Here is a 57,671-nt window from a genome sequence, read left to right as displayed (position 1 = left end):
TGAATAAAAAGTGGCAAATTCTATTATATGGATTACATACTCTCTTTTTCATCTGTACCTTAATTCTTTTTCAGTACAGCGTATCCCGCTTAAAAGGTCCCGACAGTTATTTTTGGATAGAAAAACTGATCGGTCTGTTATTTTTATTCTATACACCGAAACTCATTTATACCGTTTTCAACGGAATCGGTCTGTTATTACGGAGATGTTGTCAGAGGATATCCAAACTGATCCGTTTATTTTCGGGTATCCTGGCAGGAGCACTTTTCCTGATTCTACTATATAGTCTTACTCTAGGGCGTTATAATTATAAAATTGAAACCGTAAATCTGACTTTGGAAAATTTGCCGGCCGAATTCGATCATTTCAAGATTGTACAACTTTCGGATATCCACTTGGGAAGTTTCGGAGAAAGTTACCCCGGTATGCGGAAATTAGTCGGGGAAGTCAATCGTTTACAACCGGACATCATTGTATTTACAGGAGATATGGTCAATAATTTCGCAGCAGAAATGTCCCCCTGGATCACTCTATTTCAAGAAATGAAAGCTTCTTACGGTAAATATGCCATTACCGGGAATCATGATTACGGCGATTATACCCGTTGGCCTACTGAAACGGACAAACGGAACAACCTGAACCAATTTTTTGAAAATATGAAGTCGATGGGATTTCATATGTTGAACAATGACCGTATTCCCATCGTCGAAGGCAGGGACACGCTTTGGCTTGTGGGGGTCGAGAATTGGGGCAATCCCCCTTTTCCCCGTTACGGGAAATTGGATGTCGCTATAGATTCTCTCCCCGGGCAAGCTTGCATCATCCTTTTATCCCATGACCCGTCACACTGGAGAGGTGAAGTATTACAAGTACCCCGGATAGCCCTGACCCTTTCCGGTCATACCCATGCTATGCAATTCGGAATCAAGATCGGAAAAAACGAATGGAGTCCGGCACAATATATTTATCCGGAATACGACGGATTATACCGGCATCAAAATCAATATTTATATGTCAGTCGCGGACAAGGTTATCTTGGGTTTCCCGGTAGAATCGGTTTGAGACCTGTGATCACCGAATTCATCCTGCACCCAAACCGCTAGCTAACTTCTCCCTAAGTGCCTCTTTATCATCTATGAAAATAAGTCAGAACATCAGTTTTTCAAAACAATTGATTATTTACTTAATCCTTGTTTTATTCGTCGTATTTTTCTTAATCTCTCTGGCTCTGGTCAATTCACTGGAACAATTTATCAACAACAATGCTTACAGCCAGGCAAAAGCAATCGCCAATAATGCCTTGATCATCTTCGAACGTGAAATTGCAAGAATCGAAAGTATTCCGCAAAATGTAACCGATATGCAGGGAGAACTGAATTATAAAAATATCCCTGATTTACCCATCCGAATTCTGAGAAGTTATAAGACACTCATCGGAAGTTCGGTCCATTACGATCTGAAAAATCCGGAAGTAGCCGATTTCATTCATATCAATGCTTACCGTACAGCAGATGAGAAAATCCATTTCACTCAACCCGATCCTTGTTGCAACTATTGTCATCCGGACTCAGCTAAAATCATCAAGTCGGCACCCAATAACGGATATTGGATTTATTCCGAAGTAAACCACTGCAAGACCATCGCTTTATGCCATCTGATCCACAACAGCCAGCATCAGCCCTGTGGTATTTTGAAAGTAGACTTTCCCTTGAAGAATCTGAATGCTCTGATCGGCAGCTATAAGTTGTTCAGATCCGGAAATTTATTTGTCGTCGATCGGGAAGGAAATTACATTGCTCATCCGGCTCCATCGCCGAGTGGGAAACAAAATCTGATCAGCCACCTCACAGGTCCCAAAGCCAGCTTTATCCACCGGAGTATATCGAGAGGGGAAACCTGTGCGACCACCGTGGAATTGGACAAACAAAAACACTACCTCTATTACACCCCTTTTTCTCCTATGGATTGGCAAATAGGTATCATCTGTCCCTATAACGAGATCTTATATTCATCCGGTAAACTTTATTTCATGTTATTCCTTTCTATGGGGTTGGGATTACTCTGCCTGTTTATCGGTATCGTTAACATTGTCAAGCGTTTATCCTCTCCTTTACTCGAGTTGGCTTATTCCACCCGTCGTGTTGCGGAAGGACAGTTCGATATCGTACTTCCTACCCCGAAATCTTGTAAAGAAATTTATGACTTATACGATTCTTTTCATTATCTGCAACAAAACCTGGTGAACTATATAGAACGGCTGAAAATCACTACGGCCGAGAAAGAACAGTACAATTCTGAGATGCGTCTGGCCCGCCGTATTCAACAACGTTTTCTTCCCCGCCCTATCCTTCTTCCTCCTAATATCGAATTGGCAGCAGACTTACGGCAATGCCGTGAAGTAGGCGGAGACTTTTACGAATATTTTCAGCTGGGCAACCAACTTTACTTTGCCATCGGAGATGTAGCGGGCAAAGGCACTCCGGCCGCCTTATACATGGCCTCCATCAGTAAACTATTCCGCTATATCGCCAGCAATAACACTTCTACAGCACAAATCTGCAATCTGATCAACAAACATATGTGTGACGATGCCGACGACGATATATACACCACGATCTTTATCGGGATTATAGATATCAATACCGGAATCATGACATTTACCAATGCCGGTCATCCTTATCCATTGATCATACATCACAATGGACAGACCAGTTTTCTGAATAAATACCCCGATGTTCCGATCGGTGTACTCGAGGAACATGAATTTTCAGAACATATCTATACTTTCAATAAAAATACAACCTTGTTATTTTATACCGATGGCATCACCGATACGGAAAATCAGTCGGGACAGTTCTACGGTCAGGATAAAATGATCAGATGTGTGGAAGCACAAACAGTGAAAACACCTGCTTTTATCATTCAGGCACTTCTCGAAGATATCCATAGCCACATCGGTCAGGGCAATCAATCGGACGACCTCACCTTACTGGCGATCAAATACAAAGGGATTCCGGGAAGCAAATGATCTACTGGCGGTTAAAATCCTCATTGATCGCTTGCAGATAGGCTTTCAGCAAGCGGCCATCTTCTTTTACACTGTCTTTCTCGACAAAAGTCTGGCTCTGTAAACTGAAATAAGTAGACCCTTTTTCGGTCACTACACCGGCTCCATTGGGATAAGAAAAGAAAGCAAAAGGAATCACCTGATCGGCCAATAAATTACGGCTGAACTTGTATCCGGAATGATCCATACCCAATTGGGCCAAAACCGTAGCCACCATATCCGTTTGTGACCCGATGGTCGTCACCACGGTATCCTGCACATTCAATGCCCCTCCTGACAATATCAGGGGGATGTGATAAGCTGCCGGAGTAGAAGGATCCACATGCCGGATATGACGTGTCCCATGGTCTGCCATCAGGATGAAAAGCGTATTGTCCCATAACCCCGAAGCTTTACATTTCCGGATAAATTCTCCGATGCAAGCATCGCTATAATGAATGGCATTGAGGAATTTATGCTCTGTGTCGTCGCCGGGTATCGCAACTTCGCCGGGGACATTGAAAGGTTCGTGGCTGCTCATATTAAAAGCCATGTACATGAAAGGTTGCCGGGCCTTGGCAATATCCTCATAAAGTCGTTCGAACATATATTGATCGTGTACCCCCCATTTGAAACGATTGGCCATAGCTTCACCGGAAAAGTCATCTTCGGTCACCATCCCCTGAAAGCTCATGGTGACTAAAGAACGGAAACTACCGAAATCGATATCCCCGGCATAATAATAACGGGTCGAATACCCGGCTTCTTCGAGATCTTTCGGAAACCTCGGACGTTCCATGATTTTATTGGGATACTTGATCATAGCAACGGCAGGATGTGAAGGAACGGCACTGATTGCAGCGACCATTCCGCGGTCGGAACGCGACCCCGTAGCATAAATATTCGTAAACAGTACTCCCTCTTTGGCCAGCTGATTCAAATTCGGCGTCACTCCGGGAATCCCCCCTAAAACTTCGACTGCATTCGCCGTAAAACTCTCCAAAAGTAAAAATACGATATTCGGACGTTCTGTTTTCAGCAAACGAGGATAATCGGTTCCTGTATGCATCAGGCTATCTACCACTTGTGCCACCTCCTGTTCCGGCAAATAATTATATTTTTTATCCAGATTTTTCATGTGCATCAGCTCGTAAATAAAATTCCAAACCGCATTTACAGCAGCCTGATTGGCATACATATTCTCAGCATGATAAAACACAGCACTACTATTCAACGGAGCCAGGTTCACTCCCCCTCTTACCGGTAAAATCATAGCACCACCGATCAGCAGAAATACGGGAATCCCCCAATAATTTCCCCTTTTATATCGCAACCCTTTCAAAACATAACGACGGAATACCCAAAAGGATAAAACGACACATCCCAGCATAAGCAAGGTAAGATATAAGTTCAGCCACAAAGGCGTAGAAGCCATCGCTTCTTTCGGGGTTTTCAGATACATCAGCGGAGTCGTATCGATGTGGAATCCCCAGTTCTTAAATAATTCCAGATCGACCACAACAACTCCCCAAAAAAAGAGAAGTAACGACAGCGTCAAACCGGCAAATACGGCCCGGATAATCTTTTCCCCGACGAAGACCGAACAAATCAGGATTACTGAAGAAAGCATCAGGATATAACCGCTCAAAGATAAATCCAAACGGATTCCTCCGGCTAAAATATGCCAAAAGTCAGCAGCGGACAAATGAGTCGTATCGGACCATTGATAGAATAAAAACATGATTTTTGCCACAATGGATATAACGACCCAAAACAAGTAATACTTCAGTAAAAAAATCAATTTTGCTTTCATCATCTCGTTATTTCTTAAACGGTTACCCGCTCTTACGTCTTATGTTGTTTTTTACGGGCAGCGGGAAACAATATATTATTCAAAATCAACCGATATCCGGCAGACTGTCGATGTAAATCCAATTCGGTTACAGGATCACCTACAAAGTGTTGATAATCTTCGGGATCATGTCCGCCCAAAAATGACCAGGTACCTTTCCCGTATTCCCCATGGATATACCTGACTTCTCCGGCAGCCTTATTTTCTCCCATAATCAGGACATTCGATTTGATCAGTTTCCGGTTATATGCGGTAGTCTGTCCCATAAACCCTTTAATCATGTTCATATGATTTTGGCACAACATCGTCGGCACAGGATCCCACTTGGCAGAAAATTCAAACAACAGGAAATAATCATCCCGTTCGGTTACTTTTCGGGTGTCTGTGACATCGATATCCGAGTATTCATAAATATTCGGATTCAACTGCAATTTAAAATCTTTGAAGGCAAATGTCTTCGAATAATCGAGCTTTTCCTGTGCGCCGGGCTCTACCGGATCACCGTCGAACATGACATCACAAATATCTACCTCCATCGCAGCCAAAGCAATATCGAAAGTATCGGTAGCCGAACACATCGCAAACATAAACCCTCCGGCAGACACATAATCGCGGATCGTCCGGACAACCGCTTTCTTCAATTCGGAAATTTTTGAAAAACCATATTTACGGGCCGTTTGTTTATTAGTTGTTTCTTCGGCTTTATACCAATCCATATGCCGATAATTCCGGTAGAATTTTCCCATCTGCCCTGTAAAATCTTCATGATGCAGGTGCAACCAATCGTACTCTTTCAGACATCCGTCCAGTATTTCCGAATCATAAACGACATCATAAGGAATTTCTGCATAGGTTAAAGCCAAAGTCACCGCATCATCCCAGGGTTTCTTTTCCTTAGGGGAGTAAACGGCAATCTTCGGCGCTTTCTCCAGTTTAACCGCATCTGCATTTACCTCCGGTGAAGCTATCTCAGCCAGGATCGCATTCAGCCTTGCCGGAGGAATCACTTCGAAGCCCACTCCTTTCAACAGACATTCCGTTCGTCCGTCCGCATCAAAAGGCAGTATAAAACTTCCTCCCCGGTAATTGAGCAACCACTGCACTTCCAATCCTTTTTTCAGCGTATGATAAACAACTCCATAAGCTTTCAAATGATTGCTCTGTGTATTATCCATCGGAATCAGAATATGATTCGCCAGACTGATCCATCCCATCAGGCAAAAACAACCGATAAGCAGCAGCCTCTTCATGATCCGATTTAAAAAGGAGCATTATTATCGAAACTATCCCTCATACCTTCGAAGCCCTGATCCAATGCAGGCACAGGTTCATCGTTCATCTTCGAACTGAACGTTTGGGTAACGATCTCTCCGGTCGAAGTACTTGAAGCAAAAGGCGAAGTCGTATCGAGGTCACAGAATTGTGTCAATTCGGCCCGGAAACGCAAATTCACCTCGCCGACAGCACCACTACGGTGCTTGGCAATAATAATCGTCGCAATCCCCAACAGAGAGTTTCCTTCATTATCGACGGTTATCCCATATTTTTCAGGACGATGGATAAACATAACCATATCCGCATCCTGCTCGATAGATCCGGATTCACGCAGATCGGACAACATCGGTTTTTTATCCGGCCGGGATTCTACCCCACGGTTCAACTGGGACAAAGCCATAACAGGAATACTCAATTCCTTGGCAATAATTTTCAGCTGCCTTGAAATCAAACTCACTTCCTGTTCCCGGTTTCCCCGCATATCGGCACCGGCGGTCATCAACTGCAGATAGTCGATAATCAATACTTTTATTCCATATTTCTGTTTCAATCGCCGGCACTTGGCCCGCAATTCGAAGATAGACAAAGCCGGGGTATCGTCCACCAGGATGGGAGCCTCCACCAAAGCCTTGATCCGGCTGTGCAATTGCTGCCATTCTTCGTCGGTGAGACGCCCTGTTTTCAATTTCTCGGCACTCAATTCGGTCTCACTGGCGATCAAACGATTCACCAACTGCACGGCCGACATTTCCAAAGAGAAAATAGCGACAGCCTGGTGGTGTTTCACGGCCATATTCCGGGCCATAGAAAGCACAAAAGCCGTCTTACCCATAGCAGGACGGGCGGCAATGATCACTAAATCCGAAGGCTGCCAACCGGAAGTCACCGCATCCAAAGCATTAAAGCCCGAAGGAAGTCCACTGATCCCGTCCGGCTTTTCGGCAGCAGCCTGAATACCTTTTATCGCTTCGTCGATGATCGGAGCTATCTCGGCCGTATCTTTTTTAATATTACCGTCGGCAATATCGAATACAGCTTTCTGAGCCTTATCCATCAAATCAGAAACATCGGTCGCTTCATCATAGGCCATCTCCTGCAATTCTGTACAGACCCCGATCAGTTTACGCTGCAAATATTTCTGAACAATGATCTTTGCATGGAATTCGATGTGAGCGGCCGAAGCTACCCGGGTCGTCAGCTGGGACAAATAATAATACCCCCCGACCTGTTCCAGTTCCCCACTTTGCTTCAATGCCTCGCTCACCGTGAGCAAATCCACCGGGTCATCGTTCAGGAACAACTTATGAATGGCCCGGAATATCTTTTGATGCGCATCCTTATAAAAAGCATCCGGTTCCAATAAATCCCCGACGATAGAAAAAGCATCCCGTTCCAACATCAGGGCTCCCAATACTGCTTCTTCCAAATCGACGGCCTGTGGGGGCATTTTCCCATATTCCGCCTGCAAATCTTTTACGCTTCTACTCGTATTAAAATCCGATTTTTTTGCCATAATCAATAATTCAACCTCTATCTCCCTTTTACTGACCGCTTCATTTTTCCGGTTCTGTCTACTTGATGACTTTTCTATTTTTCAGTTCCCAAAAGCAACGGGCTGTAGCCTCCACATCTGCCAATGCATTATGCGCATTGTCAAAACCACTGCCGAACAATACTTGGTGTAATTCCGCCAACCGGGGAGATTTGAATCCTTTTTTCCCGGGAAGCTTACAATAATCTGTAGAAAGTTTCATCGTACAATATTTCGGCTTCAGGAACAGGGTCGTCATCATTCGCAAACGCTCGAATTCAGCCCCGACAATACATTCGTCGAAGCTGATATTATGCCCAACCAAAGCTGTCGCTTCATCGATCTTTCGGGCAAATTGCTCCATCACTTCTTGTAAAGGTTCCCCCTTTTCACGTGCCACCAAAGTCGTGATCCCATGCACCCGCGAAGCTTCCGGAGGAATAGTAAATCCTTCGGGCTTTACTATGACATCCCGGCTCTCGAGTATGTTTCCCCGGTCATCGTACATGATCCAGGCCAATTGTACTAATCTGGGCCAATTTTCCAAGTCTGTTACAGGTGCATTCCACCGTTTAGGTAATCCTGTCGTCTCTGTGTCAAAGAATAAATACATATTCCGGATTTTTAAATTGAAGACGGAAAATTACCCTTTTTTAAGACAAACTGCAAAAAGTTCCCCTATTTTTTATCTTCGTTATCAAAACTCTTATTATACTGGTGCATAGCCCTATAACTCATACCCATACTCGAAAATCCTCCATCGTGGTAAAGATTCTGCATCGTAATCTTCCGGGTAAGGTCGGAAAACAGGCAAACGCAATAATTGGCACATTCTTCTGCAGTAGCATTTCCAAGGGGCGACATCCGGTCGGCAAAGTCTACCAGCGAATCGAAACCTTTGATTCCGCTCCCCGCTGTAGTCATTGTCGGTGACTGGGAAATCGTATTCACCCGGATGCGTTTTTCCCGTCCATAAATATATCCGAAGCTACGGGCTATCGATTCCAGCATAGCTTTTGCATCGGCCATGTCGTTGTATTCGAACATCGTACGCTGAGCTGCCACATAAGACAAAGCGACCACCGATCCCCACTCATTGATGGCGTCCAGTTTTTTGGCCGTTTGCAGCACTTTATGGAAAGAAATTGCGGATATATCCAACGTCTTTTGCAAAAAATCGTAATCCAGATCGTCATAAGGACGTTTTTTTCTGACATTCAAAGACATACCGATCGAATGTAAGATAAAATCCACCTTCCCACCGAAATGTGTCATCGATTCCTGAAAAAGATGGGTCAAATCCTCCACGCTCGTAGCATCCGCCGGAATGAGCGGGATCTGATGTTTCGCCGCAAAATCCTGTATATCTCCCATCCGAATCGATAGCGGAGTATTCGTCAATACGATTTCAGCCCCTTCTTCTATACATTTCTCCGCCACTTGCCAGGCAATAGACATCTCATTCAGGGCACCGAAAATAATTCCCTTCTTTCCTTTTAATAAATTGTAAGCCATTCTTTTTATTTTAATGAATAATCTTACTATTTACGATATTCTTCATAAATAGTAAACTCCGGACATATAAAATACGTTCAGAACCGGCCTGCAAAAATACAAAAAATTTCCGAAGCTCAATTGCCTGCTTTTGCCGAGAGCAGAATTTTAGCTGTTTCTATGGCTGCCGGTGTAATTTCCTGCCCGCTGATCATACCGGCAATCTCCTGTACCCGTTCCTCTGGTGTCAATTTCCTGATTCCAGAGATCGTCGTTTCACCGCGATCTTCTTTATATACTTTAAAATGACAATTGCCGGCAGCCGCGATCTGAGGCAGATGGGAAATACTGATCACCTGCATCCGCCCGGCCATCTCGCGCATAATCAACGACATCCGGTGGGCTACTTCCCCGGACAATCCGGTATCTATTTCATCCAGAATAATCACCGGTAATTGTTTTGCTCCGGAAAGCACATATTTCAATGCCAGCATTACCCTGGAAATTTCTCCTCCGGAAGCGACCCGGGCAATTTCTCCCGGCTGTTGGTTTTTATTGGCCGAGAACAAAAACTTTACTTCATCCCGGCCTGTCCGGGTAAACTCATCTACCGCCGTGATCCCGACCTGAAACTCGGCATGTTTGATTCCCAGTCCGACCAGTAGTTTTTTCATAGTCGCACACAACTTCCCCTCCATACTCACCCGCATTTCGTGGATTTTACCGGCCAGCTGCAACATTCGTTTTTCAGTCTCCTGTAGTTTCTTTTCCTGTCGCTCTATTTCTTCCGACCCTCCTTCTACCTTTTTCAATTTTTCCCGGATTTGTTCCCTCAATGTTACGAGCTCTTCTACCGACTCGGCTTTATATTTGAACAACAAATCGTAAATGGTATTCAAACGCTGGTTGATTTTCTCGATACGCCCGGCATTATATTCCACACTTTCTGCTCTGCGTTCGGCCTCGTCGGCCAGATCGTTCAACTCGATAATCACAGAATCCAGCCGCTCCCGGTATTCGCCGGCTTCCTTAAAAGCATTCTCTAGTGCGGAGATGGCATTGCGGCTTCCTTTCAATACTTGAATGACAGACTGCTCGGTATCCCGCAGATTCCAGGATAACCCACTTAAGGCCGATTTGATATTTTCTGCATGAGTCAGTAATTCCAACTCTTCTTCAAGTGCTTCCTTCTCCCCTAGCTGTAAGCGTGCACTCTCCAACTGATTAAACTGAAATTGCAGATAATCACTTTCTTTTTCGGCATCGGCAGCCCTGTCTTTCAACTGCTTCAAAGCAGATTTCAATTGTTGACGCTCCCTGAAGTCTGCCTGGTAAAGTTCCGACAGTTCACGATTACCACAAAATGCATCCAATATATCGGTCTGATATTCAGGATGTCCCAACAACAAAGACTGATGTTGGGAATGGATATCTACCATATAAGTACCGAAATCTTTCAACAACTTATTATTTACCGGGGTATCGTTGATAAAACAACGTGATTTTCCTTCTGCAGTCAACTCCCTCCTGACCATAACCTGTTCTGAATAGTCGAGGTCGTTCTCGTCGAACCATTCTTTTAAAGCATATCCGGCGATATTGTATTCTATCTCTACAATACACTTTTTGGTTTTATCCATGATAGCCGACGAATCGGCCCTCTGCCCCAAGGTCAGACCGATTGCTCCCAATAGAATAGACTTTCCGGCACCAGTCTCACCGGTGATCACCGAAAATCCTTTTTCCAATTCGATATGCGTGTGATCGATCAGGGCATAATTATTTATACTGATATTTTCAATCATCGTTTTTTTGTTTACTATCAATTCGTTTTTTCCTGAATCAAAGCATTATACTTCGAACTATTTGCAGGATTTACTTCTGAGACAATATTAAAAATTCTTTTCCTCTCATCGGTAAAAGCAGGCTTGAAAATATGCACGATTTCATCGGCTTTGGCATCGAAAAACACCTGCATCAAGTAGGAATTGGGTTTTATCCGATGGGCCTTCTGTAACAAACCCAGAGCTTCCAGAATAGCCAAACGTCCGTCGGTCAGGTTATCCGACATCACATCCAGCCCCAACCGATGATACTTATAAATACATTCCCGGACAGAAGCATAACTGCGGTCCTGCAAATTATTGATCAACCAATAGCGATTGCGACGGTTTTCAAAAGACTTCCAGCCGGATTCCTTGGCATTCTGACAGCGGGCGACAATGGTCTCTGCCCGGTTAAAAAAGTCGTTTCCTCCCATCAGCGAAAAACTGTCATAGTCAATCCCCAAAATGATATTGGCATAAAAAGCCAGCAGGTTCACCAGATTGGAATTTTGTCCGGTCTCACTATACTCCAGTGGCTCGAATTCCCGGTATATGTAATCGATGTCGTTATCCCTGAAATTCAATAACACCGTACTATAGGAAGAGTTGTACACCGGCCGGCTCACCCGTACTTGCATCGATCCCCGGAACTGGTCGCTCCCTATCTGTTCATCCAGGGTGATCTGTATACTGCATTCGATTCGCTCATCGTATTGAAAAATATTTTCCGACCAACGTTTATTATTCAGGAATTCGTACATATCCCGCTGCATATTGGTAAAAAGCTCCCGGTTCGTCCCTTGTATTTTTTGCGAAGAAACGGAAATATTACATCTTAACTCTTGAGCCGTAACAAAATAGCTCATAAGAATAAATAAACATAAATAGAAGAGACGTTGTTTTAACATAAATAGAATGATATCATAGTACAAATATAAAGTTTTCTCCCGATACTAATAATTTTTCATTCCCGATTTTTCATTCTTCATTTTATTTCATACTTTTGCGCCGTCAAAATCGACATAATATTTATAGTTCTTCATAAAAATGACAAGCAGAAGATTGATCCGAATAAAAGTATTGCAACTGCTCTACGCTTACAGCAAAAAAGAAAGTGCTACTCTCGCCGAGATTGAACGCGATCTACTGAAAAGTATGTCTAAAAGTACAGATTTGTACTACGAAACTTTGTTACTAATCACTGAAGTCCGCCGAAAAGCTTTTCAAAAAATAGATACAGCACGTAACCGCCGGTTCGCTTCTAATGTCGATCTGAATCCGAATACCCGCTTCATCGATAATCCGGTTTTCAATATCTTGGAAAATAACAAAAAATTCCAGTACTATATTACAAACAACCTGATTAGTTGGAACGATAATCAGGAAACGGTATTGTATTTCTACAATAAACTGATCGAGTGGTCCAAATATCAGAAATACATGCACCAGAAATCGCCCTCTTTCGAGCAGCACAAACAGATCGTACTCGATTTATTTTCAGAACTGATCATACAGGACGAGATGTTTTATCAAACGATGGAAGAAAAGAGTATCTTCTGGAACGATGATTTTGAACTGGTACTCAGCATTGTATATAAAACACTCTGGCATCTTCAGGAAAAAATGAGAGAAGAAGACGATATTTTATACCCGATTTATAAAAAAGACGAAGATTTCGAATATGCAAGGACATTGATGCGTAAAGCATTTTATGAATATAACGCCAATATGGAGATCATCGATAAGTTTACCTATAATTGGGAGTTGGACCGTATCTCGGAAATGGACAAACTGATCATGTCATGTGCGATTTCTGAATTAAAACATTTTCCTTCCATTCCGGTGAAAGTGACTTTGGATGAATATATCGAAATCTCTAAAACCTATAGCTCGCCGAAGAGCGGAGCATTTATCAACGGAGTATTGGACAAAGCAGTGGCTTTACTCAAAGACACGAATGAAATTGTAAAAGCCGGACGGGGATTACTGGACGAAACAGAAGCCCGATAAAAAAGGGGGTATATCCCCCTTTTAGCTAAACTAAACTAAACTAAACTAAACGAATTAAAATACCGTTGTAATCCCTACAATGGTTTATTTTGAAAACTTTTTATTCCCACGCAACTATAATGCACTAAAATTATATAAAATATCAGTTCTTTCCAAATTATTAAACATCTAATATTTTTTTACCTGTGGAATAGGCTGGTATTTTTGAATATAATCTAAGGCCGGCTCTACAGCATCGGCTATATAATAAAGGTGATCGTAAGCAGAGGAAATAAATTTTGCTTTACGGCTGTGCTCGATAAATTCGAAAAACAGCTTATAATATCCGGCGGTATTTAAAAAAACGATCGGTTTATTGTGCTGACCCAATTGTTTCAGGGTAATGACTTCGGTTATTTCTTCTAAAGTCCCCCAACCACCGGGCAGAGCGATAAAAGCATCCGCATGTTCCCGCAGCAGGTGTTTACGTTCCTTCATATCGGGAGCGACGATCAATTGTTTCAATCCGCCGGCAGCGACACCACGGTCACGGATACACTCCGGTATAATCCCGGTTACTTCGCCTCCTTGCCGAATCGTAGCATCGGCAACTTCCCGCATCAACCCGATGTTCGTGCCTCCATAAATCAATTGCCACCCTAATTCTCCGATCCTTTTTCCTAATCGGCCGGCTTCTCTAAAATAACATGGCTCCACCTCATTGGCAGAAGCACAAAATACAGCTACTCTCATTTTAATTTATTGGGAACTATTTTATCTTACACTAAACTTAGCGGACCTTCGGTGCTGACTGCATTTTCCATCAGTACCGAAGGTCCGCTCATCTCTATCGAAGTAATAACAATTCGTTCTGACTTCTTTCTGCTTTAAGCATCGATAGTTGCATAGGTTGCATTTTGTTCGATAAATTGCCGTCTGGGCGGCACATCGTCTCCCATCAACATCGAGAAGATCCGGTCGGCATCGGCAGCATTTTCGATAGATACCTGACGCAATATCCGGTTCTCCGGTGACATGGTCGTTTCCCACAACTGCTCTTTACTCATCTCACCCAAACCTTTGTAACGCTGGATATGCAACCCGGCATCCCCTTTACCGTTGCTCATTTCATTTACCAACTGTTCCAGTTCTTTATCTGTCCAGCAATACCGTTGTTCTTTATTTCCTTTCTTCACAGAATATAAAGGAGGCGTTGCGATATACAGATATCCGTTCTCAATCACCGGACGCATAAAACGGAAGAACAAAGTCATAATCAAAGTAGCGATATGTGCACCATCGACATCGGCATCGGCCATGATCACAATCTTATGGTAACGCAATTTTTCCAGGTTAACAGCTTTGGAGTCTTCCTGAGTACCGATCGTAATCCCCAGAGCCTGGAAAATTATTTTTATTTCATCGCTTTCATATACCCGGTGCATCATAGCCTTCTCTACATTCAGGATTTTTCCCCGCAAGGGTAAAATAGCCTGGTAACGACGGTCACGTCCCTGTTTTGCCGTACCCCCTGCTGAATCTCCCTCGACCAGGAAGATTTCACATTTTGCCGGATCATTATCCGAACAGTCGGCCAGTTTACCGGGCAAACCGGAGCCACTCAATACAGTTTTACGCTGCACAAGATCACGGGCTTTACGGGCTGCATGACGCGCAGTGGCTGCCAGAATGACCTTATCCACAATTGCCTTAGCTTCTCTCGGGTTTTCTTCGAGATAGTTTTCCAGAACAGTAGATACAGCTTGTGAAACAGCCGTACCGACTTCTGTATTCCCCAATTTCGTTTTAGTCTGACCTTCAAACTGCGGTTCTGCCACTTTCACCGAAATCACAGCCGTCAATCCTTCGCGGAAATCATCGCTATTGATATCGAATTTCAGTTTTGAAAGCATTCCGTGACTCTCGGCATAAGCTTTCAGGGTCGTCGTCAAGCCCCGTTTGAAACCGGTCAGGTGAGTACCTCCTTCTATCGTATTGATATTATTGACATAAGAAAATACATTCTCTGAAAAACCCGTATTATAATGCAAAGCGACCTCCACAGGGATTCCATTCTTTTCTGTCGCTATATCGATCGTATCTTCGATCAGTTTTTCCCGGGTATTATCGAGGTATTCGACAAATTCACTCAAACCGTGTTGAGAAAAGAACACTTCATGCCGGGGAGCATTGGTCTCCGGATCGATCTCCCGTTTATCGGTCAACGACAAACGAATCCCTTTGTTCAAATAAGCCAACTCCCGCAACCGGGCCGATAAGATATCGTATTTATACTCGGTAACATAAAAAATCGTATCATCCGGCAAGAAAGTAATCGTAGTCCCGGTGCGATCGGTATCTCCTACCACCTGTACATCTCCGGCAGGAATCCCTTTGTGATATTCCTGTCTCCAGATTTTTCCTTCCCGGTGAATCTCTGCAATTAAAGTAGTAGAAAGCGCATTGACGCAGGAAACACCTACCCCGTGCAAACCACCGGACACTTTATAAGAATCTTTATCGAATTTACCTCCGGCATGCAATACGGTCATAACCACTTCCAGAGCCGATTTATTCTCTTTGGAATGGCGTGCTGTCGGAATACCCCGACCGTTATCTCTCACAGAGATCGAGTTATCTTCGTTTATAGTTACCTGAATATGATCACAAAATCCAGCCAAAGCCTCGTCTATAGAGTTGTCTACGACCTCGTAAACCAAATGGTGCAACCCTTTGACATTAACGTCTCCGATATACATGGAGGGACGCATCCTCACTGCCTCCAAACCTTCCAGTACCTGAATACTATCGGCGGAATACTCTCTTTCGTTTTTCTCAATCTCTTCGCTCATATTATAGTTTAATTGATTTTTTCACAAAACATGCAAATATAATCATTTTCCGGCGAATAACCTTCGTTTTTAACTATTAAAACACCTCTTTTCAAGGCAAAAAACAAGAAAAAGAAGAGTGGTACAAAAGGTTTCAAAAAGAGACCTGCAGCTTTTCAAACCTGCCGGATGAGTACGTCCCAAACTTCGATCGGCAAACCTTCGGTCCTGATAAATAAATAGAAATCAGGAATTTCAGGTTCGCCGATCCATCCTTCAGCAGAATGCCGGATCACATCGGGCCGCATGTCCGGCTTACTCCGTATTCAACCTTTACAGCAAGCTGAACATACAAGTCACACCAGCCATCACGATAGCTACCATGCTCATAAGTTTTATCAATATATTCAGGCTCGGCCCGGAAGTATCTTTGAACGGATCTCCGACCGTATCCCCGATTACCGTTGCCTTATGACATTCGGAACCTTTACCTCCCAGATGACCTTCTTCGACATATTTCTTGGCATTGTCCCAAGCTCCCCCGGAATTAGCCATGAAAACCGCCAAAACGAATCCGGAACCCAATCCTCCGGCTAAAAGTCCCATTACACCGGCTACACCAAAAATCAATCCGACAATAATCGGAATAATAATAGCCAGCAAAGACGGAAAGATCATTTCACGCTGTGCTCCACGGGTAGAGATCTCTACACAACGGGCATAATCGGGCTCGGCTTTTCCTTCCATAATCCCTTTAATTTCGCGGAATTGCCGTCTTACTTCGTTGACCATTTTCTGTGCCGCACGCCCTACCGCATTCATCGTCAGCCCACAAAATAAAAAGGCCATCATCGAACCGATAAATACGCCGGCCAACACTTTCGGGTTCATCAGATTCACATCGTAATAAGTCATCATATCTTTCAAACCTGCCGAAGCTGTATCAACCACTTTCCCTCCGACCTCGAGTGTCGTATGCCCTAAACGGATCAAACCGATTTTGATTTCTTCAATATACGAAGCCAGTAAAGCCAAACCCGTCAATGCAGCCGAACCGATAGCAAACCCTTTTCCGGTCGCTGCGGTCGTATTTCCCAAGGCATCCAATGCATCTGTCCGCTGCCGGACTTCGGCTCCCAGTTCGCTCATTTCAGCATTTCCACCGGCATTATCGGCTATAGGACCGTAAGCATCCGTCGCTAAAGTGATGCCCAAAGTCGAAAGCATCCCCACAGCAGCAATTCCTACCCCATACAATCCCATCGACATATCGGTCATATCGAATTGTGCAGCAAATAAATAAGCCAATATGATACCGACCACAATCGTAATTACGGGTATTGCCGTCGAAATCATTCCGGTTCCGATCCCTTTGATAATCACGGTAGCAGGACCCGTCTCCGAACTTTTAGCTATATCCTGAGTCGGTTTGTAAGCATGTGAAGTGTAATATTCCGTCGCCTTTCCGATTACGATACCGGTCAGCAAGCCTGTAATCACCGAGCCGCAAATCCAATAACTCAGGCCCAGCAGATGAATCACCAGAAAACTGGCAGCCACAATCAGAACGGAGCTGGTATTGATTCCCCGGTCCAATGCCCTCAGCAATTGCAACTGAGATGCCCCTTCCTTGGTTTTTACCATAAATATACCCAACAACGAAAGGATCACGCCGAAAGCGGCAATCAACATCGGAGCCAGGATTGCATTGAATTGTAATTCCGGCACAGTGATAAAAGCAGCAGCCCCCAGCGCAGCAGTAGCCAACACCGAACCACAATAGGACTCATACAAATCGGCTCCCATACCGGCGACATCTCCCACATTATCTCCGACGTTGTCTGCAATAGTTGCAGGATTACGGGGATCGTCTTCGGGAATTCCGGCTTCTACTTTCCCGACCAGATCGGCTCCGACATCAGCCGCTTTAGTAAAAATACCGCCCCCGACACGGGCAAATAAGGCTTGGGTAGAAGCCCCCATACCGAAAGTCAGCATGGTAGTCGTAATCATCACTGCTTTGTGGGTAGCACTGGCTTCTTCGACAAAGCAATCCAGTACCAGCCACCACAAAGAAATATCCAGCAAAGCCAGTCCGACTACCACCAAACCCATTACAGCTCCCGAACGGAAAGCCACTTTCAAACCGTCGTTCATGCTCCGGCTGGCCGCATTCGCCGTTCGGGCCGAAGCATAAGTGGCTGTTTTCATTCCGATAAAACCAGCCAATCCGGAAAAAAAACCACCGGTCAAAAAGGCAAACCATACCCAACCGTTCTGCAATCCCGGACCATAAGCCATCCAGGCAAAAAACAGACACAAGACCAGGAATACGAGCCCAACAATCTTATACTGCTGTCTCAGATAAGCCATCGCCCCTTTGCGGACATGGCCGGCAATCCGTTTCATGGTCTCATTGCCTTCCGATTCCTTCATCATCCCTTTGAAGAAAAACCAGGCAAATAACAAGGCGATTACCGAACAAATCGGTACAATCCAAAATAATTGATTTAACATAAGTAAAATAGATTATAGTGAATAAAAAAACGATAAATAACAAATACTTACAATCCCGATTTGTTATTTATCGTTCGTTATCAAACGTCTGGGGACGTTATTCTGCCGGAGTACCGGTAGCTACGCTCTTACTACGTTCTATAGATTGTAAGGCCAAATAATGATCTCCGAATTTCTCCAGATTATCCAGCTCGGTTTCAAACTGATCCTGATGAACTTCTTCTTCGGCAGTCAGTGTCTCGAATAATTTTTTAGATACAGAATCTGCATTGGCGGCACATTCGTTGGCCCATTTGTTGTAATCGTCTACACTATTCATTTCCATCTTCACCGCCTGTTCCAACATATCTTTTACCTCGGTCAGCTTTCTCACTTCTCCGGCCACTTTCATTTCTACTTCTCCCTTGAGGAATAAAATACGTTCGGCCAATTGTTCAACGTGCATCATCTCCTGGATAGCGATCCGTTTGAATAAATTGGAAACCAGATCGAATCCCATATCATCACACCGGAAATGAAAATACATATATTGGTGTACAGCCAATAACTCATCGTTTACTGCTTTATTCAACAGTTCAATACTTTTCTCTTTCTTACTCATATGACTTATTTTTTATAATTGAAAATATGACTGATACAAAAATAGCATTTCCACAAAATTTAGCAAACTATTTTAAATTATCTGTTATTTATTTTTAAGCCATTTTTTCAATAAGTTTTGATTCCCTTTGTAAAAACCGATCCGAATCGCAGTAAATGAATAAGCTCCTGTCAATACCGTCGTCAGTGTAATTACTCACTACTCCAATGGTCTTCCGGCATAAAACCCTGCATCTCACGGCAGAGCTAACCGGCAAAGAAAATACAACCGGAAATTTGCAGCAGCAGGAAGACGGACCATCCGGATTATTTCCAGTGAGAATAATCTTTCTTAAATTAAGACTGGGCTGCAATTCAGTGATAACGTTAGTCGGAGGTGATCGGGATTGGAGACCATTGGAGCTCTGGCGAGTGTCGTCTTGCTTTTTCTGAACACCCGACCGGTGGTGTCTGACGGAAACGTAACGTAAAGTTTTTTGCGAAGTGAGGAGTTCCGCCGGTCAGTGATAGAAAAAGTTAGACGACCGACAGAAGCGACCGGGTCGACAATTCCGATCACCGAAGACGAATTATTAACGAAATAAACCTAGATTTAAATAACTTCATAAGTTCCCAAAAAAAGAGTCCCCGGCAATGAGGACTCTTTTAAGTTATCGATATTATTTGTCAGCTTGTTTATACAGTACCTTCCCCCGTTGTTCGATCACCCATTTCCCGTCGAGCCGGCGTACATTGTAAGTGTCGTCATCTTCCTGGTTCCAGACATATCCTCCTGCAGGAAGAGTACGGCGGTCGAGCACCGGATGATTATCATGCCCGGGAACATATACTTCTGCTTTTAACGAATCGGCAGCAAAAACGACATAAGCAGCCGAAGAACTGGATTTATCCGTTTCAGACACCAACTGCACGCCGTCTTCGAACAAACGGATACAATTCTGTTTTACTTCCGACCAGGTATAACCTGCAGCTGCATTACATCCGTGATCGTCCTCGGCCACTCCGATGCGTTGGGTGGTATCGACAGGTACATACACGATGAGCAGTTGATCTTTTCCTTTAAGCTGCAACTCCTGATCCGTTACCGTATACTGCTCTACCTTGTTCAATGCCTTTAAATAAGCATCTTCGAAAGGCATATCCGGGCAAAACATCATGGTAGCCCCTCCGGTCTTAAAGGTCATTTTCCCTTTTTCCCCAACTTCATAAGTTCCGAAGAAACGATTACATCCTGCAGAACCATATACCGCACTACTATCGCTAAATACCAGAGTCGGAATTTGCTGAGGATTCTTTACTTCCTTTCCATTTTCAGTCATCGACTTCAATTGCCATTCTTTGGCTCTTAACAAAGTCAGTGAATTGTCACTACTTTTACATCCGGCTACCGCAACCAGCAGCACCAACAACATTAATTTCATTTCTTTCATTGTTTTCCGTTTTTTATTATAATTATACAGTGCAAACTATTCTTCTTCCCTGATTTCAGCAAATAAATCGTATTCGTCTGCCCCGGTAATCACCATCCGGTAAAATTCACCGACTTGCAAAGTTCTCTCACCAGGAATCAAAACCTCGGGGTCTACTTCAGGAGAATCGTGTTCGGTACGCCCGACATAATACTCCTCTTCCTGCCGGTCGATAAGTACCTTCACAACCTGTCCGATTTGTGAACGCCCGATCTCTTCGGCTATACCGGCTTGTATCTGCATGATTCGCCCGGCCCGTTCCCTCTTGATTTCTTCGGGAACATCATCCTGATAATGCCGGTCACACCAGGTGTCGTCTTCATGTGAATAAGGGAATACTCCCAAGCGTTCGAACCTCATTTCCCGGACAAATTCACAAAGTTCCTCAAAGTCTTCGGCAGTCTCCCCGGGATGTCCGGTCATTAGAGTCGTACGGATAAATATCCCAGGTACTTCCTGCCGGATTTTACGTATCAGTTCAATGGTTTGTTTCTTAGATATGCCTCTTCGCATCTGTTGCAGCATATGATCACTACAATGTTGCAGGGCGATATCCAGGTATTTGCATACATTAGGACGTTCACGCATCACCGTTAACAATTCTAACGGAAATCCGGCCGGGTAAGCATAATGCAGCTTAATCCATTCCAGGCCCTCTATATCTGCAATCCGCCCGATCAGTTCTGCCAACCGATTTTTTCCATACAAATCTATACCGTAATAAGTCAAGTCCTGAGCGACCACCAAAATTTCCTTGACTCCCCCCTTTACCAATGCCCGGCATTCTTCCAGCAATTCTTCAAAATCCCTGGACTTGTGTTTTCCGGTCATGATCGGTATAGCACAATAAGAGCAAGTGCGGTTACATCCTTCCGAAATTTTCAGATAAGCATAATGGTCCGGTGTAGTTAAAACCCGTTGATTACGGATCCGCTCGTCGAAATGTTCACCCATCCGCTCCAATACCCCTTTCCAATCGAACTTACCGAAAAAAGCATCAACCTCTGGAATTTCTTCTTGAAGTTCTGCTCCATAACGTTGTGATAAACAACCGATCACATATACTTGTTCTACAATCCCTTCTTTCTTCCGTTCCACTTGTTCCAAAATGGTATTTACCGATTCTTCTTTCGCATCCCCGATAAATCCACAGGTATTCACAATAACCACCTCTGCATCCGAATTTTCTACATCGGTTTCAGTATCATAGCCTGCTTGATCCAGTTGTTTCAACAGCATTTCGGTATCGACCAGATTCTTCGAACACCCCAGACTGATAATATTTACTTTTTTCATATCGTCAAAAACATCTAAAAATACCCAAAGACGCTCTTCGGTCACCGAGGTTTTCAACTTTGGGGAGGGCAAAGGTACAAAAATTAGTTATCTTTGCGCAATATCTCAAATGAATGAATACGACGCAAACATTACAATGGCTTCCAACTTCTGTCAGAGAAGTAAAGGAACGAGGCTGGGATGTTCCGGATGTCATCCTGTTCTCAGGAGATGCCTATGTCGACCATCCTTCTTTCGGAGGAGCTGTCGTAGGAAGATTACTGGAATCTCTGGGACTGAAAGTCGCTTTGGTGCCTCAACCCAACTGGCAGGATGATTTAAGGGATTTCCGAAAACTAGGTACTCCCCGTCTGTTCTTCGGTGTCAGTGCCGGAAGTATGGATTCGATGGTCAACCATTATACTGCTGCCAGACGCCGGAGGTCGGACGATGCCTATACCCCGGATGGACGGGCAGGTGCACGTCCCGATATGCCTTCGATCGTTTATACCCGTATCCTGAAAAAACTATATCCCGATACCCCGGTGATTATCGGAGGAATCGAAGCTTCTTTACGCCGTCTCAGCCATTACGATTACTGGAAGGATACCTTACAACCCTCTATCCTGATCGATAGTGGAGCCGATATGCTGATCTACGGTATGGGAGAAAAACCGTTGACCGATATTTGCCGGTTGATGCAAAAAGGAATTCCCTTCCGCAATCTGACCAACATACCACAGACCGCCGTCCTGAGAGCCGGTGATGAAACTGTCGCGACCAATAAAAAGTGGCGAACGATCATTCTACACTCCCACGAATCTTGTCTGAGTAATAAAAAACACCATGCCGAAAATTTCCGGTATATCGAAGAAGAATCGAACAGTATCGAAGCGGCCCGTCTGATTCAGCCCGTAGGTAACCGGCAAGTGATTGTCAATCCTCCTTATCCTCCGCCGACTACCCGGGAACTCGATGCCGTCTATGCTTTACCGTTCACCCGTCTGCCTCACCCCCGTTACAAAGGGAAAGAAATTCCGGCCTATAATATGATCCGGCATTCCGTGACTTTGCACCGGGGATGCTTCGGGGGATGTGCTTTTTGCACCATCTCTGCCCATCAAGGAAAATTCATTGTTTCGCGCTCTCCTGAATCGATACGGCAAGAGTTGGAACAAATCACCGCCATGCCCGACTTTAAAGGTACCGTTACCGACCTGGGAGGCCCCTCGGCCAATATGTATCACATGAAAGGTAAAAATGAGGAAATTTGCCGGTTGTGTAAACGGGCTTCCTGCGCCTATCCGACCGTATGTAAAAACCTGAATACAGACCACGGACCCTTATTACGAATTTACGAAGAGGCCCGTCAGGTTCCCGGCATCAAACATTGCTTTATCGGTTCCGGGATCCGGTATGATTTGTGTTTAAGTGATACAGGAAATAAAGAAGTTGATAAAACGAATAGACGATATCTTGAGACTGTCATTCGTCACCACGTATCCGGACGTTTCAAAGTTGCTCCCGAACATTGTTCTCCTACAGTGTTAGGTTTGATGCGCAAACCTGCTTTCGGTTTGTTCCAGCAACTGAAATCGATTTTCGATGAGATTAACCGAAAACACCGTTTGAACGAACAAATCATTCCTTATTTTATCTCCTCTCATCCGGGTTGCCGCCCCGAAGATATGGCGGAATTAGCTGTAGCCACAAAAGCTCTGGATTTTAAACTCGAACAGGTGCAAGACTTTACCCCCACGCCGATGACTGTGGCGACCACCATTTACTATTCCGGTTATCACCCCTATTCGCTACAAAAAATCGACACAGCAAAATCAGAAAAAGAAAAAAAACAACAAAACATGTTTTTCTTTTGGTATAAAAGAGAATTCCGGGAACAGATCATGACCCTGCTCCGTAGAATCCATCGGGCGGATCTAATCCCGAAATTATATGGAAAAGAGAGAGAAAAATAGAACCAATGTTTTAATTATTCAGGACGATTCGTTAACTTTGTCAAATCGTTGGGCATCTGCCCGAATAGTGTATAGAAAATCATATTCCAATGAGATATCAATTATTGCTTATAGTAGTAATTTTCCTGACAGCCTGTAACAGTAAAGTGAAACAGGCTAATAAGCGTGGACTGGAATATATGAAACAAAACCTGTATGAGCAAGCGATTACCGAGTTCGACAACGCTCTGAGTATAAACAATACCTGGTTTCCGGTTTATTACAACCGGGCTATTTCGTATGCCAATACCCGCCGTTACAAAGAAGCTTTAGCAGATTTCAACTATGTCATAGCCAATTATCCGGATCATGCAGATGCTTATTTTAACCGGGGTATTCTTTATGAAAATCTGGGTATTTATGCCAATGCCATTCAGGACTATTCCCAGACGATCAGCCTGCGTCCCGATTTTATCCAGGCTTACCATTACCGGGGAATAGCCCGGTTCAGGATGAACGATCTCGAAGGGGCTTTAAAAGATTATAACGAAGCCCTGCGCCTCGGAAAAAATGTCGATTTAGAAGTTGCGAAAGCAAAAGAATTCGGTTTGAATTCCAGTGCTCTGTATTTCAATCGGGGAGTAGTATTGCAGAAACAAGGCCAACTAGAAGCAGCGGTCAGGGATTACACCGAAGCGATCGATATCGATCCTTCGAGTGCCCGTTCCTATTATAACCGGGCCATTGCTAAAATGGCACTCTACCAATCCGAGGAAGCTTTAAAAGACCTGGAGATCGCTTCCCGGTTGGGCTTTGAAGCAGCCGACAAGGTGATCGCCGATTATTTCAAGAACTAAGTATAGCCCGAAAGGGTATTTAGGTGTGTGTATAATTCGATGAATATGAAAAATTTATTCTTACTTTTGGTATGCGGACTGTGCTTTCAGTCCGTCGGTTCGTTTGCACAGGGATATAAAATCCAGGTGAATATTCCACAAATGTCTAATAAACAAGTTATCCTCGCCAATTATTTCGAGGGAAAAGTTTACGCTGTAGATACGGCCCAAATCAATAGCAACGGTACGGGATATTTCCAGAAAAACAATAAAAAACTGGCACGGGGAATGTATATTCTCCTTTTCTCCCCCAGTAATTATTTCGATATTATGATCGGGGATAACCAAAATTTTTCCATCACAACCGATACCCTCCAGGTCATAGATAAAATCCGTTTTGAAGGTTCGCCTGAAAATACAGCTTTTCTGGGTTTTCAAAAAGTAATGACTTCGGCAACCCAAAAAAGCCGGCAGATCAAAGAAGCCATGGAAAAAGATCCGGCAAAAACAAGCCCCGAAGCAAAAAAGAAATATTCCGCCCGATTCGATCAGATCGATAAGGAAGTCCGTGATCATATCGCCGGACTTTGCAAACAATTTCCGAACTCGGCTTTAGCTACCTTCGCCAATTTTACACTCTCCGTTCCTACTCCTGATTTTTCAAAAGAAATACCTGAAAATACCCCCAACCGGGATTTTGAAATACAAAAAAAAGAATACCTCTTTTCAAAGGCACATTATTGGGACAATACTAATTTTCAGGACAGTACTTTAATCCGCACTCCTATTTTCAAAAGTAAGCTCGACGAATTCTTCAATACCAGAGTATTGATGATTCCGGATAGTGTCTATAAAGAATCGGTGAATATCATTGAAAAATCGAGAGGTTGTAAAGCCATGTTCCGCTATCTGGTAAGCTATTGTTTCAATTATGCCCTATCGAACAAGTATATGGGAATGGACGCCGCCTTTGTATATCTGGCAAAAAAATATTACCTGACAGGCGAGGCCGACTGGGTAGACAAAAAGACCCTCGAAAATATCGAACGGGAAGTGATCCTTACGCAATATAATCTGATCGGCCTGAAAGCGCAGGAATTGAAGCTGCCGACTATGGACGGCGATTGGGTCAGTCTATATGAAACCGAAGCCCCCTTTACGTTATTGCTTTTCTGGGAAGCCGATTGCGGACATTGTAAAAAACAGGTACCTCAGGTCAAAACAGGATTACTGGATAAATTCAAACCTTATGGTTTCAAAGTATTTGCCGTACACACTCAGAACGATAAAGAAAAATGGGAAAATTTTGTTACCGAACATGAACTATTCGATTTTATCAACTGTTGGGATCCTCAGAATCAAACTAATTTCAGGGTATACTATCACATCGATTCTACTCCGGTCATGTATCTCCTGGATAAAGATAAAAAAATCATCGCCAAGAAACTGGATATTGAACAATTTGCAGATATCCTAACCAAAGAATATAAAAGAATCGGTATCGAAGTGAAAAACTAAACGTTTTTCACTTTTTTTATCCCGAAGCCGATTTTCTGAATCAATTTTAAAGTCCCCATAGCTGTCCGGCGGTCATAATCTTTTTCCGTTTCGGATAATTCCTCATAAGGCACCAAACCGGGATGGGTACGAAGTGCATCATTTCTTTCGGGACCATATTTCCATCCTTCGGCCAAACGGCCTGCAGCCCATACTTCATGTACATTTTTTGCAATGATCTCGGCCAATTCGCATAATTCCGAAGGTAGTTGTATATCGCTGACATCTATCGGGGCCGGAATATAATCTGATTTCATCGTTCGATCGTTTTATTTGTACAAAGATACAGATTTATTTCCGACACGAGGTGTCTTAACACCGGGTCTTTGAAACGGATTTTTAGAATAACCCGCTTCTCTCCTTTGTCTATGATCTCCTATTCGGCAGTTCGATAAAACAAAATTCGGGGAAATAAAGTATAAGCGGTTATAAAGATAAGCATCTGAAAAATAAGTCCTGAAAAATACTTATATTTACAGCAGTCTATTCAGCTATTTTGTCATGAGCAAGTATACGACAAATGAAGAAGAAAGCCAATGTCTGCCTAACCGGCTCGGTTTAACCCGTCCCGGGGAGATTGCAGAAGCAGAATTCGAAGGATTCCTGTTAGCTGAAATCATGCTGACCGAAACACTGACTACCGCCACTCGTTTCGACTGTCAATATATCCGCAATATACATAAACTGGCTCTGAAAGAACTCTACACCTTTGCAGGAAGATACCGGACGGTCAATATGTCGAAAGGAGGATTCCTCTTCCCTTCTGCTCTGTTTATACCACAGAGCATGCAATTTTTTGAAGATGAAATTCTGAAAAAATTACCCGATACTTATCCCGATAAGGCTTCTTTAGCCAAAGATGTAGCCATCGTCCACGGAGAATTGCTTTTCATCCATCCTTTTCGGGAAGGAAATGGCCGGACGGCCCGTATCCTGGCGAATCTAATGGTACGCAAACAAGGCTATGAAGGATTAAGGTTCGATAAAATACATTTCAGGGACTACGTCGTTGCCGTACAGCGGGTCAGCGAAAAAAATTATCTCCCGATGCAAAGAATTATAGAAACTATTTTTTGAGTTTTTCATTTACCCGGGCATAAATAGCCTGAACTTTTGCTTCCGGAATAAAAATCCCTTCTATACGGAAAGAAGCTATCATAGAATCAAGGATAAATTTTCGTTCGGTAGGACGTACCGGAGTGATAAAAACTGTGTTTTTCGATATCTTTTTCATGTTACAAATATACAAAAAATCCCCCTAAAAACCTCAAACAAACAGCATTTTTTATCGATTTTTCAGCTATCCGAAATCTTAAATTTCGACAATAATTCTTTTACAATTTGCGCATGAAGCTCTACTGAGAAAGGAACTGTCCACACCAGATCATTCTTTTCACACACCACTGTCAATAATCCCTCTGCAAGTAGATTAGACAGATTAATACTTTTTTCATGTTTCACCTTTTTCATTGTATGCCCACACTCCAAGATATAGAAGTGACCGATAGTCTACCTCTCAATAGTGGAGTCGGCAGTCCCAGAAATAAGAGGATAAACGTATCGGTCACATATCTCTACGCGACATACAGTTCATCTTTCTTATTTCGTAAAAGTTTTGCCGACTTCCTATTGAAAAAGATTAAACTTTACATCATGTTATTACAAACTTGGGTACAACTCTTTGTACCGAAACAAAGGTAATAACTATTTTTAGATAAAAAAGCAAATGAATTATACAATTTATTCATTTTGGCTAAAATTTTATTCTATCTACTTTGGACTATATTATTCCTATATAAAAAAAAACCACGCTTTCACGTGGCTCCTTTAAACAGGAAAGGATTTATTTTTTCCGGGAATACTTATATTCCAATATAAATGCAATCAATAATCCGAGCCCTCCGAAGAACAGTACACAACCGCAATAGCCCGATTACCGGTTACGAAAGACTTTTTTGAAATAGTTCAATGACTGAATTCGAATTCTTTAATCAGATACCCGATCCCTTTTTGTTTTAAAGCTGCAGCAGCTTGTTGTGCTTCTTCACGGGTATCGTATACACCGGTACAATAACGCACAACCCCATGGCTTAATTTCTCTGTAAACACTACCCGAAACTGATTGAGGACAGCAGGCACATTTTTAAATACGCCCAACTGCAAAGTAAAAAAACGGCCTTTTACCGCCCTTAATTCCCTCAACTGAGTCTCTCCGATTTTTTTAGTTCCTTCTTCAGCAGCAACAGCCATCTGGTTCGGATTGAATAAAGAGTTCGGTCCCGGCTTATAATTCGTACGCAATACTTTAAACTCGATTCTCCGATTCAATTGCAAGGCCGTTTCCCGTTGCTCTCCTCTCAAACGGCCGACAAACCTTTCGTTCAATACCTCCCCGACTTTAAAGAACGGATATTCACGGGCATCCTTTTCATTGATTTGGCGGGGTTGAGTTTCCCCGTATCCTTTCGCTTCAAGCCGGTCCCAATACACCCCTTTCCCGATCAAATAATCGACCACAGCCCGAGCCCGGTGTTCGGATAAAATCCGATTAGCTTCGTCGTTTCCCACCATATCCGTATGAGCGGACAACTCTATCGTTATATTCGGATTATCCTCCAGAATAGTCAATAATTCTTCCAGATTCTGTCGTGCCTCCGGACGTAACTCCCATTTAGCCACATCAAAATAGATATTAGGTATGACGATCGGTTTTTCTATCGGCTGCATCCCGATCTGTAATTCATAAAGCCGGTCGGCTTTTTCCCGATAAGTCGATACCAGTCCCTTCCCTTTCAGGAAACGGGGATGGTCGGTGACAAATACATACTCACAATCAGAAACGACTTCCATTTCTGCCCTTCCCAGTGAATCCGTCTCTAAATAAGAGACTTCTCCATTATCGGCAGTAACCGTAACATTTACTTTGGCTATCGGAAGTTCGGTCACTGTATTGACTGTCAATAAATTGATTTTCAATTGTTGCGGTATAAAACTAAAACGATAAATATGATCGTTTCGACCGCTTCGTCCCGAAGTAAGCAAACCGTCCTCCGTTCCCGGTTTAAAGGCAATACCGAAATCATCTGCAAAAGAATTTAAGGGTGCAGGCAAATGAATGATAACCTCCTTTCCAGCTACATTCCCCACTTTATACAAATCCAATCCCCCAAAACCATAATGCCCGTTAGAAGCAAAATAAAACTCTCCATTCTCTCTCACATAAGGAAACATCTCGTCCCCGGCCGTATTGATCAATTCGCCTGCATTCTGAGGTTGCCCCCATTTTTCCTCCAGCCTGTCCACATACCAGATATCTTTTCCTCCGAACCCTCCGGGCAGCTGATCGGTGACAAAATACAACCGTAATCCGTCAGGAGTCAATGCCGGATGTCCGATAGAAACAGAATCCCCGCAAATACCGGCTAAAGAAACGCTACCCCATTCTTTTTTTTCGGTTTCCTCCCCGGAATTAGCGGCTTGCCGGATTACTTTATAAATACGGGTACCTACCTGGCTCTCTTTGATCATACGTGAAGAGGTGAAATAAAGTGTACGCCCATCGGGAGCAAAGCACATGACTCCTTCACTCCGGTTGGAATAAATAGAATCTTTCTGCAATTCCGGTTGCAACCATCGTGGTTCCTTAAAACGCTTTACCTTCACTTTACCTTGTTTATCCGTAGATCTGATTTCCTGCACATACCTCGTCCCGTAGATATGGCTATACCCTTCGCCGGTAACCGGGTCTGTCTTTATTCTCTTTTTTCTCGGATCGGGTTTGCGCGTAGAAGCCAATAAAACCCGGGTCGTATCCCCCGGCACATACACCGGAGCGAAATCGCTGTACCTGGAGTTAAACTCCCGCTTCAAAGCTATCCGGTAACGCCCTTGTTCTCTCAGATCGTTATCCACTTGTTCCAGATAATAAAGGCCATCGTTTCCTTTTCCATCACCGAACAATGCTTCTTGTTTACGATAATATTCCCTCGCCGTAGCGGTATCGTCGTTCATCACCGCAAGCTGAGCCACTTTCAGATAGATTTCAGGCATTTGCGGATTGGCTCTTTCGGCTTTTCTCAACCAGTTGTAAGCTTCTTTCAGCCGATTTACATTTTGATTTACCTGCCCAGCCTTTATCGCTGCAAGTGCCTGAAAATCTTTGGATTTTGTTTTATGATAAGCCTTTTCGTATTTCGATCCGGCCTTATAAAATCGTCCGGTCTCCGCCATACGATCCCCTCTCCTCATATAATATTTTGAAGAACAGCCCATCATTCCGACGAGCACACCACAAATAATCAGAAAAAATTTCATAACCACATCCAACTAACCGGCATCTGCCCCGATTTTACAAAGCAGCGATCAATAAATTTATATCTCTGGCTATCAAGCCCAACTTATCCGCAATCACATTCTTAGTCAAAATTCCGTTATAAAGGTAAACCCCTTCCCTTAACCCTGCATCCATCCGGATGGCATTGGTAAATCCTCCTTGCCTGGCAATATGCTGAAGCATAGGTAAGAAAACATTACTATAAGCGATCGAAGCAGTCCGGGCTACCCGCGACAATACGTTCGGAACACAGTAATGGATTACTCCTTCATAAGTATACACCGGTTTTTCGTGAGTCGTCGGACCCGCTGTCTCGATACATCCGCCATGATCGATAGACATATCCACGATCACCGCTCCTCTTTTCATCAACCTCACCTGGGCTTCCGAAACAACGGTATTCTCTCCGTTATCGAAACAACGCATAGCTCCGATAAGCACATCGGCCGAAGCCAACGCTTTATCCAATACCGGTTTATGAAAAACAGAGGTAAATACCCGCTGTCCCAAAACCTCGTTCAGCTTCCGGAGACGCTCGACCGAATGATCGAAGATTTTCACGGTCGCTCCCAGGCCTAAGGCTGTACGGGCAGCGAATTCACCCAAGGTGCCTGCTCCCAGAATAACGATTTCCGCCGGCGTAATCCCACTGATACCTCCCAAAACAATCCCTTTACCTCCCCGCGAATTATTAAGATATTCACTGGCTATCATGATGGCCGAATTACCGGCAATCTCACTCATAATCCGGACCACCGGATAATACCCCTCTCCGTCTTTCAAAATATCGAAACCGACTGCCGTCACTTTTTTCTGCATCATTTCGGTAATGGCATCCTTCCGCATGTCACAGAGTTTCAGAGGGGAAAGAATCACTTGCCGGTCGTGCATATAAACCGTATCCCCGGCAGAAACAGAAGTCGCCTTAAGCACAACGTCGGCAGTATACACTTCACCTAAAGTCTCTACGATCATAGCACCGGCATCGGCATATTCCGTGTCACCGTAATAGGCATTATTACCGGCCCCACGCTGGATCAACACTTCATGTCCCATAGAAACCAGGATATGAACAGATTCGGGAGTGAGACAAATCCGGTTCTCCCCTTTCTCCAGCTCGTTCGGTATCCCCAGAATCAATTTCTTCTGCCTTTTATCCTGAAAAACTTCTTTTTCCTGATAAAGAAACCATTGCTTATTAATCGTTCCCGACATTCTGCCTGTGTTGTCCATAGTCTTAAAAGTTAAATTTCCACCTTCAATTCACGACTTCCATCCGGATTTTCAGTAAAATAACAATCGACGATACCTTCTGGAAGCAGCTCGTCTATTTTTTCAGGCCATTCGATAAAACAACGGTCTCCACTGAAAAAATACTCTTCATAACCGAAATCAAGCGCTTCAGCTATATGGTTTACGCGATAAAAATCAAAATGATATAGGGATTTCCCATTTTTTGTCTGATACTCGTTGACCAGGGCAAAAGTCGGGGAACTCACATCGTCGGTTACCCCCAGACAGGCTGCGACGGCCTTTACAAAAGTAGTCTTCCCTACTCCCATCGGTCCGTACAAAGCAAAAATAGTTTTGTCTCCGACATAATCCAAAAATTCTGCCGCCACTTTATTCAGATCTTCGAGATGATTGATTGTCCATTTCATAGGCTTCTAAATCCATTAGTTCAAATAATATTTCTTAAAAAATTCAAGATAAACCTCTATATTCTTTTTGCCGGTCAATGTCTGCAAATTCACTTCAGTAATAATGAAATTCGTATAATCGACATTTCTCAGCGATTTGAATAATTTCCGGTTACCGATGACTGTCGTGAAATAACGCATCGCTTCTTCTTTGTTATTGAAACCGGACACCACCATACAATCGTGTTCTTCATCGAACTTCAAATTGTTCAAAGTCAGTCCTGCAAAATTGAATTCTTCGAAAATTGTTTTCAGCCGGTAGGGATCGATCGTATTGGGATAGAACAAAACGAACTTGTGTGCTACGCTCTTATTGTAAATATAATCCCCATCTTCAACCCCGATAGCTCCCGCACTTTTCAGATAATGATCATCGAAAAATTTCAGGTATTCTTCCAGGTATTCATTTTCCTGCATAGCTTTGAGATTATGGGGAGTGATCAGAAATACTTCATAATCTACCCCGGCCAGCAAATCGAACAATTTCTTATTTTTCAGGACTGCCGACATATAGTCCAACGCCTGTTTCTTATTACCGATATGCTTGACCACTATCAATTCCAGATCCCGGTTATAATCCCCTTTTTCGAATGTAAATGCAGGATCCACTTCCTGTAAAGCTTCTACAATGCGTTTCGTATTGACTTCCCGGAAAGGAACAGCCAAAACAAAATGATGATTCTCTTGTTCTTCATTGTTAAAGACATGGGCAGCAGTCCCCCATTTCCCTACAATTTTCTCACCTTGGTAACGATCCTCAAAATAATTCTCGGTAAAGAAATCGACATACTGATCGATATTATTCAATCGCTTCAGGATAGAGAAGTTGTCCGGCGATATAGCGAACATCCGGTAACTTTCGTTTCCCAGAATCTTCAACAAAAACTTATCCGTAGCTATTTTATACAAATATTCGGAAGCTTCCGAATACTGTCCGAACCGACGAACAACCAGCACCTCTTTTTTGTACCCGAGCTCTTCTTTTTTCATTTCATAACTTTTCCCTTCGGCCATTTCGGCAGCATGAATAAACTTCAAACGCGCTTTAAATCTGGTTTCCTGAACGGTTGTAAATTCCTGTGGCAAAAACAATACCACCCATTGTTCTTTTTCTTTCTCGATTTTATAAGTTGTTTCTTCTTTCCGGCTACGACCAGCCAGTACTTCTTCATCGAATTGCCAATTGCGGTTCGCCTGTAAAGAACGGACCTGAGCCATTTCCGCTTCGGAATACCGAACAGGTTTTTCTCCTACCGCTAAAGAAGCCAGAATGTCGCTAGTCACCTGCAGGATCTCTTTTCCGGGACGGGCTGCGATTACCTCTTCCAAAGCGTTCTTCGCCTCCTGGGGAGAACCGGTATTTACAACACACATCGCTTTCAGAAACAGCACATTTGCTTTCAATTTATTATCCGGGTACGCTTTCAGGATTCTGTCACAAATTTGTGCTGCTTCGTGGTAATAAACTTTTTGGTAATATCGGTAAGCTTCCTGATACTTTTTCTCTACCACTTTCAGCACATCTTCGACCTGACGGAAATAGTTCGGGTCTTGTAGTCCCCGGGCGAAATCACTTTCAGGGAAAAGAGCGGTCAGCTCTGTTTTATATCTTTCAGCCTCTGCCGCCTTACCTGCCTTGAGAGCGGTCGTGGAAGCCAGATAATAGACCATCGGCAGATTAGCGGTATTTTTAAAACGCTGAATATAAGCATCGAAACACTCTAAAGCCTTTTCCGGATCATTCAAACGGTACAAATAAATTTCGCCGGCTTTATAATAAGCTTCTTCGATCTGTTTTTCAGATGCCTGCAGCATTTCCGGTGTCAGGGGGAGATCCTGCAAATAATACTCCCTGCTCTTTACATCTTTCACTTCCCTTTCCCCTCCCGTCATCTCTGCTAATTCTTCGCCGGTTTCGTCTGCCAAACCGATACTTGCTTTGTTTCGTCTGCGCCAATTGTCTTCCAGCTTACGCCGTCCCCATTTCCGCTTAAAATCATTTTTCCCCAGAGCAATCGTCACGGGATTATAAAAATACCAATCCCCTCCGCGGTTACCCTGCGAAAAAGCATCTCCCCGGCTAAGCATATCGTTACGGCGATAAAAATTGCGCTCGGCCTGCTCCCTTCGTTCCTGTTCTTTGCGAGTATTTTCCTGCTCTTTAATCGCAGTGATTTTATCGTCGATCAAGCGGTTTCTCTCTTCTTCCGGTAACACCGCTATCCGCTGCAAACTATCCTGCGTTTGTATAATTCTCAGATTCGTAACCAATTCGGTCAGATCGGTCAGTAAAGATTTTAGTTTTTCATAATCTTCATAACGCGAATCCATGACAAGCAAACAAGAATCGTAACAACTCTGTGCCTGCACATAGGCCTTGTTTTTGAAATAATAATCCCCTAATTTTACAAAAGACAAAGCCTGCTGATTATCGTTATCTACAGAGGCATGCACGGATTTCCAATACAAACCGGCCGCTCCTTCCTCATTTCCACGTTTATTTTCGATATTGGCCAAAGCATAATAAATCCGATCCTGAAATTCCTCGTTCCGGGAATCCCGCAACATTTTCTTCAATTTCTTTTCTACGGCCGCATCTCCTTCCTGATAGGCTAAAGCCATACCGATCCGGGCATTGAAGACCATTTCATAATTGAAATTGAACCGGGTAGCTTTTTTCAATGCCAGTTTAGCAGCCCCATCCTGATTTTCTTTTACATATAATTGAGACAACAAAAAATTGTAGTGCGGTTTACGTTTTATGCTTTTACAAGTCCTGACCAATCTTTCTGCCTCAGGAATCGCTTGTTCGTACATACCTTGACGCACATAGAAATCGGTTCTCGCCGCAGCAACCATCTCCCGTTGTTTCCGCTTTAATGTGCTCCCGTCGAGCCGGTCCATGATCCGGGCAGCCTCTTCGTAGCGTCCCATTTCCGTCAGGCTCCGGAATAACCAGATCGACACCTCGGTCATCAAGGCCTCGTCTTCGGCATATTGCCTTTGTATAAAACGAAAAGTGTTATTGGCCATCGTGTATTTCTTCTTATAGAAATAAGCTTTCCCCAATAACAGATAGCATTTATCCAACTGGTTATTAAATTCTTTTTTCTTTCGGAAGGTCTGATAATTTTTGGAATCTTTATTCTTTCTCCGCCTGGGTTTAGCCGTGATCGAATGTTTATCGATCGCTTTAGCCGCCTTTTCGATCACGTAGTCCATATCGGAGCTGCAAATACTACGCGTCTGTTCGTCATTAGATACGAAAACAGGCAAAAGGTGGGTATAATCCTCCTTATGCCTGTTTTCCATATGCTTTATCCCGGACTTCAAAGCCTGGTCACCGTTAAAATATACGTTATAACGGGTAGTCAACTGGTGATAGTTACGTGAAAAGAAATTGTTTCTCTTCACCGAACAACCGCACAGCACCACCATCATCCCCGTTAATATATAAGAAGAATATTTCATTTAGACATGCTGTCCTATTGTCTGGTGACTCTCACTCTTTTTGCCGGGTCGTGATTTTCCTCTACGGCTTTCACAACTTCATCCGCCAACTGCCTGAACGCTGTTCCCGTAATCGAATCGGCATTCAAAGCTACAGGTTTACCTGCATCGCCTCCATCGCAAATACTCTGTACAACAGGTATTTCGCCCAACAACCGGAGACCTCTTTGTTCGGCCAGTTGTTTCGCCCCTTCCCGTCCGAAAATATAATATTTATGATCGGGCAATTCAGCCGGAGTAAACCAGGCCATATTTTCCACCAGGCCTAGCACGGGCACCTGTATACCCGGCGACTCGAACATATTGATTCCTTTGATTGCATCGGCCAAAGCCACCTGCTGAGGTGTACTGACTACAATAGCTCCTGTCAGGGCGACAGTTTGTACCAAAGTCAAATGAATATCGCTGGTTCCCGGCGGAAGGTCGATCAGCATATAATCCAATTCGTCCCAAAAACCTTGCTCCACCATCTGTTTCAATGCATTGGAAGCCATCGGCCCCCGCCAGACAGTGGCAGAAGCCGGATCGACAAAGAAACCGATAGATAACAATTTTACGCCATATTTCTCTACCGGCACAATGAAATCCTTTCCGTCGATCTGCTCCATATAGGGCTGAGCCTCTTCGCAACCGAACATTTTCGGAATAGAAGGACCGAAAATATCCGCATCCACCAAACCCACTTTATATCCTTCAGCAGCCAAAGCTACCGCTAAATTGGCCGCCACGGTAGATTTTCCTACTCCTCCTTTACCCGAGGAAACAGCGATTATATTTTTTACCTTTTCCAGGGACAACGGTCTCTCCAAATCCTGAACAAACAGGTTTTCGATCTCTACCTCCGTATAAGAAGTTTTTTCTTTTATCAGGGCTTCCGCTTTTTTCTTCACCGACCCGACAAACGGATCGCTGGCTTTCTGAAACACCAGCCGAAACAACACTTTCTCTCCCTCGATCCGGATATTTTGCACCATATCCAGTTCCACAATATTTTTAGAAGTACCGGGATACTTCACTTCTGTGAGAAGATCCCTGATTTCTTTAAGTTTTTCCTGCATCATAACATTTAAAAATTTAATATCCCTTTAGGGGTAACGAAAATAGTAAAAATAGCCGATTCGCCAAAACGACTCTCCGTCCAGATTAAATCCGGGTATTATATTTCCTCAGCCTGGCCCTTAAAGTCGGATAAGCCGGACATACTTTGCCGACCAACTTCCAAAATGCAGCCGAATGATTCTTCTCTACCGTATGGCATAACTCATGCAAGATCACATAATCGATAATTTCATCCGGTAGCTTCATCAACTTGATATTGAGACTGATATTATTGTCAAAAGAACAACTACCCCAATTGGAAATATTGTTCCTGAACGTAACCCGTCCGTAACGAAATCCGAATTTTTCGGCATAGTTTCTGATCCGCTGCGGCAAATATCGACGGCATTCCATCGTATAGATTTCCAGCAAAAACTGCTGAACGATTTTCTCTACTTTACTGAAATCGACTTTTTTAGGAATAAACAGGGTTATTTTTTCCTGTTCAAGCCGATAAGAAGGCTTCGGTTCCTCGGTCTCCACAATCCTCAGCACATGCAACTTCGTCTTAATTTCCGCCCCTATTCCCAAACCGACTCCGGTGTCTTCCTCATAAACTTTCATATCTTTCCGGTTTTTGAGAATCCACTCCCGATTCTCTTCCAGAAATTTCTCCACCTGTTTCCGGCTCACGCCGAAAGGAACACTCACCCAAACCCCACGCCCCGGAGCCATCCGAATACGCAAATACTTGATATTCGCACTCCGCCGGACCTTTATTTCACCAATACCCGCAAGTTCCAATACCTCCATGATCTGAAAAACTATTTTTCATTAAAGAACAATAAAAGGAGGATGCCTTCATCGCATTCTCCTTTTATTCTTTTCTCTACGAACAGCTTAAGCCTGCTTTACCAAATCGCTTAATTTTGTAAATGCACCGTCTACAGAAGCAATCAAATCCTTTCCGATAGTCCTGTAATATCCTTTTCTATCTGCTTTCGCCACTTGTTTTCCAGCATTTACACGTTGTCTTAAATCATTTCTGGAATCTATAATATGCTGTACTATTTCGCTGATATCATCCATACTTTTACCTACAGCCAGACAATTTAAGCTATCGTCAACAACAGCAAAAGTCAAACAATCGATGTCTTTCTTTAATCTTCTAATACTTGCCATAATTTTCAAGAATTTAAATTTTTTCAAAAATAAGAAAAATCCCAGAGATTTCTCCCCTTTCTTCAACTTTTTTTTAGCTCTTAGCTCACGGGGACGCGGGCAGCAGGCTATAGCCCGTCCCTGTGAGCTATTTTTAACAAGTGATCGACAGCTTCCTCCACCGTAGGCTCCGTTCCCAGTAATTTTACAAATAAGCTTCCGATAATAGCTCCGCTACTATAACGGCAAACGGTCGACAAGGTCTCGCCATTAGATATGCCGAAACCGATCAAACGTTTATTTTTCAAATTCAAACGGTCTATTCTTTGGAAATATTCAATCTGTCCGGCTGTAAACCGATCTTTCACTCCGGTCGTCGAAGCCGAAGAGACCATATAGATAAAACCGCCACAATATTCGTCTATCAGACGGATCCTTTCATCCGAAGTTTCGGGGGTAATCAACATAATCACCGGAATATCATATTTTTCACAAAGCGGTTTAACCGACTCCAGGTATTCCTGAAACGGCAAATCCGGAATAATCATTCCATCGATCCCGATTTCCATCCCTTTTCGAAAAAGGTTTTCCATACCGTACTGCAACATCGGATTCAAATATCCCATCAATAGCAAAGGCAATTCAACCCGACTTCGTATACTAGTCAACTGCTCGAGTAATACAGGCAACGTCATGCCATTTTTCAGTGCCTGTGTACTACTTTGCTGGATGACTACCCCATCGGCCATAGGATCGGAAAAAGGAATCCCGATTTCCACCAGATCGACTCCCCGGTTTTCTAACATCTGTATGATTTCGACCGTATCTTCCAAAACCGGATAACCGGCAGTAAAATACACAGACAAAAGATTTCTATCTTTTCTTTGAAACAATTCTGTAATCCGATTCATAACTAAAATAATTAAGGTAGTTCAGCTAAAAAACGAGACAATAAATGGATATTTTTCATTCCGGGAGCCGTTTCGAACCGACTGTTCAAATCGAGTCCGGCAAGCTTCGGATGTTTGATTTTTCCGATCTCTTCTCTATTTTCCCAGGCAATTCCTCCACTTAAGAAAAAAGGTACACTCCCCTCGTACCGGTTCAATAAATTCCAGTCGAACGATTTCCCGGTCCCTCCAAACTGTCTGCTCCGGGTATCGAACAAAAACAACTGACAAGCCGATTCATAAGGCAAAGTCCGTTGAAAATCACCGGCCTCTTCTATACCGAAAGCTTTTATTACCCGGTAGCCTTTCTGTACAAAATAGTGACCCATTTCAGGGGGTTCATCCCCATGCAGTTGAATCGTATCCATCTTATACCTTCGTACTATATTTTCGATAAACCCGGTTTCTGCATTCACAAAAACTCCTACTTTCCCGATAGCTGCAGGTAAACGTTCCAAAGCCCGGGGAGACAAATCACCGGCATAACGCGGTGAGGCTTTATAAAAAATAAAACCCAACATATCGGGATGTAAAGCAGCGACTTCCTTCACATTCCCGGGTTCCTTCATGCCACAAATTTTAATCAGCATATCCGACAAAATTTTTTAAAGCCTGAGCCGGTTGTGCTTCCCGCATAAAATGTTCACCGATCAGAAATCCTCTGAATCCCAATCTGCGTAACGCAACGACTGTCTCCATGGCACGAATTCCACTCTCGGCCACTTTCAGACAAGTAACCGGGACTTGTGAAGCTAACCGGAAAGAAGTATAAATATCCGTCTCGAAAGTAGTCAGATTCCGATTGTTGATCCCCACCATATCCATTTCCGGGGAGACATATTCCAACTCTTCTTCCCGATGTATTTCCAATAGTATTTCCAATCCCAGTCCATGAGCAGCATCGGCCAATTCCCGGCACTGTGCCGGCGACAAAGCTGCAGCGATCAACAAAACGGCATCGGCTCCATAAGCCACCGCTTCGGCCAGTTGATAGAAATCGACGATAAAATCCTTACGCAATAAGGGAATATCCGAAACCCTCCTGGCCATAGCGAGATCCAATAACGATCCTCCGAAATAATCCGTATCCGTCAACACCGAACAAGCCGCAGCACCATTCCGTACATATCCGCCGACCACCTCCTGCACTCCGGCTGCCTCATGAATAAATCCTCCGGAAGGAGACTTCCGTTTAAATTCTGCAATGATCCCTGTTGCCGATTCCTCCAAGGCCTTTCGCATCGATAACCGTTGTCTCCCAGCTAAAAGCGTACTCATCAGATCCCTTTCGGAAATCCTGTTTTTCCGCTCAGTCACTTCTTCCTGTTTTGTTTTCAATATCCGGTTTAAAACTGACATATCATTTTTCATTAAGTTCTACAAATTTACGGAACGCCCTCAGTGCCCTCCCGCTCTCCAGCGCCTCACGCGCTTCTGCAATAGCATCCGGCAAAGCTATTCCGGGCCTCAGGGTACGGATTGCAAAAGCAGCATTAGCAATCACACAGTCTTCTTGTCCCCGGGTAGCCTCGTTAGCTAAAACCCGGTCAAAAATCGCCGCAGCTTCGGTCACCGTATTTCCTCCCGACAATTCCTCTTCCGCCACCCGACCGAATCCGATCTCTTCCGGCAAATAAATGCCCTCACCCCGATTATTCAGCGCTTTAAAAGGAGAGGTCAGCGAAACTTCATCATACCCGTCCAGCGAATGTACTATCGTGTAATTCACTCCGCTCTGCTGATACATATAGTTATACAAACGGGCCAGTTTCAGGTTATATACTCCCAATAACTGGTAGCGTGGGAGTACCGGATTGACCAAAGGCCCCAACATATTGAAAAAGGTACGTACTCCTAAAGCACGTCGTACCGGTCCTACACTTTTCAAGGCAGGGCTAAAAAACGGTGCATGCAAATAAGCGACCCCGCTTTCTTCCAGCGATTGCTGTAACCGACCGGAGTGTCCTGTAAATTTCACCCCATGTTGTTCCAGTACATTCGAAGCCCCACTCACCGAACTGGCACCGTAATTTCCGTGTTTTACAACCCGGTAGCCTGCTCCGGCCACCACAAAACAAGCCGCCGTAGAAATATTGAACGTATTTTTTCCATCCCCTCCCGTACCGACAATATCGATTGCATCATGACAATCCAAATCCACGACCACCCTCCGTTCGAGAATGGCTTCCCTAAACCCGGCCAATTCTTCCGTCGTAATACTACGCATCAGAAAAACGGTCATAAAAGCCGACAACTGGCTGTCGTTATACCGGCCGTCGGAAATGTTCAACAAGACTTGTTTAGCTTCTTCTTTAGAGAGGCTTTTGTGCCCGAACATTTTATATAACAGTTCTTTCATAGTAATCAATATATCATATACATTCCCTTTACTTCAAGCATGCAACCAATTCGCCATCATCATTTTCCCCATAGGAGTCAAAATCGATTCCGGATGAAACTGAAGGCCGCGAACATCATAGCTTTTATGAGACAGGGCCATAATTCTGCCTGCAGCATCCTCAGCGGTAACTGTAAGACATTCAGGCAGATTCTTCCGACTTACTACCCAGGAATGATACCTGCCTACATCAAAACTTTCGCCCAGACCGGAGAACATCTTTTCTTCGGCAATCACCCGCACCGGTGTACAAATACCATGAAAAACTTCCGGCAGATTCTCCAATTCAGCGCCGAAACACTCCCCGATGGCCTGTTCACCCAGACAAATCCCCAGGATTGATTTTTCAGCCGCATAACGCTTCACAACTTCGGGTAATATTCCGGCTTCACTTGGAATTCCCGGCCCCGGAGACAAAATAATCCGGTTGTATCGGCCGGCTTCCTCCACCGAAATCCGGTCATTTCTGGCTATATCCACTTCGGCTCCCAATTCATGTAAGAGGTGAACAATATTATAAGTAAACGAATCGTAGTTGTCGAGTATCAATATTTTTTCCATAAGTTCAATTTTTAACCTTTTCACTCATTTCCACCGCTTTCATCAAAGCCCCCAATTTATTATTCAATTCCTGCAATTCACTTTCAGGCGAAGAGTGCGCTACAATCCCCGCTCCGGCCTGAGCATAAAGCCGGTTACCGTAACTCAGAAAGCTCCGGATCGTAATGGCCTGGTTCAATTCTCCCTGAAAACCGATATAGCCGATACAGCCCCCATAAATCCCGCGACTATGAGGTTCTATGTCATCGATCAGTTGCATCGCCCTGACTTTGGGAGCACCGCTGAGCGTACCGGCAGGAAAAGTATCCGCAAAGAGCCGCAAAATATCGGTATTTTCGGAAACGCAAGCACTCACTCTCGACACCATATGAATCACATGCGAATAATATTGGATCTGGCGCAAGAACTCGATCTTTACCTGACCAGCCCCGCGGCTCAGATCATTACGTGCCAGGTCGACCAACATGATATGTTCGGCATTTTCTTTCTCATCTTCCAATAATTTACGGGCCAATTCCGAATCCCGGATATCGTCTCCTGTACGGCGGAAAGTACCGGCTATCGGATCGATATAAGCTTTACCTCCGGCAACACGCAGATGAGTCTCGGGAGAGGAACCGAAAATGCGAAAATGGCCGAAATCAAAATAATACAGATATGGAGAAGGATTTATACACCGCAAGGCCCGGTATACATTAAAATCATCTCCCCGAAATCCACGGCTGAAACGACGCGAGAGTACAATCTGAAATACGTCTCCCCTTTGGGTATGCCGAATACCCCTTTTCACCATTTCCATATACTGCTCGTCGCTAATCGGAGAACCGGTATCGTCCAACGCCTCGAAACCATACCGAGCCATATTATTGTTATGAATGACATCGATAAGTTCCGGCATATGGGAATGCTGCCCTTCCGGTAAATTTTCAACGATCGTCATCTGATTTTTAAAATGATCGACTACAATAATATACCGGTATAATATATATATCATATCAGGTATTTCAGCAAACTTCTCTTCTTTCTTCCGGATACGGACAGCTTCAAAATAACGTACGGCATCATAGGCCGTATACCCGAAAAAACCGTTGATCCCGGTCAGGTTTGTTTCGGTCTCGAACGAAGCGATATAATCTTTCAGGATTTCGATAACATCCACGCCTTCTGTAAGAGCATCCGTCAGTTGCCGGCCATCGGGAAAACGACGTACGATCTGTTCCTTCGTTACCGAAAAATCGGCCATCGGTTCCACGCCGATAAAAGAAAAACTATTTTGAGTCGTATGATAATCCGAACTTTCCAGCAAAGCCGATTGTGGAAATAAGTCGCGTACCTTCAGGTAAATTCCCACAGGAGTCTGCAAGTCGGCCGGAAGAATACGGGTGATTGTTTTAATTCTATATTTCATAAGTGTAAAAATTTATTCATCCTTTTGTAGGTCTGTATATCTTTATCACCCCGACCGGACAAATTAATGACAACGATCTCTTCCGGCCGGAATGTTTTTTGTTCCAGAACTGCCAGGGCATGGGCCGATTCCAAAGCCGGGATGATACCTTCCATTTCTGTCAGGCAAAAAGCGGCATTCAACGCTTCTTCGTCCGTAACAGCCAATACTTCAGCGCGTTTTTCTTCTGCCAGAAATGCATGTAAAGGGCCGATTCCCGGATAATCCAGTCCGGCAGAAACAGAATAGGGTTCGACAATCTGTCCGTCGTCCGTTTGCATCACCAACGTACGGCTTCCATGGATAATACCTTCTTTTCCCAAATGGATCGTAGCTGCCGACTCTCCGCTTCCCAAACCTTTTCCGGCAGCCTCGGCAGCAATCAACCCAACTTCGGGAGAATGCAGAAAATGGTAGAAAGCCCCGGCAGCATTACTTCCTCCTCCCACGCAGGCTATTACATAATCGGGTTCTTCCCTTCCTTCTTTTTCCAACAATTGCTTTCTGATCTCTTCGCTGATCACCGACTGAAAACGAGCCACCATATCCGGATAAGGGTGAGGTCCCACTGTCGACCCGATGATATAATAAGTATCCGCGGGGTTACAACACCAGTCGCGGATCGCTTCGTTGGTGGCATCTTTCAGCGTTTTATTGCCACTTTCAACAGCTACCACCTTCGCTCCCAACATCTCCATTTTTTCAACATTAGGTTGTTGCCGGACCACATCGGTCGCTCCCATATAAACGATACATTCCATATTCATCAGGGCACATACAGTAGCCGTCGCTACTCCGTGCTGCCCGGCTCCGGTTTCGGCAATGATCCTCTTCTTTCCCATACGCCGGGCCAATAGAATCTGACCGATCGTATTGTTGATCTTGTGGGCTCCGGTATGATTCAGATCCTCGCGCTTGAGATAAATCCGGGTACCGTACTTTTCACTCAGCCGACGGGCATAATAAAGCGGACTGGGACGACCGACATAATCCCTTAATAATAGCCTGAACTCCTGCTGAAAAGACTCATCTTCCATTTCCCGCAAATAACATTCACGTAATTTTTCTACATTCGCATGTAAAATTTCAGGAACATAAGCACCACCAAACCTACCGTAAAACCCCTGGTCGTTTACATTAAAATTTTTCATATGATTCACTTTTGGAATTTTCATTAAGGACAAAAAACAAAAAAGGCTACCGGTGTTCCGATAGCCTCCATATGCTGATAATATAGTTCCTTCACTGATATTACTGACCAGACATCATAAAGCGTGCGTCCCACCGGTTTATTCCCGAAAGGCGCCACCACCATGCTTTATTTGTCAGTAATAAATTCATATTTTGTTCTTTTCAACGGAGCAAAGATGAAAAACTTTTTTCTAAAATCAAACAATCGGAAAGATTTTTCTTCAAAAATAAATCAACGGCCCCAATCGGTCCGGGCCTCGAGCAGCATATCCAAAACAACGATAGCCGCCATAGCTTCGACTACAGGCACAGCGCGGGGAATAACACAAGGATCATGGCGTCCGTGTGCTTCCAGAGTAACTTCTTTCCCATCACGTGTCACCGTTTCCTGACGTTTCATAATAGTGGCGACCGGCTTGAAAGCTACCCGGAAATAGATATCTTCTCCGTTCGTCACGCCCCCCTGTATACCTCCCGAGCGATTCGTCACCGTGTGTACTTCACTTCCTTTCATGACAAAAGAATCGTTATGCCCGCTTCCCTGCATAGAGGCTGCTGCAAATCCGCTTCCGTATTCAAAACCTTTGGTTGCGTTGATACTCATCATTGCATGCGCCAGTCTTGCCTGAAAACGGTCGAACACCGGTTCGCCTAACCCGGCAGGTACCCCCTGAATCACACAACTGACTATTCCACCGACACTATCCCCTTCATCCCGCAGCTGCCGGATCAATGCAATCATTTCTTCAGCAATCCCGGCGTCAGGACAACGTACGATGTTATCTTCTGCCCGCTCCAAGGGCAACTCCTGATAAGGCCGGGTAACAGCAATCGGTCCGACTTGTGAAGTATATGCCCGAATGCTTATCCCGTAACCGGCCAACACCTGTTTGGCAACAGCCCCGGCAACGACTCGGGCAATGTGTTCCCGGGCCGACGAACGTCCGCCTCCCCGATAATCCCGGATACCGTATTTCTTTTCCCAGGTATAATCGGCATGAGAAGGACGGTATAAATCTTTCAGATGATTATAATCCTTACTATTCTGATTCTGATTTCTCACCAGAAATCCGATCGGCATGCCAGTAGATTTTCCTTCAAATATTCCGGAAAGAATCTCTACGGTGTCTTCTTCCTTCCGGGGGGTAGAAACCTCCGACTGACCGGGCCGCCGCCGGTTCAACTCACCTTGAATAAAATCAGCAGACAAGGCGATTCCTGCCGGACAACCGTCGATAACCCCTCCAACAGCACTACCGTGTGACTCTCCGAACGACATCAGCCGAAAAAATTTTCCTATAGAATTACCGGACATAAAAAGTAGAAAGTATTCCTTATATATTTAGTGACATCCTCCGCATCCGCAGCCCTCGTCGTGGGATCCGCAACCTCCTTCAGAACCACAGCCACTACACCCCCCGCATTTATGCGAATGTAAAGCTTCCAGTTCTTCATCCGTTGCATCACGGACACCTAATATCTCACCCTTGAAAAACAAATCTTTACCGGCCAGGGGATGATTAAAATCGATACGTACTTCCTCGTCACCGATAGACAGGATCTTGCCCTGCAAACGTCTTCCGACACTATCCATCATCGGTAAAACATGGCCGACCACCATCTCTTCAGCTTCTACATCTTTAAATATTTCCTGGGGTAAATCCACAATCATATCTTCGTTCACCAGTCCATAAGCATGGGCTGCCGGAATGCTGAAATCGAATTTATCCCCTTCATTTTTATCCAGAAGGTTCATTTCAAAATATTCTAAAGTCTGCCCTTGTCCACAGATAAAATCCAAGGGCCGGTCTGCACCTGCTGCTTCGAGTAACTCTCCGTTTTGTTCCGTTCTTAATTCGTAACTTACGGATACCATCTTATTTTTCGTAATCATTCTTTTTATTGATTTGGTTTTGCACAAAAGTACGATAAAATAATTGAAAAATTTCTCCCCTATTTCCAAAAAAATGGTACTTTCGCACTAATTTACATTTTTGAAGATGCGCCATTACGATTATATTATAGCAGGGAGTGGATTGGCAGGGCTTTACACGGCCTATCACGCTGCCGCTTATGGAAAAGTTGCTTTGCTGACCAAATCCGGTATTACAGAGAGCAACTCTTATTTTGCACAGGGTGGAATCGCCGCCGTTACAGACGAAGACGATGCTCCTGCACTTCACTTCGAGGACACGATTATTGCCGGACGCGGGCTTTGCGATTACCCAGCTGTCGATATTTTAGTGAACGAAGGTCCGCAACGGATACATGAACTCATAGAGGCAGGTATGCATTTCGATATGGAAGACGGCAGCCTCGCCTTGGGGTTGGAAGGCGGACATCACCGGAAAAGAATTCTTCATGCCGGCGGTGACGCGACAGGACGTATGGTGACCAGTTTTATGATCAGCAAAGTCATCAATAATCCGAAGATAGATATTTTCGAAAATCATTCCGTGATCGGTATCCTTCAGGAAAATCAGGAATGTTACGGCGTACGGGCCTGGAATTTAGTGACAGAAAGCGAAGAACTGTTTTATGCCGACAATACCTTCCTCACTTTAGGAGGCACTTCGGCTATTTACAAACGGACCACCAATCCGCATACCACGATCGGAGACGGACTTGCTCTGGCTTTTAATGCAGGTTGTGAAATCGCCGATATGGAATTCATTCAATTTCATCCTTCGGCCATCTATACCGAATCGGAAGAGGCATTTCTAATCAGTGAGGCAGTCCGGGGTGAAGGGGCTTATCTGATCGATCAAAACGGAGAACGCTTTATGCCGGCGATTCACGAATTGGCCGAACTGGCCCCCCGGGATATCGTCGCTCAATCTATTTACCGCCAGATGCTGAAATACGATCAGGAGTACGTCTGGTTGTCCCTCAAACACCTCGATCCTCAGGTGGTGAAACACCGCTTTCCGAATATTTATGAAAAATGCCAGGAATTGGGTATCGATATGTGCGACCGGATCCCCGTAGCACCGGCAGCTCATTATATGGTAGGGGGAGTGAGGACGGACACCCATGGACAGACCAACATCAAACGTCTGTTTATCTGCGGCGAACTGGCCTCTTCGGGAATCATGGGAGCCAATCGGCTCGCCTCCAACTCGTTGATCGAATGTCTGGTATTCGGGAAACGGGCCATCGAGGCTTCACGGAAAAATCTGAAAACCTCTCCTACCCAGGTATTCAAACCGATCTATCATTGCAATGACAATTATGCTGCGCTTTATGTCCATTTGAAAAAAGAGATTTCGCGGATAATGACCGATTATGCCGGCATCATCCGGAATGCAGAAAAACTGAAACAGGGATTGAACGAATTGGAAAGTCTGGAAGACAATCTGCCCCGGGAAATAAACGAATATTACACCCTGATTTGCCGTAACCTGATTACAGTTGCCAGGTTGATTATCCGTTCTGCCCTTTACCGTCAGGAAAGCCGTGGAGGACATTTCCGGGAAGATTATCCCTGTAGCGATGCTTCCTATCTTTTTCATATCGTACAACAGAAAGAAAAAGACCTCCGTACCCTACCTGTCAATACTAAAAAGTCTTTAAACTGAAAATCACTATAAAATGACACAATACGACCAATTAATCGACCGCCTGATCGACCTCGCCATAGAGGAAGACATCGCTACCGGAGATGTAACGACCAACTCCATCATCCCGGCTCATTCCCGGGCCGTTGCAGAAATGAAAATGAAAGCCGACGGTGTAATTTCCGGACTGGCGATAGCCAAACGGGTGTATGAAAAATTCGAGAAAGACATCCTTTGGGACGCCAAAGTAAAAGACGGGGATCGGGTAAAAAAAGGCGATATTATCCTGCGTATCGAAGCCAGCTACCGTTGCCTCTTATTAGGAGAAAGGCTTTCGCTGAACATCTTGCAACGCATGTCGGGCATCGCTACGGAAACGGCCAGATACGTCGAAGAATTAGCCGGTACTCACACCCAATTACTGGACACCCGGAAAACAGCTCCGGGCTTACGGGTATTGGACAAAATGGCCGTTAAAGACGGAGGAGCGACCAACCACCGGATGGGATTATACGATATGGCCATGATCAAAGACAACCACATTAAGGTGGCCGGAGGAATTACCAATGCGGTCAATGCGGTCAGAGCCCATGTTCCGGCCGGTATCAAAATCGAAGTAGAAACGACCAATCTGGCCGAAGTGCGCGAAGCCCTCGCTATGCATGCCGATATTATCATGCTGGACAATATGAGTAACGCCGAGATGGCCGAAGCAGTGAAAATCATTCACGGACAGGCCAAAACCGAAGCTTCCGGAAATATGAGTATTCCCCGTTTAAAAGAAGTGGCAGCCACCGGAGTCGACTTTATCAGCGTCGGTGCCTTAACTCACTCCGTAACGGCTTTGGACATCAGTATGAATATTCAAAAAAACTAATTTCATGAAATCAGCACTCAAATTATTTATCATCGGATGTCTTGTATTGATTTTCTGTCGATGTAGTATGAACAAAGACAGCTATTTAAAAGACTTCGAAAAGTTTATCACCCAAACAGAAAAAAACTGTACCACCCTATCCGATCCTGAATGGGAAAAAATACAGGCCCGGTTCAACGATTATACAGAAAAATATTACGAACAGTTTAAAGAGGAATTGAGTGTAAACGAAAAAATATCCATCAGTATTTTAAAATCTAAATTTTCAACGCTCATTCTAAAACGGGAGAGTAAAAAAATTCAGGAAGAAATGAAGATTAAATAATTTCACCTTTTTATCTTTCTTTGTTATCTTTGAAGCGGAAAATTAATATGTTATGACGAATACAGAGATTATTGACAGAATCCGGCAACTAAAAAAAGAAAAAAATGCCGTTATTCTGGCACATTACTATACTCGTCCGGAGGTTCAGGATATAGCAGACTATCTGGGGGATTCACTGGGATTATCCCAGGAAGCCGGGAAAACGGATGCCCGGATTATCGTTTTCTGCGGTGTGCATTTTATGGCGGAGACCGCAGCGATCATTTCTCCGGACAAAAAGATCCTGATTCCGGCTTTAGGAGCCGGATGTTCACTGGCTGAAAGCATTACCGGTTATGAATTGCGGGAATGGAAAAAAGCCAATCCTGACGGGATTATTGTAAGTTACGTCAACACGACAGCCGAAGTGAAGGCCTGGACGGATATTTGCTGCACTTCGGCCAATGCCCTGAAAGTCGTACAAAGCATTCCTCCAGATCGTAAGATCTTGTTTGTACCGGACAAAAACCTGGGAGCCTGGATCAGGAAAGTTACCGGACGGGAAATGGAACTCTGGCATGGAGATTGTTGTGTACACGAACGCATCACCACCGACATGATCCTGGAAAAAAGCCGGGACTATCCTCAGGCAGATATCCTCATTCACCCCGAGAGCCACTGTTCACACGACGAGGCCATTTTAAATCTTCCTCAAGCTTATATGTACTCGACGGCAGGAATGATCAGGCATGCAAGCCGGTCGGACAAAAAGCAATTTATCATTGCCACAGAAATAGAAACCATCCATAAACTGAAAAACGATAATCCGGACAAAGAATTTATTCCGGTTCATCCTAAAACCATTTGTGGACAAATGAAAAAAGTAACGCTGGAATCGGTACAGGAAGCTTTGGAGAAAGAGCAATACGTAGTCGAAGTGGCTGAAGATATCCGTCAGAGAGCCTGGGCCCCTATCGAGAGAATGTTACAAATCAAATAAAACAGCTGTATTCCCAAAACAGGAATATAAACTATCAGAAAATCAAAAACTATGAATATATCTTTAAATTGGCTGAAAGAATACCTGAAAATAGATTTGAGTGTCGAAAAAGTCTGCGAAATATTGACCAGTATCGGGCTCGAAGTGGGCGGATATGAAAAATTCGAATCTATCCGGGGTGGTTTGAGAGGTCTGGTGATCGGCGAAGTAAAAACTTGTGAAGCCCATCCGGATTCCGATCATTTACACCTGACAACGGTAGATTTAGGAGACGGACGCCTTACCCCCATTGTTTGCGGAGCTCCTAATGTAGCTGCCGGACAAAAAGTGGTAGTGGCCACCATCGGGACGGTACTTTACGATGGAGACAAAGAATTTACCATCAAAAAATCAAAAATCAGAGGACAGGAATCCGAAGGAATGATTTGTGCCGAAGATGAAATCGGTATCGGTCACGATCATGCGGGGATTATCGTACTTCCGTCGGATGCCCGGGTAGGTATGCCAGCTGCCGAATATTATCACATTACAACCGATTACACCATCGAGATCGATATTACTCCCAACCGGGTAGACGGCGCTTCTCACCTTGGAGTAGCCCGTGATTTAGCTGCCTATTTACAGCAAACCCAGGAGATTCATTATACCCTTCCTTCCGTAGCTCACTTTGCAGCCGACAGCAATACTGCCGGAATCTCGATCGAAGTGCAGCGTCCGGAAGCTTGTCCCCGATATGCCGGAGTATGTATCGAAGGAGTTAAAGTTCAGGAATCTCCCGAGTGGTTGCAAACGCGTTTGAAAGCCATCGGTTTACACCCGATCAACAATGTGGTAGATATTACGAATTTCATTCTTTTCGAGCTGGGACAACCCCTGCACTCTTTCGATAAAGATAAAATCAAAGGAAATAAAGTGATCGTCCGTAGTTTTCCGACAGGTACCAGATTCACAACACTCGACGGTGTCGAACGTGAACTGAACGAGAACGACCTGATGGTATGCAATACCGAAGAACCGATGTGTATTGCCGGAGTATTCGGTGGATTGGAAAGCGGTATCACCGAAGCTACGACCAATGTATTCCTCGAAAGTGCCTGTTTCGATCCGGTATTCGTACGGAAGACAGCACGTCGTCATGGGCTGAATACCGACGCTTCTTTCCGTTTTGAAAGAGGCACCGATCCGAACATCGTTATTTATGCCCTCAAACGGGCTGCCTTATTGATCAAAGAACTGGGTGGCGGAAAGATTACGTCCGAAATCATCGACATCTACCCGAATCCGGTAGCCGATTTCGAAGTCGAAGTAAAGTATGCCCACATCGATCGTCTGATCGGCAAAAAAATCGGACAAGATACGATCAAAAAAATCCTGAATGCTCTGGAAATAAAGATTGTAAAAGAAGATACCGAAGGACTTTCGTTGCAGATCCCCCCTTATCGGGTGGATGTTCGCCGCGAAGCAGACGTGATCGAGGATATTTTAAGAATATACGGCTTCAACAATATCGAAGTTCCGGCTAAAGTAAACTCTACTCTGAGTTACAGCGAAAAACCGGATGATTTCCAATTGAAAAATAAAATTGCAGATTTATTGGCCGCTAACGGTTTTAATGAAATCATGAACAACTCATTGACCAAAGCTTCTTATTACGAGCATCTGGAGACTTATCGTCCCGAAGAAACGGTTATGTTGTTCAATCCGCTCAGCTCAGACCTGAGCGCTATGCGGCAAAGCCTGCTATTCGGAGGGCTGGAGACGATCGCCTATAATATTAACCGCAAAAACAGCAATTTACGTCTCTTCGAATTCGGAAAAGCTTATACCTTCCACAAAAAAGAAGGCGAAAATCACCTGAAACAATACAAAGAAGAAGATAAACTGGCCCTTTTCATTACGGGTGATAAAATCCAGGCTTCCTGGAACAGTAAAGAACAAAAGACCGATTTCTTCAATCTCAAGAGTTATGCCGAGATGATCCTGATCCGTTTGGGATTCAAAACCGAAATGCTGACTTTAGAAGAATGTAGTGCCGATATTTACCGCGAAGGGATAAGCTATACACAAAACGGTAAGCACATCGTCACAATCGGCATGCTGAGTCATAAAGTTTTGAAATCGAACGATATCGAACAGGAGGTTTATTATGCCGAGTTTTCCTGGGAAAATATACTGAAAGCGATTAAAAACCATACGATCACCTTTACTCCTATGCCTAAGTTCCCGGCGGTTAAACGCGACCTGGCCTTACTACTCGACAAAAAAATCAGTTTTAAAGAGGTGCGTGACATTGCTTTCCGGACAGAAAAAAGCCTGTTGAAATCAGTGACCTTATTCGACGTTTACGAAGGTGAAAAGCTGGGAGCCGGTAAAAAATCTTATGCGATCAGCTTCACGTTGCAGGACGATGAAAAAACACTTACCGACAAACAGATCGATAAGATCATGAATAAACTGATGGGAACCTACAAACATCAGTTAGGCGCTGAGATCAGATAAACGACCGGTCTGTCCTGATTTTACCGGATGAAAAGAACGATTACTTTTCATCCGGTAATTTTTATACCCCTATCGCAAACAGAAGCAGGCATTAACTCAAATTTCAATCGTACTTTCGGAACTATTTTTTCAAAAACCAAAAAAAGATTACTATTTTTGGAAAAATGTGTTAACCAAATTTTCAGCTTATGAACAAAATATTTTTAAGTGTACTCCTGCTCCTGCCGGCTTTGTTTCCGGTTCATGGACAAAGTTGGCGGGCTTTGCAACAACAAGCCCAAAAGCGAGGGGAGCTGGCTTCTGCCAGACAAATCATCCTATTGGACAGTACCGCCGTTTCTGTAGCTCCCAGCGGGACAGGCACCTTTACGATCAACAAGGTTATTCTGGTGCAGAACCGGTCGGGAGCTTTGGCTAACCGGGTACTGAAATACGATTACGATCCCCTGACTGCTTTTGCCGAATTTCATCAGGTGAATATTTACAAAGCAAACGGAGAAGTTCGTCCGGTAGATGTCGGTAAAACACTGGATTATACGGCTCCGGCACGGATGATCTATTGGGGAGCCCGGCAAATCATGCTGGAACTGGGCCGGCTTGACCCAGGAGATATCATCGAATACGAAATACATAAAAAAGGGTTCACCTATGCCCTGCTGACCGATCAACCGGACGAAGAACGGTTCGTTCCTCCTATGCGGGGGCAGTTTTATGATATTGTTCCTTTCTGGTGTGACGACCCGACCATGCGCAAGGTATATTCCGTTACTCTCCCCCGGGAGAAAGAGATGCAATTCCAATTCTACCAAGGCGAATGTGCTTCTTCTATGCGTTATGAAAACGATCGTAAAGTCTATACTTTTGCCAAAAATAATATGATGCCCGTACGTCGTGAACCCAATATGGTCGATCTGTACGATGCCGCTCCCAAATTAATGATGTCCTCCACGCCACATTGGAAAGATAAATCCCTTTGGTTTCATAAAACCAACGAAGATTACGGCAGCTTCGCCCCTCTCCCCGAAGCCCGGCAAAAAGTGAATGAGCTCATCCGGGGCAAGAAAACCGAAATGGAAAAAATCGCCGTATTAACCCACTGGGTTGCCGATAATATCCGCTATGCCGGAATCACGATGGGAAAAGGAGAAGGGTTTACCCTGCACAATACGAAAATGAATTATACAGACCGTTGCGGTGTATGTAAAGACATTGCCGGCAGTCTGATTTCATTTCTGCGAATGGCAGGTTTCGAAGCCTATCCGGCCATGACTATGGCCGGAAGTCGGGTGGAAAGTATACCCGCCGACCATTTCAATCATTGTGTTGCAGTGGTAAAATTAAGCAACGGTACCTATATGCCTTTAGACCCGACCTGGGTGCCCTTCTGCCGGGAACTTTGGAGCAGTGCCGAACAACAGCAAAACTACCTCCCCGGTGTACCGGAAGGTTCGGATCTTTGTATTACGCCTGTTTCCGCTCCCGAAAACCATTATTTTCGCATCAAAGCCAATAATAAACTGGACAAAAACGGTAAACTAACCGGACAATTCACCCTCACAGCCGAAGGCCAATCCGACCTGAATATACGCCGGATATTCACTACCGGCTGGCAAAGCGACTGGAAAAATTCGATGGAAAGCCAATTGCTGAGTATTTCTCCCAAAGCCAAACTATTGAAAGTAGACTGGGGTAAAAATCCCAAAGACTATCAGGCAGCCCCGATCAAAATCACATTCTGGTATGAAATTCCCGATTATGCAATCATCGGCAACGACGAAATGGCGCTGGTTCCTTTGACTATGCACGGACTTTACGACCAGGTTCGCTCATACCTCCGGATCGACACAGATATTCCGGAACGTCAGTATGGATTTAAAGACGGCTGTTCCCGTTTGGTGGAACTGGACGAGACGATTCAGTTACCTCAGGGATATCGTCTGGTGCAATCCGTCGAAGATAACCGGAAGAGCCCGGCAGCCGATTTTGAAGGCTATATCCGGCAAGAAAACAATAAAATCGATATACACCAAAAACTGGCCTTGAAAAAAAGAGTATATGAAGCCGGGGATTGGAACGGTTTCCGTACTGCCGTAAATGCTCACAAAGCTTTTGGCAATCACCTGATTATTAATAAATAAATCCGATCAGATCCGATATGAAAACAAATACTATAAAAAACCTGTTTTTCTGGATATTCCTCCTTTTTTCCGGTTCTTTGTCAGCCATCCCTTCCGAAGCGGAATTCCGGAAATTAGCAGAAACCTGGACTTTACATCAGGACGGTAGCCAGGAATATCGTTATTACAAAGAGCTGACCCTCTTTACCCATACAGCGATGAACTCTACTTATGGCCAGACTTTTATCACTTATAATCCCGATTTTCAGGAATTAAAGATACATAGTGCCTACGTAAAACAAAAGGATGGAACGACGATCCAAACTCCGGACAATGCCTTTGTCGAAGTATTGCCTGCCGGTGCAGCGGATGCTCCGGCCTACAATCGGTTGAAAGAAATGGTCATCGTACATACAGGACTTGAATTAGGAGCTACGATCTATCTGGATTATTCGGTTATTTCCAAGGCAGGGTATCTCCCGGCAATCGATGTATGCAAACCATTAGAAGAAAGTTCACCGATAAAGGAATACAGCCTGACCTTCAATTTACCGGCCTCCGTTATTCCGCATTATGCCCTTCTTCAGCTAAAAGCGCAACCCCAAAAATCGCAACGACAAGACAGGCAGCAACTGAAATGGACATTCCGCAATCTACCGGCCCGATCGAGAGAACAGGGTACCGGTTTACAGAACGGTGATCTGGCCGGAATTCTGTTTACCACTTATCCCACAGCTGCACAGGCTTTACAAAACCTTTACCGGCAATTCGATCCGGCTCCCACCCCACAGATCCAGGAGTTAGTACAACTCATAACCGAGGGATGTCAGTCGAATTCAGAAAAAATAACCCGTATCCAACAATATATTCAAACGGAGCTGAGCGATTGTCCGCTCTCCCTCTCTGAAACCGGTTTCCGATTCCGTCCTTCGGCCGAAGTGATCCGGACAGCTTATGGAACTGGTATAGAAAAGGTTAATTTGATGACCAACTTATTACGGGTTGCCGGAATAAAGGCAGTACCTGCAGCCGCTTATTCCATCCCTTCGGAAACAGACAACTGCGGTCTGAATGCAATCCGGGAATTTGTCATATTAGCCGAGGCTGACGGACGACCTTATCGGTTGAGCGTCCAAAATGCCGATCCGGCTGCAACAGACTGCACTTTCCTTGTCGATTTAGCCGAAGGGAAGAAATCGCTTCCTGATCCCCCTATCGCTTCGATCGGTTATCAGGCTTCGATCGTCATCACTCCCCAACAAGAAGCTGATATGGACATCAAAGCTACCCTCAATAATCTATTGATTCCCTATACTTCCAACTACGCCGGTACCTTACTACCCGGTATTCGGGAATATACTGTCACTCCGGGTGAAAAAACGACGACTATTTCCGGTAAAGGAAAAGCGGGATTGAAGCAGGAAGAAAATTATTACTTTTTTTATCTTCCTGTCTGTTATAAAGGAATAACGGGAAAATCCTATGCCTATTACAACACTTCCCGGTCAAAGAATTTATATTTACCGGCTTCGGTAGACGAAAATTATTCTTATGATATCCAGCTTCCTGAAAATCTGACTCTTTGTACACCGATTCAAGAAAAGAAAATCGATAACCCTATCGGTAGTTTCAAAATAACGCTGACTTCCGAAGGTTCTAGTCTCCACATCGAGCTAGCCCTTCAAATCAAAAAGCAACTCATAACGCCGGCCGAATATCCGGCTTTCCGTTCTTTGATAACGGAATGGACCGACCGGACCCGTAAACCGATACTTTTCAAAACGGTACAATAAATACGAAACGCCCCAAAGCCGAGGCCTGAGTTCTAAATGACACTGAACTCAGGCCTTTGCGTTTTTACAAAAGTTGAAAGAACGACCAAGGTTACAACGGTTAGGCCCAACTTCTGCTACTGTTGTAACCGTTGTGACTATTAAACGGTCTTCCGGCACAAAACCCGGCATCTTCCGTCAGCACTACAGGACCATTACACAATATCATCTTATAGTTTCCACCCTGAGATACTTTCTTGGATATTCCACAAATGAGAATAAAGTCCTTCTTGTCGGATAAGTTCATCATGCGTTCCTTCTTCCTTTATCTGTCCATTATCTAAGACGATTATCCGGTCTGCTTTCTTGATGGTTTTGAGTCTATGGGCAATGGCTATGACTGTACGGCCTTTGATAAGCGTGCCGATGGCTTTCTGTATCTCCACTTCATTTTCAGGGTCAAGCGAGGCGGTCGCTTCGTCCAGCAAAATGATTTGTGCGTCTTTCAGCATAGCACGTGCGATGGATATACGTTGCTTTTCCCCACCAGAAAGTGTACAACCACCTTCGCCTACCATCGTGTCGTATCCCTGCGGCAAGCGCATTATGAAATCGTGGCAACAGGCTTTCTTGGCGGCAGCGATGATTTCTTCGTCCATTGCATCGGTTTTACCGAAGCGGATATTGTTGCGTATCGTATCCTGAAACAGATAGACATCTTGAAAAACCATAGAGATGTGGCTCATCAGGCTTTCAGGTGCTATTTCATCCATCGGAACACCGTTGAAAAAGAGGTGTCCTTGCTGTGGATCGTAGAAACGGGCACAAAGCTTCATCACCGTGCTTTTCCCACTTCCTGAAGGACCTACAAGAGCCGTCAATGAGTTCTTCGGAAGCGTAACAGTTATATCATGTAATACTTCCTTGTCCTGATAGGCAAACGACACATGCTCGAATACGATGTCTCCTGCCGCCGGGGATTGCCGTTCTCCCTTCATCTCCGGCTCTTTCATCAAGGAAAGGATGCGTCCTCCGGCAATAGAGAAATAGCGGAACTCGGTAAAATTGGTCAGGGCGGAAGTCAGCGGGTCGAACACACGGGAACCGACTACAAGGAACAATATAAAGACAAGTAAGGAAAGTTCCCCTCCCAACAGCAGATACGTTCCGCACAGTACCATCATCGTCAGTCCGGCACGAACT

The 57,671-nt window shown here is 44.3% G+C and carries 47 protein-coding genes (1 of these 47 running past the window's edge); 14 read left to right on the top strand and 33 right to left on the bottom strand.

All coding sequences use genetic code 11. From position 1 onward, the window contains the following. Both WS34_RS00225 and WS34_RS00220 read left to right on the top strand, forming a co-directional pair. Positions 1-1,103: the 3' portion of a metallophosphoesterase gene (locus WS34_RS00225; protein WP_013611078.1), read on the top strand. It extends 88 nt beyond the left edge of the window; 1,103 of the gene's 1,191 nt are visible here — the last part of the coding sequence; its start codon lies off the left edge, out of view; it ends in the stop codon at positions 1,101-1,103. A 32-nt stretch (positions 1,104-1,135) separates the two neighbouring features. Next, on the top strand, positions 1,136-3,028 hold the full coding sequence (locus WS34_RS00220) for a SpoIIE family protein phosphatase (RefSeq protein WP_087394251.1): 1,893 nt from the start codon (positions 1,136-1,138) through the stop codon (positions 3,026-3,028). Position 3,029: 1 nt separating this feature from the next. On the opposite strand, the gene WS34_RS00215 is transcribed toward WS34_RS00220, so the two are convergent. From WS34_RS00215 to porD, 7 genes are all read right to left on the bottom strand, one after another. Further along, positions 3,030-4,862, bottom strand: a complete 1,833-nt coding sequence (locus WS34_RS00215; protein WP_046402392.1) for an LTA synthase family protein — start codon at positions 4,860-4,862, stop codon at positions 3,030-3,032. 29 nt (positions 4,863-4,891) lie between these two features. Continuing rightward, complete coding sequence (locus tag WS34_RS00210; protein ID WP_013611082.1) at positions 4,892-6,148, bottom strand: hypothetical protein; 1,257 nt, start codon at positions 6,146-6,148, stop codon at positions 4,892-4,894. An 8-nt stretch (positions 6,149-6,156) separates the two neighbouring features. Further along, on the bottom strand, positions 6,157-7,686 hold the full coding sequence (dnaB, locus tag WS34_RS00205; RefSeq protein ID WP_013611083.1) for a replicative DNA helicase: 1,530 nt from the start codon (positions 7,684-7,686) through the stop codon (positions 6,157-6,159). Between the two features lie 58 nt (positions 7,687-7,744). Continuing rightward, complete coding sequence (locus tag WS34_RS00200) at positions 7,745-8,317, bottom strand: 3'-5' exonuclease (protein ID WP_046402389.1); 573 nt, start codon at positions 8,315-8,317, stop codon at positions 7,745-7,747. A gap of 65 nt (positions 8,318-8,382) precedes the next feature. After that, positions 8,383-9,219 carry an enoyl-ACP reductase FabI gene (locus tag WS34_RS00195; RefSeq protein WP_013611085.1) on the bottom strand — a complete coding sequence of 279 codons (837 nt, stop codon included), beginning with the start codon at positions 9,217-9,219 and terminating at the stop codon, positions 8,383-8,385. A gap of 116 nt (positions 9,220-9,335) precedes the next feature. Continuing rightward, positions 9,336-11,003, bottom strand: a complete 1,668-nt coding sequence (gene recN / locus WS34_RS00190) for a DNA repair protein RecN (RefSeq protein WP_046402387.1) — start codon at positions 11,001-11,003, stop codon at positions 9,336-9,338. Between the two features lie 17 nt (positions 11,004-11,020). Further along, positions 11,021-11,932 carry a type IX secretion system protein PorD gene (porD, locus tag WS34_RS00185; RefSeq protein WP_046402385.1) on the bottom strand — a complete coding sequence of 304 codons (912 nt, stop codon included), beginning with the start codon at positions 11,930-11,932 and terminating at the stop codon, positions 11,021-11,023. Between the two features lie 139 nt (positions 11,933-12,071). On the opposite strand from porD, the gene WS34_RS00180 reads away from it, so the two are divergent. Then, positions 12,072-13,034: a transcription antitermination protein NusB gene (locus WS34_RS00180; RefSeq protein WP_013611088.1), complete on the top strand. Its 963-nt coding sequence runs from the start codon at positions 12,072-12,074 to the stop codon at positions 13,032-13,034. Positions 13,035-13,202: 168 nt separating this feature from the next. On the opposite strand, the gene WS34_RS00175 is transcribed toward WS34_RS00180, so the two are convergent. From WS34_RS00175 to rimO, 6 genes are all read right to left on the bottom strand, one after another. Then, entirely contained in the window at positions 13,203-13,766 is a 564-nt protein-coding gene (locus WS34_RS00175; RefSeq protein ID WP_046402383.1) for an LOG family protein, read from the bottom strand. Positions 13,767-13,900: 134 nt separating this feature from the next. Further along, positions 13,901-15,865: a DNA topoisomerase (ATP-hydrolyzing) subunit B gene (gyrB, locus tag WS34_RS00170; protein WP_013611090.1), complete on the bottom strand. Its 1,965-nt coding sequence runs from the start codon at positions 15,863-15,865 to the stop codon at positions 13,901-13,903. A 312-nt stretch (positions 15,866-16,177) separates the two neighbouring features. After that, positions 16,178-18,361 (bottom strand): sodium-translocating pyrophosphatase, encoded by a 2,184-nt coding sequence (locus WS34_RS00165; RefSeq protein ID WP_013611092.1) that lies wholly within the window; start codon positions 18,359-18,361, stop codon positions 16,178-16,180. A gap of 97 nt (positions 18,362-18,458) precedes the next feature. Next, positions 18,459-18,962: a ferritin-like domain-containing protein gene (locus tag WS34_RS00160; protein WP_022160927.1), complete on the bottom strand. Its 504-nt coding sequence runs from the start codon at positions 18,960-18,962 to the stop codon at positions 18,459-18,461. Positions 18,963-19,620: 658 nt separating this feature from the next. Then, positions 19,621-20,391, bottom strand: coding sequence for an META domain-containing protein (locus tag WS34_RS00155; protein WP_046402379.1), 771 nt, complete (start codon positions 20,389-20,391; stop codon positions 19,621-19,623). Between the two features lie 36 nt (positions 20,392-20,427). After that, positions 20,428-21,726: a 30S ribosomal protein S12 methylthiotransferase RimO gene (gene rimO / locus WS34_RS00150; RefSeq protein WP_041557175.1), complete on the bottom strand. Its 1,299-nt coding sequence runs from the start codon at positions 21,724-21,726 to the stop codon at positions 20,428-20,430. Between the two features lie 113 nt (positions 21,727-21,839). Here rimO and WS34_RS00145 point away from each other — a divergent pair, with 113 nt between their 5' ends. The 3 genes from WS34_RS00145 to WS34_RS00135 all read left to right on the top strand — a co-directional run bounded on the left by WS34_RS00145 (position 21,840) and on the right by WS34_RS00135 (position 26,014). Continuing rightward, positions 21,840-23,681 carry a YgiQ family radical SAM protein gene (locus WS34_RS00145; RefSeq protein ID WP_046402378.1) on the top strand — a complete coding sequence of 614 codons (1,842 nt, stop codon included), beginning with the start codon at positions 21,840-21,842 and terminating at the stop codon, positions 23,679-23,681. An 89-nt stretch (positions 23,682-23,770) separates the two neighbouring features. Continuing rightward, positions 23,771-24,517 carry a tetratricopeptide repeat protein gene (locus tag WS34_RS00140; RefSeq protein WP_013611096.1) on the top strand — a complete coding sequence of 249 codons (747 nt, stop codon included), beginning with the start codon at positions 23,771-23,773 and terminating at the stop codon, positions 24,515-24,517. A 45-nt stretch (positions 24,518-24,562) separates the two neighbouring features. After that, positions 24,563-26,014, top strand: a complete 1,452-nt coding sequence (locus WS34_RS00135) for a TlpA family protein disulfide reductase (protein WP_162610037.1) — start codon at positions 24,563-24,565, stop codon at positions 26,012-26,014. Here the strand turns inward: WS34_RS00135 and WS34_RS00130 are convergent. After that, positions 26,011-26,310 (bottom strand): RyR domain-containing protein, encoded by a 300-nt coding sequence (locus WS34_RS00130; protein WP_046402375.1) that lies wholly within the window; start codon positions 26,308-26,310, stop codon positions 26,011-26,013. The two genes, WS34_RS00135 and WS34_RS00130, sit on opposite strands and share 4 nt — an antisense overlap. Before the next feature lie 244 nt (positions 26,311-26,554). Between WS34_RS00130 and WS34_RS00125 the strand changes: the two genes are divergently transcribed. Then, positions 26,555-27,130, top strand: coding sequence for a Fic/DOC family protein (locus tag WS34_RS00125; protein WP_013611099.1), 576 nt, complete (start codon positions 26,555-26,557; stop codon positions 27,128-27,130). Here WS34_RS00125 and WS34_RS15300 read toward each other — a convergent pair. The 18 genes from WS34_RS15300 to WS34_RS00045 form a co-directional block, all read right to left on the bottom strand. After that, positions 27,120-27,287, bottom strand: a complete 168-nt coding sequence (locus tag WS34_RS15300; RefSeq protein ID WP_157741825.1) for a hypothetical protein — start codon at positions 27,285-27,287, stop codon at positions 27,120-27,122. The two genes, WS34_RS00125 and WS34_RS15300, sit on opposite strands and share 11 nt — an antisense overlap. A 62-nt stretch (positions 27,288-27,349) precedes the next feature. Further along, positions 27,350-27,523: a hypothetical protein gene (locus tag WS34_RS15295; protein WP_195305791.1), complete on the bottom strand. Its 174-nt coding sequence runs from the start codon at positions 27,521-27,523 to the stop codon at positions 27,350-27,352. Positions 27,524-28,018: 495 nt separating this feature from the next. After that, positions 28,019-30,367: an OmpA family protein gene (locus WS34_RS15290; protein ID WP_195360064.1), complete on the bottom strand. Its 2,349-nt coding sequence runs from the start codon at positions 30,365-30,367 to the stop codon at positions 28,019-28,021. 34 nt (positions 30,368-30,401) lie between these two features. Further along, positions 30,402-31,619, bottom strand: coding sequence for an alanine dehydrogenase (locus WS34_RS00115; protein ID WP_022159887.1), 1,218 nt, complete (start codon positions 31,617-31,619; stop codon positions 30,402-30,404). A gap of 11 nt (positions 31,620-31,630) precedes the next feature. Beyond that, a complete protein-coding gene (gene tsaE / locus WS34_RS00110; RefSeq protein WP_013611102.1) occupies positions 31,631-32,047 on the bottom strand; it encodes a tRNA (adenosine(37)-N6)-threonylcarbamoyltransferase complex ATPase subunit type 1 TsaE in 417 nt (138 codons plus the stop codon). A gap of 15 nt (positions 32,048-32,062) precedes the next feature. Beyond that, entirely contained in the window at positions 32,063-35,527 is a 3,465-nt protein-coding gene (gene porW / locus WS34_RS00105; protein WP_046402373.1) for a type IX secretion system periplasmic lipoprotein PorW/SprE, read from the bottom strand. A 44-nt stretch (positions 35,528-35,571) separates the two neighbouring features. Next, positions 35,572-36,654 carry an Mrp/NBP35 family ATP-binding protein gene (locus WS34_RS00100; protein WP_046402444.1) on the bottom strand — a complete coding sequence of 361 codons (1,083 nt, stop codon included), beginning with the start codon at positions 36,652-36,654 and terminating at the stop codon, positions 35,572-35,574. 85 nt (positions 36,655-36,739) lie between these two features. After that, positions 36,740-37,447 carry a M48 family metallopeptidase gene (locus WS34_RS00095; RefSeq protein ID WP_013611105.1) on the bottom strand — a complete coding sequence of 236 codons (708 nt, stop codon included), beginning with the start codon at positions 37,445-37,447 and terminating at the stop codon, positions 36,740-36,742. A gap of 87 nt (positions 37,448-37,534) precedes the next feature. Continuing rightward, positions 37,535-37,816 carry a hypothetical protein gene (locus WS34_RS00090; RefSeq protein WP_013611106.1) on the bottom strand — a complete coding sequence of 94 codons (282 nt, stop codon included), beginning with the start codon at positions 37,814-37,816 and terminating at the stop codon, positions 37,535-37,537. A 107-nt stretch (positions 37,817-37,923) separates the two neighbouring features. Further along, complete coding sequence (trpA, locus tag WS34_RS00085; RefSeq protein ID WP_022159891.1) at positions 37,924-38,706, bottom strand: tryptophan synthase subunit alpha; 783 nt, start codon at positions 38,704-38,706, stop codon at positions 37,924-37,926. A gap of 11 nt (positions 38,707-38,717) precedes the next feature. Continuing rightward, positions 38,718-39,335 carry a phosphoribosylanthranilate isomerase gene (locus WS34_RS00080; protein ID WP_046402371.1) on the bottom strand — a complete coding sequence of 206 codons (618 nt, stop codon included), beginning with the start codon at positions 39,333-39,335 and terminating at the stop codon, positions 38,718-38,720. Next, positions 39,325-40,104, bottom strand: a complete 780-nt coding sequence (trpC, locus tag WS34_RS00075; RefSeq protein ID WP_502685458.1) for an indole-3-glycerol phosphate synthase TrpC — start codon at positions 40,102-40,104, stop codon at positions 39,325-39,327. Before trpC ends, WS34_RS00080 begins: the two co-directional genes overlap by 11 nt. 1 nt (position 40,105) lies before the next feature. Beyond that, positions 40,106-41,104: an anthranilate phosphoribosyltransferase gene (gene trpD / locus WS34_RS00070; protein WP_022159894.1), complete on the bottom strand. Its 999-nt coding sequence runs from the start codon at positions 41,102-41,104 to the stop codon at positions 40,106-40,108. 33 nt (positions 41,105-41,137) lie between these two features. Further along, positions 41,138-41,704: an anthranilate synthase component II gene (locus WS34_RS00065; RefSeq protein ID WP_046402368.1), complete on the bottom strand. Its 567-nt coding sequence runs from the start codon at positions 41,702-41,704 to the stop codon at positions 41,138-41,140. A gap of 4 nt (positions 41,705-41,708) precedes the next feature. After that, positions 41,709-43,112 (bottom strand): anthranilate synthase component I family protein, encoded by a 1,404-nt coding sequence (locus tag WS34_RS00060; RefSeq protein ID WP_046402367.1) that lies wholly within the window; start codon positions 43,110-43,112, stop codon positions 41,709-41,711. Continuing rightward, the gene (gene trpB / locus WS34_RS00055; RefSeq protein ID WP_046402366.1) at positions 43,109-44,302 is read right to left on the bottom strand and encodes a tryptophan synthase subunit beta; all 1,194 of its coding nucleotides are present in this window, start codon (positions 44,300-44,302) and stop codon (positions 43,109-43,111) included. The genes WS34_RS00060 and trpB overlap by 4 nt, the downstream gene beginning before the upstream one ends. Positions 44,303-44,574: 272 nt before the next feature. After that, positions 44,575-45,657 (bottom strand): chorismate synthase, encoded by a 1,083-nt coding sequence (gene aroC / locus WS34_RS00050; protein ID WP_046402365.1) that lies wholly within the window; start codon positions 45,655-45,657, stop codon positions 44,575-44,577. A gap of 27 nt (positions 45,658-45,684) precedes the next feature. Next, the gene (locus WS34_RS00045; protein ID WP_022159899.1) at positions 45,685-46,236 is read right to left on the bottom strand and encodes an FKBP-type peptidyl-prolyl cis-trans isomerase; all 552 of its coding nucleotides are present in this window, start codon (positions 46,234-46,236) and stop codon (positions 45,685-45,687) included. Positions 46,237-46,342: 106 nt separating this feature from the next. Here WS34_RS00045 and nadB point away from each other — a divergent pair, with 106 nt between their 5' ends. The 7 genes from nadB (at position 46,343) to WS34_RS00010 (ending at position 56,489) form a co-directional block, all read left to right on the top strand. Then, entirely contained in the window at positions 46,343-47,920 is a 1,578-nt protein-coding gene (gene nadB, locus WS34_RS00040) for an L-aspartate oxidase (RefSeq protein ID WP_087382633.1), read from the top strand. A gap of 13 nt (positions 47,921-47,933) precedes the next feature. Then, positions 47,934-48,776 (top strand): carboxylating nicotinate-nucleotide diphosphorylase, encoded by an 843-nt coding sequence (nadC, locus tag WS34_RS00035; protein ID WP_046402362.1) that lies wholly within the window; start codon positions 47,934-47,936, stop codon positions 48,774-48,776. A 4-nt stretch (positions 48,777-48,780) separates the two neighbouring features. Beyond that, positions 48,781-49,101: a DUF6565 domain-containing protein gene (locus WS34_RS00030; protein ID WP_013611140.1), complete on the top strand. Its 321-nt coding sequence runs from the start codon at positions 48,781-48,783 to the stop codon at positions 49,099-49,101. Between the two features lie 52 nt (positions 49,102-49,153). After that, on the top strand, positions 49,154-50,080 hold the full coding sequence (gene nadA / locus WS34_RS00025; RefSeq protein ID WP_022159903.1) for a quinolinate synthase NadA: 927 nt from the start codon (positions 49,154-49,156) through the stop codon (positions 50,078-50,080). A gap of 51 nt (positions 50,081-50,131) precedes the next feature. Further along, a complete protein-coding gene (gene pheT / locus WS34_RS00020; RefSeq protein WP_022159904.1) occupies positions 50,132-52,579 on the top strand; it encodes a phenylalanine--tRNA ligase subunit beta in 2,448 nt (815 codons plus the stop codon). Between the two features lie 188 nt (positions 52,580-52,767). Beyond that, on the top strand, positions 52,768-54,717 hold the full coding sequence (locus WS34_RS00015; protein WP_046402356.1) for a DUF3857 domain-containing protein: 1,950 nt from the start codon (positions 52,768-52,770) through the stop codon (positions 54,715-54,717). Between the two features lie 17 nt (positions 54,718-54,734). Then, positions 54,735-56,489 carry a DUF3857 domain-containing protein gene (locus tag WS34_RS00010; RefSeq protein ID WP_013611144.1) on the top strand — a complete coding sequence of 585 codons (1,755 nt, stop codon included), beginning with the start codon at positions 54,735-54,737 and terminating at the stop codon, positions 56,487-56,489. 209 nt (positions 56,490-56,698) lie between these two features. Here WS34_RS00010 and WS34_RS00005 read toward each other — a convergent pair. Then, positions 56,699-57,671 (bottom strand): ABC transporter ATP-binding protein (locus WS34_RS00005; RefSeq protein ID WP_046402354.1); only part of this gene is annotated, 973 nt, incomplete at its 5' end.

This window comes from Odoribacter sp. N15.MGS-14 (assembly GCF_000980245.1).
GTDB classification, from domain to species: domain Bacteria; phylum Bacteroidota; class Bacteroidia; order Bacteroidales; family Marinifilaceae; genus Odoribacter; species Odoribacter splanchnicus.
The sequence above is the reverse complement of the archived record's forward strand: the minus strand, read 5'-3'. Positions and strand labels throughout refer to the sequence as shown.

Bases quoted from the DNA above. Each gene is read 5' to 3' on its own strand.
- WS34_RS00220 (WP_087394251.1), top strand. From the start codon at position 1,136: ATGAAAATAAGTCAGAACATCAGTTTTTCAAAACAATTGATTATTTAC.
- WS34_RS00215 (WP_046402392.1), bottom strand. From the start codon at position 4,862: ATGATGAAAGCAAAATTGATTTTTTTACTGAAGTATTACTTGTTTTGG.
- WS34_RS00210 (WP_013611082.1), bottom strand. From the start codon at position 6,148: ATGAAGAGGCTGCTGCTTATCGGTTGTTTTTGCCTGATGGGATGGATC.
- dnaB (WP_013611083.1), bottom strand. From the start codon at position 7,686: ATGGCAAAAAAATCGGATTTTAATACGAGTAGAAGCGTAAAAGATTTG.
- WS34_RS00200 (WP_046402389.1), bottom strand. From the start codon at position 8,317: ATGTATTTATTCTTTGACACAGAGACGACAGGATTACCTAAACGGTGG.
- WS34_RS00195 (WP_013611085.1), bottom strand. From the start codon at position 9,219: ATGGCTTACAATTTATTAAAAGGAAAGAAGGGAATTATTTTCGGTGCC.
- recN (WP_046402387.1), bottom strand. From the start codon at position 11,003: ATGATTGAAAATATCAGTATAAATAATTATGCCCTGATCGATCACACG.
- porD (WP_046402385.1), bottom strand. From the start codon at position 11,932: ATGTTAAAACAACGTCTCTTCTATTTATGTTTATTTATTCTTATGAGC.
- WS34_RS00180 (WP_013611088.1), top strand. From the start codon at position 12,072: ATGACAAGCAGAAGATTGATCCGAATAAAAGTATTGCAACTGCTCTAC.
- WS34_RS00175 (WP_046402383.1), bottom strand. From the start codon at position 13,766: ATGAGAGTAGCTGTATTTTGTGCTTCTGCCAATGAGGTGGAGCCATGT.
- gyrB (WP_013611090.1), bottom strand. From the start codon at position 15,865: ATGAGCGAAGAGATTGAGAAAAACGAAAGAGAGTATTCCGCCGATAGT.
- WS34_RS00165 (WP_013611092.1), bottom strand. From the start codon at position 18,361: ATGTTAAATCAATTATTTTGGATTGTACCGATTTGTTCGGTAATCGCC.
- WS34_RS00160 (WP_022160927.1), bottom strand. From the start codon at position 18,962: ATGAGTAAGAAAGAGAAAAGTATTGAACTGTTGAATAAAGCAGTAAAC.
- WS34_RS00155 (WP_046402379.1), bottom strand. From the start codon at position 20,391: ATGAAAGAAATGAAATTAATGTTGTTGGTGCTGCTGGTTGCGGTAGCC.
- rimO (WP_041557175.1), bottom strand. From the start codon at position 21,726: ATGAAAAAAGTAAATATTATCAGTCTGGGGTGTTCGAAGAATCTGGTC.
- WS34_RS00145 (WP_046402378.1), top strand. From the start codon at position 21,840: ATGAATACGACGCAAACATTACAATGGCTTCCAACTTCTGTCAGAGAA.
- WS34_RS00140 (WP_013611096.1), top strand. From the start codon at position 23,771: ATGAGATATCAATTATTGCTTATAGTAGTAATTTTCCTGACAGCCTGT.
- WS34_RS00135 (WP_162610037.1), top strand. From the start codon at position 24,563: ATGAAAAATTTATTCTTACTTTTGGTATGCGGACTGTGCTTTCAGTCC.
- WS34_RS00130 (WP_046402375.1), bottom strand. From the start codon at position 26,310: ATGAAATCAGATTATATTCCGGCCCCGATAGATGTCAGCGATATACAA.
- WS34_RS00125 (WP_013611099.1), top strand. From the start codon at position 26,555: ATGAGCAAGTATACGACAAATGAAGAAGAAAGCCAATGTCTGCCTAAC.
- WS34_RS15300 (WP_157741825.1), bottom strand. From the start codon at position 27,287: ATGAAAAAGATATCGAAAAACACAGTTTTTATCACTCCGGTACGTCCT.
- WS34_RS15295 (WP_195305791.1), bottom strand. From the start codon at position 27,523: ATGAAAAAGGTGAAACATGAAAAAAGTATTAATCTGTCTAATCTACTT.
- WS34_RS15290 (WP_195360064.1), bottom strand. From the start codon at position 30,367: ATGAAATTTTTTCTGATTATTTGTGGTGTGCTCGTCGGAATGATGGGC.
- WS34_RS00115 (WP_022159887.1), bottom strand. From the start codon at position 31,619: ATGGACAACACAGGCAGAATGTCGGGAACGATTAATAAGCAATGGTTT.
- tsaE (WP_013611102.1), bottom strand. From the start codon at position 32,047: ATGAAATGGACAATCAATCATCTCGAAGATCTGAATAAAGTGGCGGCA.
- porW (WP_046402373.1), bottom strand. From the start codon at position 35,527: ATGATGGTGGTGCTGTGCGGTTGTTCGGTGAAGAGAAACAATTTCTTT.
- WS34_RS00100 (WP_046402444.1), bottom strand. From the start codon at position 36,654: ATGCAGGAAAAACTTAAAGAAATCAGGGATCTTCTCACAGAAGTGAAG.
- WS34_RS00095 (WP_013611105.1), bottom strand. From the start codon at position 37,447: ATGGAGGTATTGGAACTTGCGGGTATTGGTGAAATAAAGGTCCGGCGG.
- WS34_RS00090 (WP_013611106.1), bottom strand. From the start codon at position 37,816: ATGGCAAGTATTAGAAGATTAAAGAAAGACATCGATTGTTTGACTTTT.
- trpA (WP_022159891.1), bottom strand. From the start codon at position 38,706: ATGAATCGGATTACAGAATTGTTTCAAAGAAAAGATAGAAATCTTTTG.
- WS34_RS00080 (WP_046402371.1), bottom strand. From the start codon at position 39,335: ATGCTGATTAAAATTTGTGGCATGAAGGAACCCGGGAATGTGAAGGAA.
- trpC (WP_502685458.1), bottom strand. From the start codon at position 40,104: ATGTCAGTTTTAAACCGGATATTGAAAACAAAACAGGAAGAAGTGACT.
- trpD (WP_022159894.1), bottom strand. From the start codon at position 41,104: ATGAAAGAACTGTTATATAAAATGTTCGGGCACAAAAGCCTCTCTAAA.
- WS34_RS00065 (WP_046402368.1), bottom strand. From the start codon at position 41,704: ATGGAAAAAATATTGATACTCGACAACTACGATTCGTTTACTTATAAT.
- WS34_RS00060 (WP_046402367.1), bottom strand. From the start codon at position 43,112: ATGAAATATAGAATTAAAACAATCACCCGTATTCTTCCGGCCGACTTG.
- trpB (WP_046402366.1), bottom strand. From the start codon at position 44,302: ATGAAAAATTTTAATGTAAACGACCAGGGGTTTTACGGTAGGTTTGGT.
- aroC (WP_046402365.1), bottom strand. From the start codon at position 45,657: ATGTCCGGTAATTCTATAGGAAAATTTTTTCGGCTGATGTCGTTCGGA.
- WS34_RS00045 (WP_022159899.1), bottom strand. From the start codon at position 46,236: ATGATTACGAAAAATAAGATGGTATCCGTAAGTTACGAATTAAGAACG.
- nadB (WP_087382633.1), top strand. From the start codon at position 46,343: ATGCGCCATTACGATTATATTATAGCAGGGAGTGGATTGGCAGGGCTT.
- nadC (WP_046402362.1), top strand. From the start codon at position 47,934: ATGACACAATACGACCAATTAATCGACCGCCTGATCGACCTCGCCATA.
- WS34_RS00030 (WP_013611140.1), top strand. From the start codon at position 48,781: ATGAAATCAGCACTCAAATTATTTATCATCGGATGTCTTGTATTGATT.
- nadA (WP_022159903.1), top strand. From the start codon at position 49,154: ATGACGAATACAGAGATTATTGACAGAATCCGGCAACTAAAAAAAGAA.
- pheT (WP_022159904.1), top strand. From the start codon at position 50,132: ATGAATATATCTTTAAATTGGCTGAAAGAATACCTGAAAATAGATTTG.
- WS34_RS00015 (WP_046402356.1), top strand. From the start codon at position 52,768: ATGAACAAAATATTTTTAAGTGTACTCCTGCTCCTGCCGGCTTTGTTT.
- WS34_RS00010 (WP_013611144.1), top strand. From the start codon at position 54,735: ATGAAAACAAATACTATAAAAAACCTGTTTTTCTGGATATTCCTCCTT.